Annotated in this window: 51 protein-coding genes and 1 pseudogene (2 of these 52 only partly in view); 29 read left to right on the forward strand and 23 right to left on the reverse strand. The window is 63.7% G+C overall.

Annotation, left to right across the window (positions count from 1 at the left end):
• The 3 genes from ABHM97_RS07435 to ABHM97_RS07445 form a co-directional block, all read right to left on the reverse strand.
• On the reverse strand, positions 1–295 hold the start of the coding sequence (locus ABHM97_RS07435) for an SDR family NAD(P)-dependent oxidoreductase (protein ID WP_349470139.1). 482 nt of this gene lie to the left of the window's left edge; only the first 295 of its 777 coding nucleotides appear in the window; its start codon is at positions 293–295; its stop codon lies beyond the left edge, outside the window.
• 226 nt (positions 296–521) lie between these two features.
• Positions 522–1316 carry an IclR family transcriptional regulator gene (locus ABHM97_RS07440; RefSeq protein WP_349470140.1) on the reverse strand — a complete coding sequence of 265 codons (795 nt, stop codon included), beginning with the start codon at positions 1314–1316 and terminating at the stop codon, positions 522–524.
• Position 1317: 1 nt separating this feature from the next.
• Positions 1318–2049 carry a GntR family transcriptional regulator gene (locus ABHM97_RS07445; protein WP_374111500.1) on the reverse strand — a complete coding sequence of 244 codons (732 nt, stop codon included), beginning with the start codon at positions 2047–2049 and terminating at the stop codon, positions 1318–1320.
• 229 nt (positions 2050–2278) lie between these two features.
• On the opposite strand from ABHM97_RS07445, the gene ABHM97_RS07450 reads away from it, so the two are divergent.
• From ABHM97_RS07450 to ABHM97_RS07470, 5 genes are all read left to right on the forward strand, one after another.
• Positions 2279–3187: an N-acetylglucosamine kinase gene (locus ABHM97_RS07450; RefSeq protein WP_349470142.1), complete on the forward strand. Its 909-nt coding sequence runs from the start codon at positions 2279–2281 to the stop codon at positions 3185–3187.
• Between the two features lie 78 nt (positions 3188–3265).
• Positions 3266–4342 (forward strand): LolA family protein, encoded by a 1077-nt coding sequence (locus ABHM97_RS07455; protein WP_349470143.1) that lies wholly within the window; start codon positions 3266–3268, stop codon positions 4340–4342.
• Positions 4339–5331, forward strand: coding sequence for an ABC transporter ATP-binding protein (locus ABHM97_RS07460; RefSeq protein WP_349470144.1), 993 nt, complete (start codon positions 4339–4341; stop codon positions 5329–5331). Before ABHM97_RS07455 ends, ABHM97_RS07460 begins: the two co-directional genes overlap by 4 nt.
• On the forward strand, positions 5321–6184 hold the full coding sequence (locus ABHM97_RS07465) for an ABC transporter permease (protein ID WP_349470145.1): 864 nt from the start codon (positions 5321–5323) through the stop codon (positions 6182–6184). Before ABHM97_RS07460 ends, ABHM97_RS07465 begins: the two co-directional genes overlap by 11 nt.
• 20 nt (positions 6185–6204) lie before the next feature.
• A complete protein-coding gene (locus ABHM97_RS07470; RefSeq protein WP_235521689.1) occupies positions 6205–6825 on the forward strand; it encodes an L-threonylcarbamoyladenylate synthase in 621 nt (206 codons plus the stop codon).
• A gap of 51 nt (positions 6826–6876) precedes the next feature.
• Here the strand turns inward: ABHM97_RS07470 and ligD (ABHM97_RS07475) are convergent, their stop codons facing one another.
• Positions 6877–7902: a non-homologous end-joining DNA ligase gene (ligD, locus tag ABHM97_RS07475; RefSeq protein ID WP_349470146.1), complete on the reverse strand. Its 1026-nt coding sequence runs from the start codon at positions 7900–7902 to the stop codon at positions 6877–6879.
• Between the two features lie 99 nt (positions 7903–8001).
• Between ligD (ABHM97_RS07475) and ABHM97_RS07480 the strand changes: the two genes are divergently transcribed.
• Positions 8002–8667 carry an alpha/beta hydrolase family protein gene (locus ABHM97_RS07480; RefSeq protein WP_349470147.1) on the forward strand — a complete coding sequence of 222 codons (666 nt, stop codon included), beginning with the start codon at positions 8002–8004 and terminating at the stop codon, positions 8665–8667.
• A gap of 3 nt (positions 8668–8670) precedes the next feature.
• Here the strand turns inward: ABHM97_RS07480 and ABHM97_RS07485 are convergent, their stop codons facing one another.
• The 3 genes from ABHM97_RS07485 to ABHM97_RS07495 all read right to left on the reverse strand — a co-directional run bounded on the left by ABHM97_RS07485 (position 8671) and on the right by ABHM97_RS07495 (position 12286).
• Positions 8671–10761 carry an elongation factor G-like protein EF-G2 gene (locus ABHM97_RS07485; RefSeq protein WP_349470148.1) on the reverse strand — a complete coding sequence of 697 codons (2091 nt, stop codon included), beginning with the start codon at positions 10759–10761 and terminating at the stop codon, positions 8671–8673.
• Positions 10762–10919: 158 nt separating this feature from the next.
• Positions 10920–11666, reverse strand: coding sequence for a M50 family metallopeptidase (locus tag ABHM97_RS07490; RefSeq protein ID WP_235521685.1), 747 nt, complete (start codon positions 11664–11666; stop codon positions 10920–10922).
• A 2-nt stretch (positions 11667–11668) separates the two neighbouring features.
• A complete protein-coding gene (locus tag ABHM97_RS07495) occupies positions 11669–12286 on the reverse strand; it encodes a TetR/AcrR family transcriptional regulator C-terminal domain-containing protein (RefSeq protein WP_349470150.1) in 618 nt (205 codons plus the stop codon).
• Between the two features lie 161 nt (positions 12287–12447).
• Between ABHM97_RS07495 and ABHM97_RS07500 the strand changes: the two genes are divergently transcribed.
• Entirely contained in the window at positions 12448–13905 is a 1458-nt protein-coding gene (locus ABHM97_RS07500; protein WP_349470151.1) for an APC family permease, read from the forward strand.
• Positions 13895–15529, forward strand: coding sequence for an amidohydrolase (locus tag ABHM97_RS07505; protein WP_349470153.1), 1635 nt, complete (start codon positions 13895–13897; stop codon positions 15527–15529). Before ABHM97_RS07500 ends, ABHM97_RS07505 begins: the two co-directional genes overlap by 11 nt.
• On the opposite strand, the gene hrpB is transcribed toward ABHM97_RS07505, so the two are convergent.
• The 6 genes from hrpB to ABHM97_RS07535 form a co-directional block, all read right to left on the reverse strand.
• A complete protein-coding gene (gene hrpB, locus ABHM97_RS07510) occupies positions 15526–18144 on the reverse strand; it encodes an ATP-dependent helicase HrpB (protein ID WP_349470155.1) in 2619 nt (872 codons plus the stop codon). The genes ABHM97_RS07505 and hrpB overlap by 4 nt on opposite strands.
• Before the next feature lie 106 nt (positions 18145–18250).
• The gene (locus ABHM97_RS07515) at positions 18251–19294 is read right to left on the reverse strand and encodes an NAD(P)-dependent alcohol dehydrogenase (protein WP_349470157.1); all 1044 of its coding nucleotides are present in this window, start codon (positions 19292–19294) and stop codon (positions 18251–18253) included.
• Positions 19295–19423: 129 nt separating this feature from the next.
• Positions 19424–20689, reverse strand: coding sequence for an RNA polymerase sigma factor (locus ABHM97_RS07520; protein WP_349470159.1), 1266 nt, complete (start codon positions 20687–20689; stop codon positions 19424–19426).
• Positions 20690–20737: 48 nt separating this feature from the next.
• Complete coding sequence (locus ABHM97_RS07525; RefSeq protein WP_349470161.1) at positions 20738–21157, reverse strand: YciI family protein; 420 nt, start codon at positions 21155–21157, stop codon at positions 20738–20740.
• Between the two features lie 215 nt (positions 21158–21372).
• Positions 21373–21936 carry a Clp protease N-terminal domain-containing protein gene (locus ABHM97_RS07530; RefSeq protein ID WP_349470163.1) on the reverse strand — a complete coding sequence of 188 codons (564 nt, stop codon included), beginning with the start codon at positions 21934–21936 and terminating at the stop codon, positions 21373–21375.
• Between the two features lie 135 nt (positions 21937–22071).
• The gene (locus ABHM97_RS07535; protein WP_349470165.1) at positions 22072–23007 is read right to left on the reverse strand and encodes a 5'-3' exonuclease; all 936 of its coding nucleotides are present in this window, start codon (positions 23005–23007) and stop codon (positions 22072–22074) included.
• A 191-nt stretch (positions 23008–23198) separates the two neighbouring features.
• Between ABHM97_RS07535 and ABHM97_RS07540 the strand changes: the two genes are divergently transcribed.
• The 7 genes from ABHM97_RS07540 to ABHM97_RS07570 all read left to right on the forward strand — a co-directional run bounded on the left by ABHM97_RS07540 (position 23199) and on the right by ABHM97_RS07570 (position 32822).
• Positions 23199–25130, forward strand: a complete 1932-nt coding sequence (locus tag ABHM97_RS07540) for an FAD-binding monooxygenase (RefSeq protein WP_349470167.1) — start codon at positions 23199–23201, stop codon at positions 25128–25130.
• Between the two features lie 177 nt (positions 25131–25307).
• Complete coding sequence (locus ABHM97_RS07545) at positions 25308–26195, forward strand: MurR/RpiR family transcriptional regulator (protein ID WP_349470230.1); 888 nt, start codon at positions 25308–25310, stop codon at positions 26193–26195.
• A gap of 58 nt (positions 26196–26253) precedes the next feature.
• Positions 26254–27159 carry an NAD(P)-dependent oxidoreductase gene (locus ABHM97_RS07550; protein ID WP_349470169.1) on the forward strand — a complete coding sequence of 302 codons (906 nt, stop codon included), beginning with the start codon at positions 26254–26256 and terminating at the stop codon, positions 27157–27159.
• Positions 27160–27183: 24 nt separating this feature from the next.
• Positions 27184–28731, forward strand: coding sequence for an aldehyde dehydrogenase family protein (locus tag ABHM97_RS07555; RefSeq protein ID WP_349470171.1), 1548 nt, complete (start codon positions 27184–27186; stop codon positions 28729–28731).
• An 11-nt stretch (positions 28732–28742) separates the two neighbouring features.
• Entirely contained in the window at positions 28743–29969 is a 1227-nt protein-coding gene (locus ABHM97_RS07560; RefSeq protein ID WP_349470173.1) for an amidohydrolase, read from the forward strand.
• Entirely contained in the window at positions 29966–31336 is a 1371-nt protein-coding gene (locus ABHM97_RS07565; protein WP_349470175.1) for a DUF3100 domain-containing protein, read from the forward strand. The genes ABHM97_RS07560 and ABHM97_RS07565 overlap by 4 nt, the downstream gene beginning before the upstream one ends.
• 193 nt (positions 31337–31529) lie before the next feature.
• Positions 31530–32822: an MFS transporter gene (locus ABHM97_RS07570; RefSeq protein WP_349470231.1), complete on the forward strand. Its 1293-nt coding sequence runs from the start codon at positions 31530–31532 to the stop codon at positions 32820–32822.
• Here the strand turns inward: ABHM97_RS07570 and ribA are convergent.
• Positions 32809–34698 (reverse strand): GTP cyclohydrolase II RibA, encoded by a 1890-nt coding sequence (gene ribA, locus ABHM97_RS07575; RefSeq protein ID WP_349470177.1) that lies wholly within the window; start codon positions 34696–34698, stop codon positions 32809–32811. The genes ABHM97_RS07570 and ribA overlap by 14 nt on opposite strands.
• A 149-nt stretch (positions 34699–34847) precedes the next feature.
• Between ribA and ABHM97_RS07580 the strand changes: the two genes are divergently transcribed.
• Entirely contained in the window at positions 34848–35108 is a 261-nt protein-coding gene (locus ABHM97_RS07580; protein WP_257368438.1) for a hypothetical protein, read from the forward strand.
• 60 nt (positions 35109–35168) lie between these two features.
• On the opposite strand, the gene ABHM97_RS07585 is transcribed toward ABHM97_RS07580, so the two are convergent.
• Together ABHM97_RS07585 and ABHM97_RS07590 are read right to left on the reverse strand one after the other, a co-directional pair.
• Positions 35169–35522, reverse strand: coding sequence for a TraR/DksA family transcriptional regulator (locus ABHM97_RS07585; RefSeq protein WP_349470179.1), 354 nt, complete (start codon positions 35520–35522; stop codon positions 35169–35171).
• 6 nt (positions 35523–35528) lie between these two features.
• Positions 35529–36011, reverse strand: a complete 483-nt coding sequence (locus tag ABHM97_RS07590) for a pyridoxamine 5'-phosphate oxidase family protein (protein ID WP_284985617.1) — start codon at positions 36009–36011, stop codon at positions 35529–35531.
• A gap of 218 nt (positions 36012–36229) precedes the next feature.
• Between ABHM97_RS07590 and ABHM97_RS07595 the strand changes: the two genes are divergently transcribed.
• Positions 36230–36640: a hypothetical protein gene (locus ABHM97_RS07595; RefSeq protein WP_349470180.1), complete on the forward strand. Its 411-nt coding sequence runs from the start codon at positions 36230–36232 to the stop codon at positions 36638–36640.
• Between the two features lie 48 nt (positions 36641–36688).
• On the opposite strand, the gene ABHM97_RS07600 is transcribed toward ABHM97_RS07595, so the two are convergent.
• Together ABHM97_RS07600 and ABHM97_RS07605 are read right to left on the reverse strand one after the other, a co-directional pair.
• Complete coding sequence (locus ABHM97_RS07600) at positions 36689–37306, reverse strand: dihydrofolate reductase family protein (protein WP_349470182.1); 618 nt, start codon at positions 37304–37306, stop codon at positions 36689–36691.
• 82 nt (positions 37307–37388) lie between these two features.
• Positions 37389–37784 (reverse strand): hypothetical protein, encoded by a 396-nt coding sequence (locus ABHM97_RS07605; RefSeq protein ID WP_349470184.1) that lies wholly within the window; start codon positions 37782–37784, stop codon positions 37389–37391.
• Between the two features lie 37 nt (positions 37785–37821).
• Between ABHM97_RS07605 and arfB the strand changes: the two genes are divergently transcribed.
• Genes arfB through uvrA form a run of 3 tightly spaced genes read left to right on the forward strand, consistent with a single transcriptional unit; the run spans position 37822 to position 41299 of the window.
• Complete coding sequence (arfB, locus tag ABHM97_RS07610; protein WP_349470186.1) at positions 37822–38241, forward strand: alternative ribosome rescue aminoacyl-tRNA hydrolase ArfB; 420 nt, start codon at positions 37822–37824, stop codon at positions 38239–38241.
• Between the two features lie 45 nt (positions 38242–38286).
• A complete protein-coding gene (locus tag ABHM97_RS07615; protein ID WP_284985612.1) occupies positions 38287–38721 on the forward strand; it encodes a RidA family protein in 435 nt (144 codons plus the stop codon).
• Positions 38722–38731: 10 nt separating this feature from the next.
• Positions 38732–41299, forward strand: coding sequence for an excinuclease ABC subunit UvrA (uvrA, locus tag ABHM97_RS07620; RefSeq protein WP_502921265.1), 2568 nt, complete (start codon positions 38732–38734; stop codon positions 41297–41299).
• 1 nt (position 41300) lies between these two features.
• On the opposite strand, the gene ABHM97_RS07625 is transcribed toward uvrA, so the two are convergent.
• The 3 genes from ABHM97_RS07625 to ABHM97_RS07635 all read right to left on the reverse strand — a co-directional run bounded on the left by ABHM97_RS07625 (position 41301) and on the right by ABHM97_RS07635 (position 43898).
• The gene (locus ABHM97_RS07625) at positions 41301–43049 is read right to left on the reverse strand and encodes a pyruvate dehydrogenase (protein WP_349470188.1); all 1749 of its coding nucleotides are present in this window, start codon (positions 43047–43049) and stop codon (positions 41301–41303) included.
• 135 nt (positions 43050–43184) lie between these two features.
• A complete protein-coding gene (locus tag ABHM97_RS07630) occupies positions 43185–43535 on the reverse strand; it encodes a DUF3846 domain-containing protein (protein WP_349470190.1) in 351 nt (116 codons plus the stop codon).
• Positions 43536–43652: 117 nt separating this feature from the next.
• Complete coding sequence (locus ABHM97_RS07635) at positions 43653–43898, reverse strand: hypothetical protein (RefSeq protein ID WP_349470192.1); 246 nt, start codon at positions 43896–43898, stop codon at positions 43653–43655.
• A 43-nt stretch (positions 43899–43941) separates the two neighbouring features.
• Here ABHM97_RS07635 and ligD (ABHM97_RS07640) point away from each other — a divergent pair, with 43 nt between their 5' ends.
• Genes ligD (ABHM97_RS07640) through ABHM97_RS07650 form a run of 3 tightly spaced genes read left to right on the forward strand, consistent with a single transcriptional unit; the run spans position 43942 to position 46880 of the window.
• Entirely contained in the window at positions 43942–45180 is a 1239-nt protein-coding gene (gene ligD / locus ABHM97_RS07640; protein WP_349470193.1) for a non-homologous end-joining DNA ligase, read from the forward strand.
• A 14-nt stretch (positions 45181–45194) separates the two neighbouring features.
• On the forward strand, positions 45195–46385 hold the full coding sequence (locus ABHM97_RS07645) for a cation:proton antiporter (RefSeq protein WP_349470194.1): 1191 nt from the start codon (positions 45195–45197) through the stop codon (positions 46383–46385).
• 33 nt (positions 46386–46418) lie between these two features.
• The gene (locus ABHM97_RS07650; RefSeq protein WP_257368204.1) at positions 46419–46880 is read left to right on the forward strand and encodes a DUF8821 family protein; all 462 of its coding nucleotides are present in this window, start codon (positions 46419–46421) and stop codon (positions 46878–46880) included.
• A gap of 90 nt (positions 46881–46970) precedes the next feature.
• Here the strand turns inward: ABHM97_RS07650 and ABHM97_RS07655 are convergent.
• Together ABHM97_RS07655 and ABHM97_RS07660 are read right to left on the reverse strand one after the other, a co-directional pair.
• A pseudogene (locus ABHM97_RS07655) lies at positions 46971–48165 on the reverse strand (NAD(P)/FAD-dependent oxidoreductase).
• Between the two features lie 4 nt (positions 48166–48169).
• The gene (locus tag ABHM97_RS07660) at positions 48170–48376 is read right to left on the reverse strand and encodes a hypervirulence associated TUDOR domain-containing protein (RefSeq protein WP_257368206.1); all 207 of its coding nucleotides are present in this window, start codon (positions 48374–48376) and stop codon (positions 48170–48172) included.
• A 265-nt stretch (positions 48377–48641) separates the two neighbouring features.
• On the opposite strand from ABHM97_RS07660, the gene ABHM97_RS07665 reads away from it, so the two are divergent.
• From ABHM97_RS07665 to ABHM97_RS07690, 6 genes are all read left to right on the forward strand, one after another.
• Positions 48642–49664: a 3-oxoacyl-ACP synthase III gene (locus tag ABHM97_RS07665; RefSeq protein ID WP_349470195.1), complete on the forward strand. Its 1023-nt coding sequence runs from the start codon at positions 48642–48644 to the stop codon at positions 49662–49664.
• The gene (locus ABHM97_RS07670; RefSeq protein WP_349470196.1) at positions 49658–52333 is read left to right on the forward strand and encodes an alpha/beta fold hydrolase; all 2676 of its coding nucleotides are present in this window, start codon (positions 49658–49660) and stop codon (positions 52331–52333) included. Before ABHM97_RS07665 ends, ABHM97_RS07670 begins: the two co-directional genes overlap by 7 nt.
• Positions 52330–53310 (forward strand): NAD-dependent epimerase/dehydratase family protein, encoded by a 981-nt coding sequence (locus tag ABHM97_RS07675; protein WP_349470198.1) that lies wholly within the window; start codon positions 52330–52332, stop codon positions 53308–53310. Before ABHM97_RS07670 ends, ABHM97_RS07675 begins: the two co-directional genes overlap by 4 nt.
• Positions 53311–53358: 48 nt before the next feature.
• On the forward strand, positions 53359–54171 hold the full coding sequence (locus ABHM97_RS07680; RefSeq protein WP_349470199.1) for an MBL fold metallo-hydrolase: 813 nt from the start codon (positions 53359–53361) through the stop codon (positions 54169–54171).
• A 407-nt stretch (positions 54172–54578) separates the two neighbouring features.
• Positions 54579–55727 carry a glutathione-independent formaldehyde dehydrogenase gene (locus tag ABHM97_RS07685; RefSeq protein ID WP_349470201.1) on the forward strand — a complete coding sequence of 383 codons (1149 nt, stop codon included), beginning with the start codon at positions 54579–54581 and terminating at the stop codon, positions 55725–55727.
• Positions 55728–55782: 55 nt separating this feature from the next.
• Positions 55783–56596: the 5' portion of a zinc-dependent alcohol dehydrogenase gene (locus ABHM97_RS07690; RefSeq protein WP_349470203.1), read on the forward strand. It continues 335 nt past the right edge of the window; 814 of the gene's 1149 nt are visible here — the first part of the coding sequence; the start codon lies at positions 55783–55785; its stop codon lies beyond the right edge, outside the window.

Raw genomic sequence — 56596 nt, forward strand, 5'->3', positions numbered from 1 at the left:
CGACGCCGATGATACCGGCTGCGTTGACCAGGATGTCCGGAGCGCCGAGCTCTTCGCTGAGTTTTCCGATCGTCCTTGCGACGCTGGACTCATCGGTGACATCCACGTCGTATTCGGTGATACCGGGATGGTTGCCCCCGGCCGGCGTCCCGGCCCGGTCCAACGAGGCTACGGACGCCCCGTGGTCAGCCAACAACCGGGCGGTTGCGCTTCCCAGGTCTCCCCTGCCGCCGGTAACCACAGCCAGTTTCCCGGCCACGCGTTGGGACGGCTTTCCGTGTACTGCTGACTCCATGACCAAAACTCCTCCTGCCGCGGCATTGCGGCGTTCAAACATCACTACGGCGCAGGGCAGCACGGAAGAGGGCCCGGGGCCGTTGATGTACTTGGGCTGAATGCCTTGAGGGTCAATGTCCTCGTGTATGGCGCCGGCCGGTGTTCCGGTCCGCAGTGCCCTGCTGTGCGCTCCACTCTGCCAGCGTGCTTGTGAGTGGGGCCACAGCGTTACCGATGAACGGGAATCAGATGTTGCCGTTGCTTTGGCGGAGCGCGCCTTTGAGCTCTCCGCGCCAACCCAGGGCCCTCGAAATACCGCGCGCGGCAGTCATCAATACGGGCACGCGCACGGCCGCGTTTTCTTCATTCCTGGGCACCACAACGCTTAAGGCAGCCACCACGGTGTTCGTTCGACCGAAGACGGGAACCGCGATTCCGCTTGATTCCGGCACGATGATTCCGGGCATGGACGCGAACCCCCGTTGGCGGATGGCTGCAAGGTGTCGGCGCAGATCAGCTGGATTGGTCAGCGTGGCATCGGTGAACTTCTCCAGCGTCCGGGACAGAAAGAGGTCCTGGTAGGCAGCCGGCGAGTAGGCCAGCAGGACCAACCCGGACGATGTACCGTGCACGGGAAGCCGGCCGGCCACCTTGGTGATGTCCACCATGGAATCCCTGGAGCCGATGCGTTCGATGTAGAGGACCTCGTCGGAGTCCAGGATCCCAAGCGTCGTTGAATGCTGGACCACCGATTGAACGTCTTCCATGAACGGCAACGCGGCGTCCCGCAGGCCCACCATCCGCGAACTCCTGGAGACGAGCTCCCACAGCCGTATGCCCACGCGGACCTCAGCATTGGCTTCGCGTTCAAGCAGGCCCTCGGCCAGCATCTCGTCCACCAGGCGATACGTGGTGGTCACTGGAAGCCCGGATCGGCGCGCCAGCGTGGCGACATTCATGGTGCGGTGGGAGTCATCAAATGCTCCCACCAGCCGAACGACGCGGCGGATGACGGACTCGCCTGAGGCCGAGTTGGCCATGCTAATCGCCTGATTTCACGCGTGAGACGAACCTGAACCTGTCCCCACGGAACGTGCTGCGGGTCCACTCCACCGGAACACCTGTGGCGGATCTGGCCAGCCGGTGTACCACCAGCAGTGGTGCACCCATTTCGATTCCGAGAAGCTGAACGTCGCCGGGACCTGCCAGGGCAGTTTCCACAGTATCTTCCACGTCAGCGACCCGGATCCCGTAGACGTCCTCGAGGACCGCGTACAGCGACCCGGATTTGGACAGGTTCGACTTGAAACGCGGCAGCTTGCCCGGCAGCCAGGCGACTTCGTGGGCCAACGGCTCGCCCTCGATCAAGCGGATCCGCTCCAACCGGGTGACCTGCGCGCCCTCTTCCAATCCCAAGTGCGTCGAGACGACGGTGTCCGCCCGGACGACGTCCAGGCCGATCAGGGTGGAGTCGGGACGGAGGCCTTGCGTGCGGGCGTCATCGGAAAAGGACGTCAATTGCCGGACGTGCGTCACCTTGGGTGGTGCTACGAAGGTTCCGTGCCCTTGGATCCTGCCCAACCTGCCTTCCGCGACGAGCTCGCTGATCGCCTGCCGGACCGTGGTGCGGGAGGTTGCATACTTTTCCGCCAGTGCCCGCTCGGTGGGGATAAGCGTCCCGGGCTGCAGACCCGCGATCAGCGCCAAGACCTCCGTTTTGAGGAGGTAATATTTCGGCGCAGCAGGTGCAGCTTCTGGTTGCATGTTGGACATCCTACTTGTAGACAGCTGGATTGGTCTATGCCAATCTAGGGACTGTTGGTTTCAACCAACTGCGGCGAGCCAGGGGCACTCCCCCACCTTCGCACAGACAGTCCGCACCTGAACCGAAGGGACGCCAGTTGAAGGACACCGTGAACTTGAGGAGCGCCGCTGCGAAGCGGGCCGGGACCCTGATCCGCGCCATCGCACCCGGCAGGACCAAAGCATCGGCGATGCTCCCGTGACGCCGCGAGTCCTCGGCCTCCACATCGGCGGCTCAAAGACACACGCCGTCCGTTCGGACCAAGCGCAGGGAGTCAGCGGATCACCGGGGAGCTCCGGTGGTGAAATCACGGAAACCAGCGCCAACTTGTCATCGGTCGGGCATCAGGGCGCTGACGCGGTCCTGCGCCGGATTGCCGCAAGCGTGGGAGGTGGAGTCAAAGCCGTCTGTGCGGGTGCAGCGGGCGCCGACACGCCAGCGAGCCGTGCTGTCCTCTCCGCCCTCCTCATGGAACATTTCCCCGGCGCCAAAGTCGAGGTGGTCCACGACACCCGCATTGTCCTCGCGGCCGCCGGCCTCGACGCCGGCGCCGTGCTGGTCGCTGGCACCGGCTCGGTAGCCTGGGGTCGAAACGCCGAGGGACGCGAAGCGCGAAGCGGCGGGTATGGCTATTTGCTGGGCGATGAGGGCAGCGGCTACTCAGTGGTGCGCGACGCCGTCCGGGAAGCCCTGCGCGAGTACTACGCCGGACTGGAGCCTGGGATCCTGGTTCGGGCGCTGATGGAAGCAACCTCCAGCGCCGATGCCCTGCAGCTCATGGACTTCTTCTACGCGAAGCCGGAACCTGACCACTGGGCCAGCCTGGCCCCGCTCGTCCTGGAGTTTGCAGCTGAGGGAGACCCCGCTGCCGTTCGGATCCAGGCCGAGGCCGCGCATTCCCTGGCAACACTTGCCCGCCAGGTACTGGGGGAACTGGGCCTGGACCTGCCGCTCGTCATGGCCGGGGGCCTGCTGGTCAACCAGAGCCAGCTGGCTGGTGCCGTAGCCAGGAAAGTTTCCCTCGAGGACCCGTCATCCGTCCGGATCCTGACACAGGCCCCGGTGCACGGTGCGGTGGAACTGGCGCGCCAGCTGATCCAGGACTAACTCGCGTGACTCCCCCGATTCCGGCCAGGAACGGGAGTAGTCTTAATCCATGCCCTTCACGTGCGGTGGTCGGTAGCAATGACGCGGGCCAAGCGGCGGTGGCTGCCAGCTCTCCTGATCCCCCTTGCCCTTGTCCTTGCGGTGCTCACCGGTTCGGTCCAGGCCGGTGCCACAGTGTCGTTGCCGCCCAAGACGGCGGATGAGGTTCTTGCCATGATTGCGCGCACGCAAGTGCGTGCCTTCTCCGGAACGCTCCAACAAACTGCGGAGCTGGGACTCCCGGATATACCCTCGTCGACCCCAGGCGTCACTCCGGGTGCTGGTACCGCACTTGAGTTCCTGGCGGGCAGCCACACCGCGCGTGTCTTCGTTGGCGATCCCACCAAGGCGCGACTGCAAATCATGGACGCCATGGCTGAGCGCGACCTCATCGTCAACGGCAAGGATGCGTGGTTCTACAACTCGGCAGACAACAGCGCCACCCACCTCCAGGCCCCAAAACCCGGCGCCCCCACGGAGACTCTTCCCAGCAAGCCGGCGATGCCCACGCCCGAGGCGCTGGCCAACCGGTTCCTGGCTGCTGTTGACGCCGGAACCGAGGTAACGGTGGGAGAGGCTTCATCGGTTGCCGGTCGTAGTGCGTACAGGCTTAGCCTGGCCCCGAAGGACCCCGGCACCCTGGTGGCCTCGGTGTCCATCGACGTCGACTCCGAAACCGGCTTCCCGCTGGGCGTCCACGTCCAGGCGAAGAACCAAGCCGACCCTGCCTACTCCCTGGCCTTCACCGATCTGAGCCTTACCGCTCCCGATCCCGGCTTGTTCCAGTTCACACCGCCAGCGGGTTCCACTGTCACCACGAAGGTACTCCCGGCGCGGCCCACTCCGGTGCCTGATGCCGATTCCAGCCCCAAAGCGCCATCGCCTCACGGCACACGGGTTTCCGGCGAAGGGTGGGGATCGATCGTCATGCTGCCTGCCGCCGCGGTGCCTGCCGGGCTTACTTCGAATCCCCAAATCTCCCCGGTGTTGCAAAGCGTTTCCGGCGGCCGGGCATTGACCTCTTCGCTGGTGAGCGTCCTGATTCTCGACGACGGCCGCGTCCTCGCAGGGCTGGTCCCGTTGGAGCGGCTCCAGTCAGCGGCTGCCGCCCAGTGAAGGAGCCCTCACCAACGCAGCGCGGGGCCGCCGCTGAGGAGCTGGCTGTTGAGACCCACGGGCTGGTGAAACGCTTCGGGCAACGCGCCGCCGTTGACGGCATCGACCTCGCTGTACCGCGCGGGGCGGTATTCGGCTTCCTTGGACCCAACGGTTCGGGAAAGACCACCACCATCCGGGTACTGCTGGGGCTGGCTTCCGCCACGAGCGGCGATGTCCGGGTCCTGGACCAGTCCATGCCGGCCGCGCTGGCATCGGTCCTCCCCGATGTCGGTGCCTTGGTGGAAGGGCCCGGTTTCTACCCCTTCCTCACGGGACCCGGAAACCTCATGCGCCTCGATTCAGCTGACCGCCACGCCTTGCCGGCGACACGTCGACAACGCGTCGCCGACGCCCTGGACCGTGTTGGACTTACTCACGCTGCCGGTAAGAAGGTCCGGGCCTATTCGCTGGGCATGAAGCAGCGCCTTGGCTTGGCGAACGCGCTGCTCAGGCCGCGGGAGCTGCTGGTCCTGGACGAACCCACCAACGGACTGGACCCCCAGGGCACCCGCGAGGTCCGTAGCTTGGTGCGGTCCCTCGCCGCGGGAGGGACCACAGTGTTCGTTTCCAGCCATTTGCTGGCCGAGGTGGAACAAATGTGCACCCACGTCGGCGTCATGAGTGCCGGGCGCCTGGTCGCCCAAGGACCGCTGGCGGAGTTGCGGTCCGCGGGCCAGAGGCAGGTTGTGGTTGAAACGCCCGACGCCGAACGCGCCAACGGCGTCCTGGCGCGCCTGGGGTTGGTCCCGGCGGCCACACCGGATGGGGAACGCCCCGTCGAGGCGAGGGCTGTCATGAACGGTGGACTGGCCGGGCCTGCCCCCGAGGTGATCGTGGCAGCCTTGGTTGCCGATGGCGTTCGGGTACGGGGGTTCGCTGTTGAAGACGCAAGCCTGGAAGACCGGTTCGTGTCCCTGACCGGAGAGGGGTTCGACGTTGTCGGCTGACACCTCTAAGCCCTTGGCCCCGGGGGTGCGGCCCGCGGTTGGGTGGTCCCTGCTTGGCTCTGAATTGTCGGTGCTGTTCCGTCGCCTCCGTACATGGGCGATGCTGCTCGCCCTCGCGGCCGTACCCATCCTCATAGCTGTGGCCGTCAAACTGTCGTCCCGACCCGTCGCCCCAGGCCGGGGGCCGCTCTTTTTGGACCGCATCACCCAGAACGGGCTGTTTGTGGCCGTGACCGCCCTGGTGGTGTGCGTACCGTTATTCCTGCCCCTGACCATCGGCGTGGTGGCTGGGGATACCATCGCCGGCGAAGCCAACATGGGGACCTTGCGCTACCTGTTGCTTGCACCCGCAGGCCGCGTCCGGCTCCTGCTGGTCAAGTATGCCGGGGCCGTTGCGTTCTGTTTCGCCGCGACGGTGACCGTGGCAGCGTCAGGTGCCTTGGCCGGCGTCGTGCTTTTTCCTGTGGGACCCGTGACGCTCCTCTCAGGCGACACCATCGGCGTGGGCGAATCGATGCTGCGGTCCTTGGTGATCGCCGGCTATATCACGGTGTCGCTGTTGGGTTTGACGGCCATAGGACTGCTGATTTCCACTTTCACTGATGTTCCCGTGGGCGCCATGGCCGCCACGATTGTCCTCTCTGTTGTCTCCCAGGTGCTGGACAACCTCCCGCAACTGGACTGGCTGCACCCGTGGCTGTTCAGCCACCATTGGCTGGGGTTCGCGGATCTGCTGCGGCAGCCGATCGACTGGACGTCGTTCGGCGCCAATGCGTTGCTGCAGGCCGGATACATCGCCGTATGCGGCACGTTGGCCTACGCAAAATTCTCGAACAAGGACATCCTGTCCTAGCTTTGTCGTAGGCTCTTCCCATGGCCAGATTCTTTGATGTGCACCCGGAAGATCCCCAACCACGCGCTATCGGCCAGGTGGTCAAAATGCTGCAGGACGGCGGCCTGATCGCCTACCCCACCGACTCCTGCTACGCGTTGGGGGCACAAATCGGAAACCGGGAAGCGCTTGACCGCATCAGGGCGATCCGGCATTTGGACGACAAGCACCACTTCACGCTGGTGTGTAAGGACTTCGCCCAGATGGGCCAGTTCGTGATGCTCGACAACGACGTTTTCAGGAGCATCAAGGCGGTCACTCCGGGCAGCTACACGTTCATCCTCCCGGCCACCCGCGAAGTACCCAAGCGGCTCCTGCACCCCAAGAAGAAGACGGTGGGTGTGCGCATCCCGGACCACCGCGTTGTCCAGGCCCTGTTGGCTGAGCTGGGCGAACCGCTGTTGTCCAGCACGCTCCTGCTGCCCGACCAGGAAGAACCCCTGACGCAGGGCTGGGAAATCAAGGAACGGCTGGACAATCAGGTGGACGGTGTCATCGACGCCGGCGACACCGGGGCAGAGCCGACTACCGTGGTGGACTTTTCCAGCGGCGTTGCCGAAGTCGTGCGTCGCGGAACCGGAGATCCGTCCCGGTTCGAATAACCCCCGGATCGATGCCCCGGAACCCAGGGCGCAGGCGAAGGTTCCGGAGGTTTACTCCTCCGGCTTGCGCGCCCGGCTTGGTTGCACCCGCATGGGCTCTCCCGGCATCTTGGGAAATTCCGGCGGGAAGGGCATCTCGCCCTGGCCGTTGCTGACATCGCGTTCCCACCAGGAAAGCAGAACGTCGATATCCCCCGGTTGCGAGTGCATGGTCGCCCACGGGTCACCGGCTTTCCTGAGGCGCTCGGGAACTGTGGCGATGGTGTATTTCGCCGGATCGGCGTGATCCAGTTCCTCCCACGTCAGTGGACAGGATACCTGCGCTGTGGGTACGGCACGTGGGCTGTAGGCACCGGCGATGGTCCTGTCGCGGTTGGCCTGGTTGAAGTCTACGAAGATCCGCTTTCCGCGCTCCTCTTTCCACCATGCCATGGTGACCTTGTCCGGCATGCGGCGTTCCAATTCACGGCCGGCGGCGATCACGGCGTGACGCACGTCCAGGAACTCATGCTTGGGGTGGATGGGGGCATAGACGTGAAGCCCCCGGTTCCCGGAGGTCTTAATGAACGCTGTGAGGCCCGCCTCCTCCAGGACTGATCGAAGTTCAAGGGCGGCCGGCTTGGCGTCATCAAAGTCCGTCCCTGGTTGGGGATCGAGGTCGATCCGGAGTTGGTCCGGGTTATCCGGATCGTCGGCCCGGGAAGCCCACGGATGGAACACCACGGTGTTCATTTGTGCGGCCCACACCGCGGCCGCCGGCTCATCGATGACCAATTGCGGATGGGACCGTGCGCTCGGGTACGTGACGGGCACCGCACGCACATAGTCCGGCGCTCCCTTGGGCGGATTCTTCGAGAAAAACATCTCGCCCTCGATGTTGCCCGAATACCGCTGCAGGCTGACGGGACGGTTCCCGTTGGCTGCGACAAAGGCCTCGCCCACGTCAATGAGGTAATGGGCCAGGTCCAGCTTGGTCAGTCCTGCCTCCGGCCACATGACTCGGCTGGGACTGGAAATTCGAACCTCCCGGGGACCGTCTGGGCCGGGCACGGTGACAATGGTTGCTTCGCTCGCCATGGCCACAAGCTACCGTGTTTGAACCGCCCGCGTCAGCATTCGGGCCCGTTCCGGTGCGCATGTCCATCGCGGACCGCCTGACTGCGGGATGATGGACGAATGCCAACGCCTGAAACATCCTTGCGGATCGCCGTCAACGAAGTCGAAATTTCGGCCCTTTCCATCCGGCCTGACAACCCCTCGGCCACCCTGGTGGTGGCCCATGGCGCCGGCGCGGGAATGGAACACCCGTTCCTGCAGGGTTTCGCTGAAGCGATGGCGGACGAAGGGGTCGCAACCCTGCGCTTCAACTTCCCGTACCGCGAAGCCGGCCGGCGTTTTCCTGATCGGCCGCCTCTGGCTATCGCTACGTGGCGGGCCGTGATGGACAGGGCCACTGAGCTGGGGAATGCGGAACCCCTCTGGGCTTCCGGCAAATCCTTCGGCGGACGCATGGCATCAATGGCAGTGGCTGAGGGAATGCCCGCACGGGGGTTGGTGTACTTGGGCTACCCGTTGCATGCACCGGGTAAGCCGGAGAAGCTTCGCGACGAGCACCTTTACGGAGTCACTGTGCCCATGCTCTTTCTTCAAGGTACCCGCGATACCTTTGCCACGCCGGAACTGCTGGAGGGCATAGTGGCAAGGATTGGCCCGACGGCGACACTCCAGTGGTGTGAGGGCGGCGACCATTCTTTTGCGGTTAAGGGTGTGAAGCGGGGCGCAGCCGAAGTGGGCGCGTCGCTGGCGCCGGCTGTGGCCGCGTTCCTGCGGGCCAACCCGTAGGTCCTACTTGGGCAGCGCTTCATGCCGGAGGTAGGACCGCCGGAAGCGGCCCGTCCCGGCGGTCAGTGCGCGCAGCTCGATAGCGTAACGCAGGAGCTCCTGGTCCGGGACCTCGGCGGTGATTTCGGTCCCTGCGGTATCGTCAGCCGTCGTCCCGGTGACGCGTCCCCGCCGACCTGAAAGGTCGCTCATGACCGCCCCTACATACTCATCGGGAACGCTGATGACCACCGCGGATACCGGTTCCAGGAGTTGGATTTTGGCCGCGGCTGCCGCTTCGCGCAGCGCCAGGGCTCCGGCCGCCTGAAAAGCCGCATCAGAGGAATCAACGCTGTGGGTCTTACCGCCCACCAGCGTCACTTTGATATCCACCACCGGGAAACCGGCCAAGACACCCTTAAACATCTGCGCCCGGACGCCTTTTTCCACGGAAGAAACGAAAGTTCCCGAGATTGCGCCGCCCACGATTTTGTCCGAGAACACGAATCCTTCGCCGCGGCCGAGGGGCTCGACTTCTATGTCGCAGATGGCGAACTGCCCGTGGCCCCCGGACTGCTTGACGTGCCGGCCGTGCCCATTTGCCTTCGTGGCAAAGGTCTCCCGGAGAGGCGTGATCACGTCCACGGTCTGCAGCTTGACGCCCTGGTTGCGGAGCCGGTCCAGGACTACCTCCGCGTGGGACTCCCCCATGCACCAGAGGACGAGTTGGTGGGTGTCCGGGTTCCGTTCCAGGCGCAGCGTGGGGTCGGCGGCCGCCACCTTGCCGATGCTCTTGGCAAGCGCGTCCTCGTCACTCCGGGAAGCGCCTTCGATGGCGACCGGCATCAGGGGCTCGGGCATGTTCCAGGTCTCAAGAAGCAGCGGCGCCTCACGGTCTGATATCGAGTCGCCCGTCTCGGCGTTGGCGAGTTTGCTGATCGCGCAGATGTCACCTGCAATGCACTGCGGAACTGCTTTCAGTCCCTGACCGACAGGTGAGTACAGATGGGTGACGCGTTCGTCGGCGTCGTGGTCTTCATGGCCCCTGTCGGCGAGTCCCCTGCCGCCTACGTGGATCGACGAATCTTCCCGCAGGGTTCCCGAAAAGACCCGGACAAGGCATACACGGCCAAGAAACGGATCCACGGTGGTTCGCACTACTTCGGCCGCCAATCGAGCTGCCGGATCGCAGCGCAGGGGCTTAAGCGATGTGCCGTCCAACGTCATGGCCGGCGGGGGAACCCGTTCCAAGGGTGATGGCAGGGCTTCGGTCATGAGGGCCATGAGCTCAGCGAGCCCCATGCCGGCTTCTGCGGCGGTGGGAATGACGGGGAAGAAGCTTCCCCTGGCCACCGCTGTTTCGAGGTCCTTGATGAGGTCCTCCAGCGCCAGTTCTTCACCACCGAGATACCGGTCCATCAGCGTCTCGTCTTCGCTTTCGGCAATAATGCCTTCCACCAGGGGTCCCCGGGCTTCCTCCACCCGCGTCTCGCTGCTGGTGCCATGGATGATGCCAATGAGGCCGGCGTTGTCGGCGGCAGGAAGGTACAGGGGAAGGACAGAGTCACCGAATGCTTCCCGGCAGCGCACGACGGCGGCGGCGAAGTCAGCGCGCGGATGGTCCAGTTTGCTGAGCACCACCGCACGCGGCATCCGGACCTTCTGGCACTCGCCCCACAACGCAACGGTGGCGCCGTCGATGTCGTCAACCGCGGATACAACAAAAAGGGCCGCGTCTGCGGCCCTCAAACCTGCCCGAAGTTCGCCGGTGAAATCGGTGTAGCCCGGGGTGTCGATCAGGTTGACCTTGACCGCACCGACCCGGATCGGCGCCACCGACAAGGTCACGGACCGTTGCTGATGGATCGCGGACGGATCCGAGTCGCTGACCGTGGTCCCGTCGCTGATGGTCCCCATCCTGGGAATGGCGCCAGTGGCTGCAAGCAGGGCTTCCACCAGCATGGATTTACCTGCACCGGAATGTCCGACGAGTGCCACATTCCGGATGCCGGCAGGATCCGTGGGTGACATGCTCGAGCCATTATCGCCGCCCTTGGCCTCAGCAGTGCCTGGGCCGCTTCCTTTTGCCGGTTCGCGCGTACCCTTCACGGACATGGGCACCTCCTGGTGTTCTCTCCGGCGCTCATGCAAACGCCCTGAACGTGGAACGTTAAAGAGGATTGGACACCCTGGGGTGGCCGCAGGACAAGGGCTTGCAGCGAGCAAAACCAGCCTGCCGGCGTCGGCCTTTGATCCACCGGCCCGGCTTTGGACTAAACCGTGAGCATGCCCCACAGCAACCAGGCAGCCACGAGTGAGCACCCCGCAATTACCACTGTGAAGCCGGCCAGCCAGACGTAGGCCGGGACACCCGTGGTGCGGCCCAGAATGAACGCGTCCGAGGCCGCCAACCGGTTCCGTCGCCGGGTATGAACACCGACGAGTTTGAAGAGATCGCGGACACCGCCCACGGAGAGCGCAACACCGAGTGCCAGCACGACGTAATTGACGGTGGTGGGCGCCGCAAACAGGATCAAGACCTGGGCAATGACCGCGCTGCACACGGCCACCAGTATGCCCGTCAGGTTCCTGAGGAAGACCAGCGAAACCAGCAGTATCAGGGCGCCCACGGACATTGCCGCCCCCGAACGCCCGGCAGCGCATGCGGCGATCAGGCTTAGGCCCACAACCGCCGGGGCCGGATAACCCCAGAATCCTGACCATGCCGCACCGAACGAACTCCGGCCGCTGCTGACCAGCCGGCCCGAATGGTCCAGCCCGATGCGAAGTCCGTGCACGAACCGGCCGGTCATCAGGGCTGCGTACGCGTGGCCGAGTTCGTGGACGAAGGTCACGTACAGGCCGAACCAGCGCCATGTGAGCCGTGGGATGCTCAGGACTACTGAGCATGCCAGGATGCCGAGCAGGGCAGGGAGGGGTACTGCAGTGGTGTGGGCATCGGTGAAACCGCGAAGTACGGCGTCCCACCAGTTTTGGATCACCTGTCCAGCAGAATCCACCTTTACTGCACCGTCGAACGGAGGCGGGAGTGGAGGCCTGCGATGAGGATTTCCAGGCCGAACTCGAATGCCGCCTCCCCGCGTTCGGTGGGAAGGCCCGCATGGCTCAGGGCACTGGTCAGGGTGGGATAGCCGTCCAGGGGCGGAGCCCACACGACGTCAGGCGCGGCAAGGTCCAGGGCGAACCCCAGTGCGAAACTGTCAATGGTGGAGATCGCGGAGACCACGTCCCCGCCGGTGAACCCGGCCGTACTCAGGGCGACAGCGAGGTTTTCGTAGAGCGCCAGGACCTGGGGGTCCTGGACGGTTTGAAGTACCAATAGCGGGGCGAGGCGGGGGTGGCGGGCAAAAGCATCGCGGTAGCTGCGGACGATTGCCCGCAAGGATGCCTCCCAATCCTGGTCTTTGCCCAGGATGTAGGGCGATTCCGCTATGATCCGCCCACGCATGAGCTCAAGTATTTCCTCGCGCCCGCTGACGTGGTTGTAGATGGAGGACTGGCTGACCCCGATCCGTTTGGCCAGTTTCGGCAGGCTGAAATCCCCTGCCTCGTCCACCAGTTCGAGGGCGGCGGTGACGAGTGCGTCGATCGATATCAGCGGGACCAGCGGGCGTGCCATGCGGGTGTCTCCATTCGAGGTTGTTGTTACGACTCTAGCCAGAAGTTTGCGTCGAAGTATTGTGCGGAGGGTCACAGGCCCTTACGATAAACGAAAGCCTTTCGCTTTAGGTTCCGTAACCTCCAAAACTTCCCCTCCCCACAGAACCCCAGAGGACCCCCATGTCTGACCTCGAAACCCGACCCCCGGCAGCTGATGCCGGGAATGGGCTCAAACGGAATGCCATCGGCACCGGCGGCATCGCTTTCCTGGTGATCTCCGCAGCAGCCCCCCTCACCGTGATGGCCGGAGTGGCACCAGTAGCCCTTGGCGTTGGGGGCATCGGCGCCCCCATGGGGTATGTCATCGCCGGCGCGGTACTCCTGGTGTTTGCCATCTCCTTTATGGCCATGACCAAACACGTCAAGGCCGCCGGCGGCTTTTACACCTACATCACCCTGGCCATGGGCAAGACAGTTGGCTTGGCCTCTGCCATCCTGGCCATCGTTTCCTACAACTGCCTGCAAATCGGCGTCTACGGTCTCTTCGCCGTCCAGACCCAAGCCATGCTCCACACACTGTTCGGACTGGACGTTCCCTGGCCCGTCGTTGCCCTCGTAGCGATCGCTGCGGTGTGGTTCCTTGGATACCGGGGAATCGACGTCGGAGCGAAGGTCCTGGGGGTCCTGCTCATCGCCGAAACCGCCATCCTCGCCGTCATGGGCGTCGGCATCCTGGCCCGTGGCGGTGCCCAAGGCATCAGTTTTTCCTCTTTCTCCCCCGAGCACGCCTTCACCCCGGGCGTCCTGGCAATCCTGGCCATCTGCTTCGCAGCTTTCATGGGCTTTGAATCCACGGTGCTCTACCGGCGCGAAGCACGTAATCCGGACAAATCAGTACCGCGGGCAACCTACATCGCCGTAGGTTTCATGTCCGTGTTCTACGCGTTCATCGTCTGGACTGTTATCCAGGCGTACGGGGACGGGAACGTGGTGGCGGCCGCCGGAGAACTGGCCGACGGGATGTTCTTCGCTACCATCAACCAGTACGTTGGGCCCTGGGCAGAAGTGGTCATGTACATCCTGATCGTGACCAGTGTTTACGCATCCCAACTGGCCTTCCACAACGCGATTAACCGCTACGTTTACATGCTGGCCAAAGACGGTGTGCTGCCAGCATTCCTCGGCAGGACACACCCCAAATACAAGTCGCCGCATCGTGCAGGTCAGATCCAGACTGTCCTGGCCGCCGTCGTCATTATCATCTGCGCGATCGCCGGCGCCGACCCTTACAAGCAACTCCTGATCTGGGTCAACACACCGGGTATTTTCGGGATTGTTGCACTCCAGGGACTGGTGTCCGTTGCCGCCTTTATCTACCTGCGCCGTAACCCTGCCGCTGTCACGAACCGCCTGATCATCCCCCTGACCGTAGCCTCGGCCATCCTCCTGTTCGGAGTGGTGGCACTGATCGCCATCAACATCGAACTCCTCACCTTCGCCGATGCGCTGACCAATACCATCCTGCTCCTGGTATCACCGCTGGTGTTCCTTGCCGGCCTGCTCATCGCCCGTAGCCTTCGCACCAACCGCCCCGACGTCTTTTCCCGGATTGGAAGCTTCGAAACCCATGACTCCTGACCTCATCGTCCTTGCCGACACCATTCATACATTGGATGAGCGCCCGCGCCGGAAGCCTGTACAAGCTGTCGCGGTCAGCGGTGGTGTGATTGCCGCCGTCGGAAGCCGCACGGACGCCCAAAGCTGGCGCCAGGCGGGAACCCGGGTGGTGGACCTCGGTACGGCTACGCTGACTCCCGGCCTGGTGGACTGCCATATCCACCCCGTCTTTGGGCTCGACCTTACGGACGGTGTGGACCTGTCAGGTGCCGGGACGCTGGAGGAGGTCCGCGCCCTGTTGCGCACGGAAGCAGCGAACGACGGCGAGTGGTTGCGTGGCTGGGGCCTGAACCCAAACGCTTTCGGCACCACCCCCATGCACCGGAATGCCTTGGACGATGTCAGCGGCGGAAAACCGGCCCTTGTCCGGCTGTTCGATGGCCATTCGGCACTTGCCAACAGCCGGGCACTGGAGCGGGCAGGCATCCACGGCCCTCAGGAATTCGACCAGGCTTCAGAGGTTGTTTGCGACGGCGATGGCACACCCACGGGGCTCCTGCTGGAAGCGGCGGCCATGGAACTCGTGCAGTGCCACATCCCGCAGGAGTCCTTCGAGGAGCGTAAGGCGCGGCTGGCCGGACTGCTGCGGGACTTCGCGCGTTCCGGACTGACCGGCGGGCACATCATGGACCACAGTGACGAATCAACCGCCCTTTTCGAGGCACTCGAGGCCGACGGCGAGCTGCCCCTTCGGCTGCGCACGGCTCCGTGGTGCATGCCCGGCAGTGGCGAGGCCCAGTGGAAGGACATGGCCCGCGGCATCGGCACCGGTGGCCGCCGCTGGTCCATTGAGGCCATCAAGCTCTTCGTCGACGGGACAGTGGACAATGGCACCGCCTGGCTCTACGAGCCCGACACCCTCGGCCAATCCACGGCAGCTTTCTGGCCCCGTCCCGAGGATTACACTGCTGCCGTCCGCTACTTCGCATCCCGGGGAATCCCCACAGCGACCCACGCAATCGGGGACGCCGGCGTGCACCATGTGTTGAATGCCTTGGAGTCACTGGCCGGTACTGTTCCTGCCGATGTCCTGCGCCGGACTGTCCACAGGATCGAGCACATCGAATCCGTACCGGACCACCTGGTGGAGCGCTTCAAGGACCTGGGAGTGGTGGCCAGCATGCAACCGACGCATTGCACGCACTATTCGCTCGCGGACCACAGCGACAATTGGTCCACACGCCTGGGCCCCGAACGTGCGGACAGGGCATGGCGTTGCAGGGACCTCCGTGATGCCGGAGTGACCCTGGGCATCGGCTCGGACTGGCCCATCGCCCCCTACGAGCCGCTTCCCATCATCGCTGATGCGCAGCTACGCCGACGATCCGGACATCCGGAGCAGCAACCCATCGCCCCGGCCCAGGCACTCACCGCGCTCCAGGCCCTGGAGGGATACACCTCGCACGCGGCCAAGGCTGCAGGGCTGTGGGATGTATCGGGCTCCATCACCGTGGGCAAGCGCGCAGACTTCACAGCCTTCGAGCTCGATCCCCTGACCACCGGGCCTGACGAGTTCGCCGCCAGCAGCGTTGTGGGAACCTTCGTGGATGGCGAGATGCAGTTCATGGTGGAGCGGTTGGGCTAGCCGGCCTGCATCCGGTTCTTGGTTTTGGCCGTGGCCGGCGCCGTCCACGGGTCTTCGGGCCAGGGATGCTTGGGGTAGCGCCCACGCATCTCGGCCCGGACCTGCGCGTAGGGTCCGGACCAGAACGACGTGAGGTCGTCCGTTACCGCCAACGGCCGTCCGGCCGGTGACAGCAAGTGGAAGAGCACCGGAACCTTGCCATCGACCAGGCGTGGCGTACGGTCCCAGCCGAAGCACTCTTGGAGCTTGACCGCCACAACAGGCCTGCCAGAGTCGTTTTCCACGTCCGGATAATCGATCCGCACCCGCGAACCGCTCGGCACCTCCAGGCGCTCGGGCACCAGGCTGTCCAGCCGCACCGCTTCCGGCCAGGGCAGCAGGCGCCGCAAGGGTTCCAGGAGGTTGATCGAGCCGGCAGGCGTGCCTGAGGCGATGGTCTCCAGCTCGGGGCCCAACCATTCGTCCAGCCGGGCGAGCAATCCATCCTCACTGACGTCCGGCCACGGATCACCGAGCTCGCGCCGCAGCAAAGCGAGCCGCCTGCGCAGGCCATCGGCCGGTGCAGACCACCCCATCATCGAAAGCCCCGTGTTCTTCAGCGCCTCCGCCACGGCGTGCCGACCGGCTTCCACGGTGGGCCTGACCGGCGTGGAGGACAAGACGATGGCGCCGAGTCGACGTTCCAGCTTGGCTGTGACGCGCCCATGGCCGAACTTGGCTTGCAACGTCTGGACCAGGAGGTGTGGGGCGGCGGCTTCTGCGAGTTCTGCCGACAGTGGTGCTGCCGATCGGATCACCGCACCGGTACCTGCGGCGTCACGGCCATGGGCCCGGGACACCTCGGCGACAGCTAGCCACTCATGGGCCGACAACGGGCTACCAGCCGGGAGACCGGCACGCGTCCCGGAGGAGAGGAGGTACGTGGTGCTTCCATCGCCGGGAACGCGCCGGGCGATCCGATCCGGGAACGCCAAGGCCACCACAAAGCCAGGCGCCTCCCTCGCGGTGAGCTCTTTGCTGACCACGGAAGGCACGATGCTGGCAGCCTCGCGGCGCGCCATCGACTCCAGCCGCCGCGTGTCCTCCGCGAATCGCCGGGCGCCGGGGTGTGAAGCCGAACGCAGCGATGAGAGCAATGCAGTGAGATCGGCGCCGGGCGCCCGCTGGTCCCCCGCCACCAAGGCCACCGTTTCAGCGGCCGAACGTGGGCCGGCAACGCTGGATCCTTCCAGCAAGGCGCGGGCAAGCCGGGGATCGGCCGGGACCCGGGCCAGGGTTTTGCCCAAACTGGTGGCGGTTCCATCGTCCGTCACCGCTCCCAATTCCCGGAGCACCCCCACGGCATCCCTCATGGCGATGGCCGGTGGTGCGTCGGGAAGTGACAAGCCCTCGCCGCCAGGCGCGCCCCAGCAAGCGAGGACCAATGCCGCCCCGGTCAGGTCCGCGACGGTAATTTCCGGGGTTTGGTGTGCAGGGGCCGCGGCGAATGCCTGCTGGTCATAACAGCGCACCACCGTGCCCGGACCCTGCCGCGCAGCCCGGCCGGCCCGCTGCTCCGCCGAGGCGCGGGAACAGGAGACCGTCACCAGACCGGACATGCCCCGCCCCGAGTCGCGGCGCGGTTCCCGGGAGAGCCCCGAGTCGATGACCAAGCGAACCCCCGGAACCGTGAGCGACGATTCCGCCAGGGACGTGGAAACAATGATCCGGGGCGAGCCTCCGGGTTCCCGGCCTGATACTGTGCGGTCCTGGGACTCCGGTCCGATCTGGCCGTGCAGCTCCAGCACCTCAATTTCGGCGGCCACCTGCCCCCGCAGGCGGGCAGCGACGTCGGACACCTCGCGGGCGCCCGGAAGGAACACCAGGGCGTCCACCCCGGGATCGGTGGTCAAGGCGGCAGCGTGGGTGCTCGCCGCGGTGAAGGCAACGTGGTCGAGGAAGCTCCGGGTTACACCCCGCTCATCCAGCCGCCGGTCCCGGGAAGGCACCCACCGGACCTCCAACGGATGCAGCGCGGACGGGCAATCAACCACCGGAGCAGGACCGGCGCCGTCGAGCCCGGATTTACCCAGGAGCGCCGCAAAACGAGGCGCGTCGACGGTCGCCGACATCGCCACCAATGACAGGTCATCCCGGAGTTCGCGGACCTCAGCGAGCATGCCGAGAAGAAGGTCCGTTTCCAGCCCGCGCTCGTGGACCTCGTCCAGGACGACCGCATGGACGCCGTCAAGCCCCGGATCACCCAACAGCCTACGGAGAAGAATGCCGGGCGTGACGAACTCCACCACTGTGTCGTTGCTGATTTTGCTTTCACCCCGGACGGTGTAGCCTACCCTGCCACCAAGCCGCGAACCGTCCAGGCTGGCAAGTCGACGGGCGGCGGACCGGGCAGCGACGCGCCGGGGCTGGGTAACGACGACGCGAGGCTGGCCGGGGTGCCGTTCGGACACAAGATTGGACAGCAGCGGAGGCACCAAAGTGGTTTTACCCGTACCTGGCGGTGCCTGCACCACTGCGGTGCCGGCGTCGCCCTGGTTGATGAGGGCCGAGGCGAGGTTTTCGAGGGAATCGGCGAAGACCAATCCCCTGCCGATGGCGTCCAGTCTGAATGTCACCAGACCATTGTCCCTGTTGGGGGCGCGGGAAAGGCCACGCTTCCATGGAGGAAACGTGGCCTTTCCATGCTGGTGGTGGCGTCGTGCTTCGGTGGCGCCGTGATCCCTAGCCGATGGTGGAGGTATCGATGACGAAGCGGTAGCGGACGTCCGAGGCCAGGACCCGCTCGTACGCCTCGTTGATCTGGCTCGCGGGAATGACCTCGATTTCGGCGCCAAGGCTGTGCTCGGCGCAGAAGTTCAGCATTTCCTGGGTCTCCGGGATGCCGCCGATCATGGAACCTGCGAACCGTCGACGGCCGCCGATAAGGGCGAAGGCGTTCACCGGCAGCGGTTCAGCCGGCGCTCCAACGTTGACCAACGTTCCATCGAGGGTCAACAGCTGCAGGTAGGAGCTGATGTCGATGGAAGCGCTGACAGTGTTGATGATGAGGTCGAAGGTGCCTGCGAGCTCCTCGAAGGTGGCGGGGTCGCTGGTGGCGTAGTAGTGGTCCGCACCGAGCTTGAGGCCGTCTTCCATCTTTTTCAGTGACTGCGACAGGACGGTCACCTCGGCACCCATGGCATGCGCGATCTTGACGCCCATGTGGCCCAAGCCGCCCAGGCCCACAATGGCGACCTTCTTGCCCGGACCGGCACCCCAGTGGTGCAACGGGGAGAAAGTGGTGATGCCGGCGCACAACAGTGGTGCGGCAACATCGAGGTCCAAACCTTCGGGAATGGTGACAACAAAGTCCTCGTTCACCACAACGTTTGTTGAGTAGCCGCCTTGGGTGATGGTGCCATCCCGGTCCACTGCGCCGTAGGTGCCCACGTTGCCCTTGAGGCAATACTGTTCCTCGCCTGCAAGGCAGTTCTTGCACTCCTTGCAGGAGTTGACCATGCAGCCGACGCCGACGCGGTCGCCGACCTGATGCTTGGTAACCTCGGAGCCGACTTCGGTGACGATGCCGGCAATTTCATGGCCTGGGACCAGCGGGTACTGCTGGGGTCCCCAGTCACCACGGACGGTGTGGATGTCCGAGTGGCAGATTCCGGCGAACTTGATGTCGATGTGGACGTCGTTCGGGCCAACCTCACGGCGTTCGATGGTGGTCAGGGTCAGGTCGCCCGTGGCCGAGGGTGAGGCAAATGCGGAAGCGGTAGGCATGTTTCTCCTGCGTGTCTGTCATGAGTGGATGTTTCCATCTAACACTCTTTGCCTGAGAGGAAGGGAGGCACTGCTGATAGGGGTACTGCCAGTGACTCCCTTAGCCGGCCAAAAGTCTTGTCTTACCGTTCAACCATGGACAACCGGCCCCGGCAGTTCGGCGATCCTGCGTTCCAACGCGAAGCGTTCAGCGGTGTTCGAACACAAATTCAAGGCTAAATCCAGGGCTTCCTTTGCTTCCCCGAACCGTCCGAGCCTGATGAGCAGCACGCCCCGTACAGTGGGCAAGAGATGCGAACCCTTCAGCGCGCCCCGGCCCGCCAGTGCATCTACGAGGCCCAACCCGGCGGCAGGACCCGTGGCCATTGCTACGGCAACCGCATGATTCAGCTCAACCACCGGCGACGGAGCCAGCCGGCCAAGCGCTTCGTAGAGGATCACAATCCGCGGCCAATCGGTCTCGGCCGCTGTCGATGCCAAGGCATGGCATTCCGCGATGGTTGCCTGGAGTCCGTAGGCACCCAGTCCGCGCCCCAGGGCGACCGACGTCGCCAGCGCCGCCCGGCCACGACGTATCGCCGCCTGATCCCACCGTCGTCGATCCTGATCCTCAAGGAGGACGGGATTCCCTGCCGGGTCGAGCCGGGCCGGAAAGCGGGCTGCCGTCAATTCCATCAGCGCAAGTAACCCGTAGGCTTCGGGCTCGTGTGTAAGTCCCACCAGAACACGGGCAAGTCGTCGGGCCTCACTGGCCAGTTCCGCCCGCATCCACGAGTCTCCTCCGGAGGCAAAGGATCCTTCCGTGAAAATGAGGTACACGACGTGAAGCACGGACCCCAGCCGCTCCGGGATGTCAGGTAGTTCGGGCACCACGAATGGTATGTGGGCTGCGGAGAGGGTCTTCTTGGCACGCGTAATGCGCGCCTGAATCGTTGGCACGGGCACCAGGAACGCTTTGGCGATCTCCTCAGTGCCCATGCCACCCACCACGCGCAGGGTCAAGGCGATACGCGCTTCCCGGGACAACACCGGGTGGCAGGCGATGAACATCAAAGCGAGCACGTCGTCGTTGATCGCCTCCGGGTTAAACAGGGAGTCCGCACCCGGTTCCTCTTCGCTAAGGTCGTTGGCAAGGAGCGCATACCTTTCGTCGCGGGCGGCCCGACGGCGGAACGCATCAATCGCCCGACGCCTGCCTGCGGTCAGCAGCCAACCCACTGGCTCGGCGGGGACGCCATCAACGGACCACGACACCAAAGCCTCAGCAACGGCTTCTTGTGCGACGTCCTCGGCCAAGCTGAAATCGCCCGTATAGCGGGCCAGGGCGCCGACGATGCGGGCAGACTCACTTCTCCACACCGCTTCGACGGCGGCCCTTGCCTCGTTGCTCCTCATCTCAATTGCAACTCACTCCAGTCGCGGCCGGGTTCGGTCCACGACCTCCTAGAGTTGTCCGGTCTGCTCGCGCCATGCCCGTTCCTTTTGGATCCATTCGTTGTCCTGGGGGAACTCGGCGATGCTGGTGACGCGGCGGATTTCGGTCTTGGTTCCAGCGGTCATGGGTGCCCGCCGTGCCCACTCGACGGCCTCCTGCTTGGAAGCGAGGTCCAGGATGTAGAAGCCGCCAAAAAGTTCCTTCGTTTCCCCATAGGGGCCATCTGTGACTACCGGAGTTTCGCCAGTGAAGTCCACCACCACGGTTTCCTTGGCATCCTCCAACCCCTCTGCAGCGAGCAGCACCCCGGCACGGATCAATTCATCATTGAATTTGCCCATGGCTTCGAGGATCTCGTTGAAGTCGATGTTCTCGAACTTGGCGTAGGAATCGTCGTCGGCCCGCATGATCAACATGTATTTCGCCATCTCACTCAATCTCCTGTGTAGTGGAAAGTCCCTTCGACTTTCTCATCCATAGGTCGACTGGGTCGAGGAAAGATCGACAACCTGCCCGAACAAGTTTCAAGAGGGCTTTGACCCGCCCGGATGAAGCGTCCTCGGGGACCAAAATGCGAAGGGTCCCCCAGGCTGAACCTGGGGGACCCTTGTCACCTGGCTTCCAGCCAGGGAGGTGCGGGCGCCTAGCGCTCGCCGCCGCCCCCGATGACCCCGGCTTCGACAGCCTTGGTCACGGCGTCAGCTTCGGCCTGCGTGAGCTTTCCATCTGAGACGGCTTTGTCGAGCCTGGTCTTCAGTGCAGCTGCGCGCTCAGCCTTGCCTGCGGTGCGGATCTCCTCCAGCGCGCTGGTCACCTTGGCCTCGTCAACACCCAATGCCGTGGCCAGGGACTTGGCCAGTGCGGCCTCTTGCGCCGTCCGGTCCGGCTTGGTGCCTTCCGATCCTTCAGCAGGTGGCGTGGCAGGCTTGTTGGCCTCGCGGAAAGCCTTGAGGGCTTCGGTGACCTTGGCTTCATCAACACCCAGCTTGGTTGCGAGCTGGGAGGCGATCTGGCCCCCGTCACGTCCATGGCCGTGGCCTCCGGGCTTGCCCGCGTGATCAGCTGGGGCCGTGCCCGCATCCGTGGAGGATGTGGCACTCGGCGACGGGGTAGTGGCTGCTGTCGCCATCCCTGTCACTCCCATCCCCGCGCCAAGGGCCAGGGCTCCGGCCGCGATTCCGAGTGTGATTCTCTTGGTTCTCGACATATACCTCTCCTCAATGGATGTGTTGCCACGATCCGTGCCTGAGGGACGGTCAGGAGTGCCGTCCTCTTAATACGATGGAGGGGCAACCCCAGCCCACGCTGTTGTGAACCTGTTATTCCGCTGTGAATTATCGGTTCAGCCGAGCCTGTCCAAGGCATCAAGGAGCCGTTTAACAGCGCCGCCCAGGTTCCATTCGGTAGCCAGTCGTTCAAGTTCAGCGCGTGCATCCCCTGTCACTGGCCGCAGTTCGGCGCCGGCTTGTTCGAGCGTAGGAACTTCCAGGTCCCGGACAACATTGACGACGGCGGGCGCCACCTTAAGGTAGTCCGCCGCCGCGGAAAGTTTGGCCCGCACCGTAGCCGACAGTCCGCCGTCGGGCGTTTCAGCAGCCTCCAGCAGCCCAGCCAGCGAACCGTGCTCGCCCAACAAGGATGCTGCGGTTTTTTCACCGATCCCGGCTACGCCGGGCAGCCCGTCGGAAGCATCACCCCGCAGGGTCGCAAAGTCAGCGTACTGCTGGGGCAGCACCCGGTACTTGCCCACTACCACGACGTCGGTCATCACCTCAAGGTTTTTCATGCCCCGCGCGGTGTAAATGACCCTGACGCCGCGGTCGTCGTCGACGAGTTGAAACAGGTCGCGGTCGCCGGTGACCACATCGGTGGGGAACTGTGCTTGACTGGCGTACGTGCCAACGACGTCGTCGGCTTCGTGATCATCCACGCCAACGACGGCAATGCCGGCGAGCTCCAGCACGCGCTGGATCATGGGGATCTGCGCCTCCAACGGGTCGGGAACCACTTCGACGTCGGGACCGTCCGGGACGAGCTCTGCGACACGGTGCGATTTGTAGCTGGGGATCAGCGCCACCCGCCATTTGGGTCGCCAGTCGTTGTCCCAACATGCCACCAGGTGGGTTGTTTCATAGTCGGTGATGAGGCGGGCAATCATGTCCATCAGGCCCCGTACCGCATTGACCGGTGTTCCGTCTGCGCGACGGATCGAATCCGGCACGCCATAGAAGGCACGGAAGTACAACGAGGCAGTGTCCAGAAGCATCAGTCGAGGCATACCTGATCCTCACATGCCCAACCACTATTCCGAAGGAACTGGAGTGCAACCGGGGTCAAATCCGAAAGGACTTGAACGCGTGTGTGACCCGCATTACGATTGTATGAGCGATAATCGAACAGCCTGTTCTATTATCGAACACAGCCCGAACACCCATGAAGCACCAGCCCACGAAGAAGTGAGGAAAGCCCGTGCAGTTCCACCACCACGGTTACGTATCCGGGGACCCCCGAGTCGAGCCGGCAGCCGGCGTCGGTCTTGATCGACCAGCCGGGCTTCCCGATGAAGTTGACGTGCTGATTGTTGGCACCGGCCCCGCTGGCATGCTCACCGCGGCACAACTGTCCCAGTTCCCGGGTGTCACTACGCGCATTATTGAGAGGCGCCCGGGCCGGCTCGCGATAGGCCAGGCCGACGGCATCCAGGCACGCAGCGTGGAGACCTTCCAGGCGTTTGGTTTCGCTGAGCGGATCATTGCCGAGGCCTACCGGATTACCGAGATGGCTTTCTGGAAGCCGGACCCTGCCGATCATTCGCGCATCGTCCGGGCTGCCCGCGCGGTGGACGATCCGGCGGGGATCAGCGAATTCCCGCACCTGATCGTGAACCAGGCACGTGTTCTGGACTATTTCGCGGAATTCATGGCCAACTCTCCCACCCGAATGGTTCCCGACTACGGTTACGAGTTCCTTGGCCTCAATGTCACAGGCGAAGGCGACTACCCGGTCACTGTGACGCTCGGCCACACTTCCGGTCCCAACGAAGGCCAGCAACGCGTGATCCGTGCCAAGTATGTGGTGGGCGCCGACGGCGCCCGCAGCAAGGTCCGCGAATCCATCGGCTGCCATCTTGCAGGCGATCAGGCCAACCATGCATGGGGTGTCATGGACGTTCTCGCCGTCACAGACTTCCCCGACATCCGCACCAAGTGTGCCATTCAGTCCGGCTCCGGCGGCAGTATCCTCCTGATTCCCCGCGAGGGCGGGCACTTGTTCCGCATGTACGTGGACCTGGGCGAGGTCGCTGCAGATGACCACGGCGCGGTCCGCAAGACCACCATTGAGCAGATCATCGCCAAGGCCAACGACATCCTGCACCCCTACACGCTGGATGTCCGCAATGTTGCGTGGCACAGCGTCTACGAAGTCGGTCACCGGCTCACGGACAGGTTCGACGACGTCCTGCCGGAAGAGCGCGGCACGCGCACACCACGGGTGTTCATCACCGGAGATGCTTGCCACACCCACTCCGCCAAGGCCGGGCAAGGCATGAACGTCTCCATGCAGGACGGCTTCAACATCGGCTGGAAACTCGGCCACGTCCTCGAAGGCCGGTCCCCGGAATCGCTGCTGGACACCTACTCCGCCGAACGCCAGGTCGTGGCCAAGAACCTGATCGACTTCGACAAGGAATGGTCCACCCTCATGGCTAAGAAGCCCGAGGAATTCAAGGACCCTACGGAGCTGGAAACGTTCTACACGAGCACCGCGGAGTTCCCTGCCGGGTTCATGACCCAGTACGCCCCCTCCATGGTCGTTGCCGAGGCTGCACATCAGGAACTCGCCACCGGCTTCCCCCTAGGCAAACGCTTCAAGTCCGCACCGGTGCAGCGTGTCTGTGACACCAACCCGATGCACCTGGGCCACCACGCAAAAGCCGACGGGCGCTGGCGCATCTACGTCTTCGCCGACGCCAATCCCGCAGGCGCCCCCGGTGCCGTGGCGGACCTGGCCCAGTGGCTGGAAACCGCACCCGACTCCCCGCTGGCGGCCACGCCGTCGAGCCTTGACCGCGACGCCTGGTTCGACGTCAAGGTGATCTACCAGCAAGACCACACCGGAGTGGACATCAACGCCGTCCCGGCGGTCTTCAAACCCACTGTGGGACCGTTTGAGCTCACGTACCTTGAGAAGGTCTTCGGAACCGACCCGGCAAACGACATCTTCGAACAGCGCGGCCTCAGCCGCGACGGCGTCGTCGTGGTGGTCCGCCCCGACCAATACGTTGCCAACATCCTGCCACTGACCGCAACGGCCGAACTCGGCGAGTTCTTCAGGCCCTTGCTTTCGGCGCACCAGACGGTAAGTGCCGCTGCAGATGGCCTGGTGAGCAACCAAGCCTAACGATGTACCGCCAAGTGCCGGGGAACCCACGCAGGGTTCCCCGGCACTTGGTACTTAAGGTGTCCCGAAGATTTACATCCCTGTAACGCAAACCCCTAGTCGCAAACCAAATTGCAGAGTATGTTAAATGCAAATCGGTTTGCAGAGTGACGCGGATTACAAGGAGTAAAGATCGTGATGACCAAGCAAGACGAGGCTCGCTCCTCCCCCGCAGCGCGGGAACCCATGGATCATGCGTGGCTCGGGGACGCCCTTCCAGAGGTTGCGCTGTCCAAGTCCCAGGCGCGTGTTGTAGAGGTCATCGCCCGAAACCCGCAACTCTCTTCGTACGCGGACATCGCCGAAATTGCACAGCGCTCGGACGTCAACAACTCCACCGTCGTCCGCACGGCCCAGCGGCTGGGCTACCGGGGCTGGCCGGACCTGCAACGCGAACTGCGGTCCCGGTACCTGGTGATGATTTCGACCGAAGACACCCTCCTCGAACACGGCGAACACCGTAGCCCCCTCCACGACGCACTGAACCACGACATCGAGAACCTACGGCTCACGCTGGACTCAAACACCGCCGAAGACGTCGAGGCAGCCATCGCTGCCCTTGCCTCAGCTCAGTCCATCACCGCCATCGGCATCGGGTCTTTCGCTGGACCCGCCAGCGTCATGGCACACCTGGGGTCCACTATGGGATACCCCATCACCCTTGAAAACCGCGGCGGAGTCCATCTCGCATCAGCAGCGAACAACCTCGGCGCAGGTGATGTCCTGGTGGTGGTGAACATGTGGCGGTCTGTCCAGCAGATCATCCTCACCGCCGAAGCCGCCAAGCAAGCGGGGGCCACGGTAATCGCCATCAGCGACATGCGTCGAGGCCGGCTGGCCGCCGCTGCGGACCATCTGCTGATTGTTGCCTCGGAAGGAATCTCCTTTTTCCAGTCCGTGACCGCAGCGAACTCCATGGTCTACGGACTGCTGGCCGGCATGGAAGCGGCCCACCCGGAACGCAGCCGCGCTGCCATCCGCCGCACGCAGCAGCTCTGGAAAGACCTGGACATCTACCTGGACTGACCTCGGCCGTCGGCCGCCACACTTTCTTTCCACATCAACACCCCTTCAGGAGTACCTCATGAGCAACAACCGCCACGTCGCCGTCATCGGCCTGGGTTCCATGGGTGGCGCCATGGCCACCACCCTGCACAGCGCGGGTTGGGAAGTCACAGGGTTCGACCCCTCGGAAGCTGCACGCGATGCAGCTGCGGAGGCTGGAATATCCACCACCGCAGAACTCCAGGACCTTGCAGGCACCCCCTTTGTCGTGCTTTCCCTCCCCTCGGCCGCGATTGTCGAGGCAACAGTGCCGGTACTCCTCTCAGCACCCGGGACCATCGCAATTGTCGACACCACCACCTCCGAGCCCGCCACCAGCAAGTCCATGGATATCCTGGCCGAATCCAAAGGTGCCGCCTTCATAGACGCCCCTGTTTCCGGCGGACGCGAGGGAGCCGCGAACGGTTCCCTAAGCGCGTTCGTCGGAGCAAGCGGTACCGCCGCGGAGGCCGCGCGGCCCGTCCTTGAAGCCCTCACCGGCGGCAGCTACGCCCACATCGGCGGCCCCGGGAGTGGCAACGTCGTCAAGCTCCTGAACAACGTCCTGGCCGCGGCCAACCTGGTTTCCGTCGGAGAAGCACTCGGCGTGGCCAAGGCCTACGGCATCGACCCGGCCGTGGCAGCTGCAAGCATCAGCAATGCCTCCGGCGGCAGCAAAGTCTCCGCCAACATGTACCCCAACTGGGTGTTGTCCGGCACCCACGATTCCGGCTTTTCCCTGGGACTGATGGCCAGGGACGCCGCCCTCGCCATCGATGTCGCCCGGCAGATCGGGGAACAGCCTGAGCTCCTGGCAGCAGCGGCCAGCCAGTGGCAGGAAGCCCTGGCCGCCCTTGGACCGGCAGCAGATTTCACGGAAATCGCCAGGACAGTAGCACCCGCAATAACTCCCGCCGGCGCCCCCCACAAGACCACCGTGGCCTAGCCTCCCCCAACGAAGGACAGTACTTTGAGCATCACCACAGCACCCGCTGCATCCTCCACCACCACCGCCCGCGAGGTCCTGGAATCAGCCTTCCCCGGCGGCCTGGGCGCGTTCCTCGACGGGCAGGTGGTTTTGGGATCCGGCGACACCATCACCCTGACCTCGGCAGCTACGGGTGAACCCTTTGCCGCCTACTCCGATCCTGGAACCGACGGTGCCCACGCCATCCTGGAAAGCTCCGTCCGCGGCGCGGCAACATGGGGCGCCTTGAATGGGTTCGAGCGCGCCGCCATCCTCCGGAACGTCAGCAGGGTTGTCGAAGCCCATGGTGAAGAACTCGCGATCCTTGAATCAGCCACCACCGGCAAGCCGATCCGGGACGCCCGCGTTGAGGCGGCAAAGGTCGCTGAGATGTTCGGCTATTACGCAGGCTGGGCGGACAAACTGACCGGCCAAACAATCCCGGTGCCGGGCCCCTGGCATACCTACACCGAGCGCGTGCCGTGGGGCGTCGTCGTCGCCATTACACCGTGGAACGCTCCACTGTTCACGGCCGGCTGGAACTCAGCCGCCCCGCTCGCCGCTGGCAACGCAGTGATCATCAAGCCGAGCGAATTCACGCCGGCCACCACTGTCCGGCTCGCCCAACTGGCCCACGAAGCCGGAGTCCCCGAGGGCGTCTTCAACGTCGCGGCTGGGCTGGGACAGACTGTTGGAGCCAGGCTCACTTCAGACCCACGGGTAGGAAAAGTCAGCTTCATCGGTTCGGTCCCGACAGGGCGCCGCGTGGCTGTCTCAGCTGCCGAGGCCGGCATACCCGCATTGCTCGAACTTGGTGGCAAGAGCGCCAACATCGTGTTCGCCGACGCCGACCTGGAGCGGGCCGCCGATGGCGCGATCTCCGCGATCTTCTCCGGTGCAGGCCAATCCTGCGTCGCCGGCTCACGACTGCTGGTAGAGCGCAGCGTGCACGCCCGATTCGTCGAAATGGTGGCCGAACGCGCCGCCTTGCTGCGGGTCGGTGACCCGCTGCACGCCGAAACCGAAGTGGGTCCGATTATTACGGCACCACAGTTCGCCACTGTCACCTCGCTGATTGAGGCCGGGATGCACGACGGAGGCCGTCGCCTTACCGGAGAATCGTTGCCTGAGTCCCTGACCGGTTCAAACCTGTCGGGCGGACACTGGGTCATGCCCACGCTGCTGGATGGCGTCACACCCGGCAACCGCCTGGAAACCACCGAAGTCTTTGGTCCCGTGGTCGGTGCGGATGCCTTCGACTCCGCGGGCGAAGCTATCGCCCGGGCAAACAACACCAACTTCGGCCTGGCTGGCGCCGTGTGGACCTCAGACATCTCCCGCGCCCATCACATTGCCCGCGAAGTGAAGGCCGGCACCTTCTGGATCAACTCCTACAAAACCATCCACGTCGCTGTTCCGTTTGGTGGTTTCGGCGATTCCGGCCACGGCCGCTCCTCGGGGCCGGGCGTCCTGGATGAATACACGCAGACGAAGGCTGTCTGGGTTCCCACCCGTGCCGCCGGATCACCGTTCCCGTCACTGTCCTACTAGCAGGAAGAACCATGGAAACGACTAACACAGCATCTTCGGATGAGACGCTTCGCGAAGCGTTGGCAGCTGGCGTAGAGACCTGGAAACCGCGGGTGCAGGCGTTGTCAGAGGACCTGCACGCAAATCCAGAGCTCTCCTTCGAGGAAGTCCGGGCGGCCGGGGCAATTGCCGCTCTCCTGTCCGAAGGCGGCTTCGACGTCACAGCGGGAACTGCGGATCTGCCCACGGCCTTCACCGCGAGCGCCGGGACGGGAGACCTGACCGTTGCCCTGTGCGTGGAATACGATGCCCTGCCATCTGTGGGCCATGCCTGTGGCCATAACCTCATCGCGGGTGCTTCCGTGGCTGCGGCCCTGGCTCTCCTTCCCCATGTGGACGAGCTTGGCATCACCCTCAAGGCGATTGGTACCCCGGCGGAGGAGCACGGGGGCGGCAAAGTGCTGATGCTGCAGCGGGGAGCCTTTGACGGTGTCGGGTTGGCACTGATGGTCCACCCGGTTCAGGACGGGGTGACCTATAACCCGGCAGGGACCACTGCCCAGGCTGTCGGTCGCTACGAGGCTGTCTTCACTGGTAAGGCGGCCCACGCTGCTGCCGCACCGCACTTGGGCGTCAATGCCGGGGATGCTGCCGTGCTCAGCCAGGTGGCTATTGGTTTGCTTCGCCAGCAGATCCCGGGCGATCACCGGGTTGCCTGCTATGTGGCTGAGGCCGGGCATGTCACCAACATCATCCCGGATCACGCCGTGGTTCCGTTCGAGTGCCGCGCTTTTACTCTTCCGGAGTATGAAGCGTTGCTCGTGCGGGTCAGGCGGTGTTTTGAAGGCGCAGCAATTGCCACAGGAACCACTTTGGAAATCACTGCTGCGGAACCGCTTTACGAGCCGCTGATCCAGGATGCGGAACTTGCCGCCCACTGGACAGAAGCCATGGACGCGTTCGGTAAGGACACTTCTCCAGCGGCGGGTATGGGAGGCGGCTCTACGGACATGGGAAATATCTCCCAAGTGATTCCATCGCTGCATCCATGGCTGAGTATTCCCGGCGCGAACGTTCCCATCCATTCGCATGGCTTCGCGGCTCTTGCGAACACCCCCGAGGCGTACGCCGTGATGTTCGAGGCAGCCACCGCGCTGGCTTGTACGGTGGCGGGCGCCGCAACCAATCCCCAACAGAGAGATCGCTTCGTTAAGGCGGCCTACCGTCGCGAAGCCACGATTCAGGAAGCATCATCATGAGCACCAGCACCGAAACCACGCGGACGGACAAGGCCGGCACACGGCTGACGCTTCCTGTTGCCGCACTGGCGTTTGTCATTGCCCTTGCGGTCCAGTTCATCGGCCAGGCCAAGATTGATCTCGGCATTGGTGCGATCATCATTTTCCCCATGGTCTGGGGTTTGATCCTTGGCTTATTGGTGTCCATCCAGAAGTTCAAGCCTCTCGGCCTGGACCTGCAGCGTGTGGCGGCCGCACTTGTGGGTGTCGCGGTCCTGCTGCTGGTGGCCAGGCTCGCCTTCAATATAGGACCCAGCCTGCCGAGCCTCATCAAGGCCGGCCCTGCGCTTCTCCTGCAGGAAGTTGGACACCTGCTCGGAACTGTAGTGTTGGCGCTGCCCCTCGCAGTCCTGTTGCGCATGGGCAAGGCAACCGTGGGGGCAACGTTCTCCTTGGATCGTGAACCGTCCTTCGCCATGGTCTCGGAAAAGTATGGCCCCGATTCGGACCAGTACCGCGGTGTCCTGGCCATGTACGTTTTCGGGACCCTGTTCGGCGCCATCTTCATCACGCTGCTGACCTCCTTGGTAGCCAACTGGAAGATTTTTGATCCGTTGGCCCTGGCCATGGGTGCCGGTGTCGGTTCGGGCTCCATGATGGCTGCCTCGGCTGCGAGCATCATTGCGGCCTATCCGGGTGACCAGGAAGCCATTCTGGGGATGGCTGCAATTTCCAACCTCATCACCACCATCCTTGGCGTGTACGTAGGCATCTACATTGCCTTGCCTGTGGCTGACCGGTTCTACAAGCTACTGACCCGCAACAAGGAAACCGCAAAGGTGGCTGCAGGTACTGCTCCCCTGGAGCGTTCGGCAGCTGAGCTGGAGCAGGATGGCATCCAGGCTGAGGAGAACCGCCGCTTCCGTGAAGAGGTGGCGAAGTCCTCGGCGGCCATGAAGCTGCCGCTGTGGCTTTCCCTGTCTGTCCTGACGGTCCTGGGTGTTGGCACTGCAGCGGTAGCTGCCAAGGGCTTGAGCCTGTCCATCCTTGCCGGCTACGGCATCATGTTGGCTTTGGTCCTCGTCAGCCTGCTGCTGGCCAGGATCACCAGGAAAGTCTCTGCCATCGTTTTTATCACCACCATTGGTGCGTACATCTCAAGTCCGTGGTTCTTCGGGTCAGGGGTCTTGAACGAAGCGGTCAAAGCCGTGGATTTCCTTTCCATCGCCACGGTGATGTTGACGTTGGCCGGACTGTCGCTCGGCAAGGACATCCCCTTGCTGCGGAACATCGGGTGGAAGATCATTCCCGTCGGGCTTGTTGCCATCACTGCGTCCTTCCTTCTGTCCACCGTGATTGCCGAATTCGCCCTGGGACTCTGGCACTAGCCGGTACCAGCTGACCTGTTGGGTCGGTCCAAGCCGCGGCAACACCTACTGCCCGGATGCTCTCACTCACGTGCGGGCATCCGGGCTGTTGCGTTGGTTCGCTAACCTCCCCGCCCCGGATCTGGCGAACAGGGGCGATCAGCGCGAGAATGGGCGTGTGGTCCTTCCCCGCCCTGGCGGAAGCGGCGACACCATGAATCCCGCCGCACGAACGATCCAACGTGTGTACCTCACACTGACGCTGGGTAATACCGTGGCGGCGTCCTTCATCTGGGGTATCAACACCCTTTTCCTGCTTGATGCGGGCCTCAGCAACTTGGAAGCCTTCGCCGCGAATGCCTTCTTCACAGCTGGCATGGTCCTCTTCGAAGTTCCCACCGGGGTGGTCGCCGACGGTTGGGGCCGCCGCGTATCGTTCCTGCTCGGTACCGTGACACTGGCCGTGTCCACCTACCTGTATTACGTGCTCTGGCAGGTCTCAGCCCCGTTTTGGATGTGGGCCGTAGTTTCGGTCCTGCTGGGCCTTGGCTTCACGTTCTTTTCCGGAGCCGTCGAAGCGTGGCTCGTGGACGCACTGCGATTCTCCGGTTACGAAGGCGGGCTCGAATCCGTGCTTGGCCGCGGGCAAATGGTCCAGGGCCTCGCAATGCTGTTTGGGTCCGTCGCGGGCGGCGTGATTGCCCAAGCCACCAACCTGGGCGTGCCTTTCCTTTTGCGCGTGGGGGTGCTGCTTGCCATGTTTGCAGTGGCCTTCGGTCTCATGCACGACGTCGGTTTCTCGCCTGAGCGTTCAACCAGCCCTATGCGGGCTGTCCGTACCGTACTGACGGCCTCGATAGACAACGGCCTGAAAAACCGGCCCGTTCGGTACATGATGCTGGCCGCTCCCTTTAGCGCCGGCGTCGGAATTTACGTCTTTTACGCTCTGCAGCCGTACCTTCTCACCCTTTTTGGGGACCCGAAAGCCTATTCCATCGCGGGCCTGGCCGCCGCGATTGTCGCAGGCTCGCAGATTCTGGGCGGCTGGCTGGCCCCGCACGCCCGGGGACTGTTCCACAAACGCACGTCAGTGATGATCCTCGCCGGCCTGATGGGTGCCGTGATTCTCCTGGTGCTGGGATCCACGCGCGTGTTCTGGGTAGCCCTGGTGCTGCTGGCGTTGTGGGCCGTGGTGGGTTCTGCGGCTACTCCGGTCCGACAGGCGTATGTGAATGACATGATCCCGTCGAAACAGCGGGCCACCGTCCTCAGCTTTGATTCGCTGATGGGTTCCAGCGGTGGAGTGGTGATCCAACCACTCCTGGGCCGCGGCGCGGACCTTTACGGTTATCCGGCTTCATTGGCCATGGCCGGCGTTATCGAGCTTATTGCGGTGCCCTTCCTGGTGGCGAGCAGGAAGCAAGGGGCTGCGGCGGACCGGGCCAGCACCTTGGCTGCGGAACCAACCACGGAGGGCCCAGCTCCTGAAACGCCTAGAACGACCTGACGGTGAACCCCAGGCCCAGCAGTCCCCGGCCTGCTTGCTCAACAATGGGGTCGAAGCTGAGCGTGGGATGGTTCAGGAGGACATTCACGTCCCTTTGGATGCGCTGCAAGGGATGCGACAAGCGGTGTGCACTGCCGCCCGAACCCGCGACGATGAGCCTGACCGCGGCCTCCGACGCCTGGCCGCTGAGGGCAAGTGATAGCCGGTACCGCGACCGCTCAGTATCTGTGGGCTCCGTGTCGGACCGTCCGATCACCGCAGCCAGGATTTGGATGGCCTCCTCCCAATGCATCCTCGCGGTGGCAACCTGTCCGAAGGCCTCGGAGAAACGGGCTTGGGCAAGTACAGAGTCCGCTTGGCGCACCTCGGTAGTGTTTTTGACCTTTCGCACCATCAATTGCGCTTGAAACAGCTCCAAGGCATGCTCTGCGGCGCCCAAGGCGGTGGACGGTGCCACCAGGTTCAACAGCGTCGCCATCGGGATGTGAAGTGTGGGGTCGGGGTGGACCAAGCTTCCCGGGTTGTCCGAAGCGACCAGGGTGGCCCATTCCAAAACCCGGTGGTCAGGAACGAAGAGCTGGTCCGCGCGCAGGTCATTGCTGCCTGTCCCCCGCAGCCCTGCAGTATGCCAGGCATCGATCAATTCGAGCGCCGCGACGGGGACCAGCGCTTGGAGCCGGACACCGTCGCAGTCAACAGCCAGGAGCGCCCATTCCGAATGCATGACTCCGGAAGCAAAACTCCAGTGGCCGGAGACGTTGTAGCCACCAGGAACCTTCGTGGCGGCACCAACCGGGGCACCCGTCGCTGCCGCCAGGGGAACGCCGCCAAAGGCAAAGACTTCGTCCTGGACTTCCTTCGGCCAGCGGGCCAACATCCACACATGTTCCATCAGGTGCCCGGCGGTCCATGCAGTCGATGCGCAACCGCGGGCAAGTTGCCTGACCACCTCAGCGTAGGTCTCCACGCCCATCCCGTAACCACCAACGCCCTTGGGTGCGAGGAGGCGGAAGACGCCCGACCGGCGGAGGTCGGTCATGGTGGATTCGGGCAATTGGCGGAGTTCCTCAGTTTCGGATGCGCGTGCCCTAAGGTGCGGGACCAGGGCTTCTGCCCGGGAGATCAAAGTTCCCGGGCTTGGCGGTTCCGTGTGGAATCCCGGGCTCCGGACCTCCGGGACAGGCTCAGGCACCAAGGCAGGCTCAGGCAATTCCAGCACATGTCCTGTCCGGTCGCGTTTGGCTGCCAGGTACGCCAGGTTGGCTTCGGACACATGGACTCCGGTGGGCACTCGTTCGCTGATGTCGATTCCCAGTGCGGAGAGCTGTGCTGCCTTGTCAGGATTATTGCTGAGGAGCCGGATTCGACTGGCACCAATGGCCTGGAGCATCTGGACTCCGGCGGAGTAGTCACGTTCGTCTTCGTCATGGCCAAGAGCCAGATTGGCTTCGTAGGTATCCAGGCCGTTGTCCTGGAGCGCGTAAGCATCCAGTTTGGAATACAGGCCAATGCCCCGGCCCTCCTGTCGAAGGTACAGCAGGAAACCTCCGACGGCGGCAATCTCCTCCACCGCTTCACGCAGCTGGGGACCACAGTCGCAGCGCTCGCTGCCGAAGACGTCACCTGTCATGCATTCGCTGTGAAGGCGCACCAGAGGAGCAACACCTGTTTCGCTATCCGGGGCCAGCAGGGATTGCTCCCATGAGCCGAGGGCCAGAAGCAAATGCTCCTTGCCGTCAGCCAGGCCGTGGAACGTGAAGACTTCCGCCGGCGTCCGGAATCCGTCAGGAAACTGAAGCGGCACGGTGACGTTGCTGCGAACGGTCGCCCTGGGCAGCGATGCAGCGGGTGGAGCGATGTCCAGGCAGGCGGTCATGTGGGGTCCTTCAGGGTTTGACTGGAAGGGCAAAGCTTGAACCTTCAAGTTAACCGTACAACTTATTGGTTGAACCTGCAACTAAAATGTCGACGGTAGAGTCCCGTGCGGGAAGATAGGGGAAACCTCTTCTGAAAGCGTGGCCGACTTTGATTTCACTACAGCAGGATCCCCAAGGTTTCATCCGCATGAAGCGCCACTTCCCAAACGGCATCAACGTACAGATCACCTTCACCGATGGCACGCAGGAGATCCTCAGCGGCCGGCAACTCAACGAGGCCTACGACCAAGCCCTGGCGGACTACCGGGCGGGTAATCACCTCGATGCCAAGGGCTTCTCCCGTGGACCGCAAAAGAAAGTTCACCAGGGCATCGAGTACGTTCCGGTCAAGCCGGGGATGGGGACCTAGCGGACGCGGAGCCTGAACCCCGAGCAGCCAAGTAAGCGAAACGGCCACTCTTCGAAAGAGCTATGCCCTGCCGGAGGCATGCTTAACGCAGAACGGCGTCCATGGCCGGGCCTCCAGCCGGCCCTCTGGTATTACCGCACCACACACGGCGCACAATCCATAGCTCCCTGCGGCAATGCGCTCAAGAGCGGCGTCAATCTGGGCCAGTCCACGCTTGCTCTGCTGCAGTAGCGCAGAGGCCTGGGAAAGTTCAAAAGCGATGGTGCTGCCCTCGGGGTCATGCTCGTCATCAACATTCGAGTCCTGCCGTGCGCGGTTCACCGATGTGATGTCGCTGCTCAGCGCCGCGAGAAGTTCGAGCTTCTGCTGCTTCTCGTCCTCCAGGAGGCGCCGAAACCGCCCCGAATCAACCACGTCGGTTCACAGGTCAACCGTACCGCTCTCGCCGACGCTCATCCGCGAGTGGGTGACCTTGGACTTCACCCACTGCAGCACGGTCGCAGCCGTGCCACCAGGGCTGGTCCAGTACTCGGCAGACTCAGAGTCGACACGCAACAGGCAGACCTCCGGGGTCTCAGGGCCGTCCGGGAACCACGCTTCAACTGTTTGGTTCCACATGTCGCGGATTATCTGCCGGTCAGTGACCACCTCGGCGTTTCCGGCAACAGATACCCACTCCGTGTTCTTTCCGAAGGACACGTTGACCCGTGGATCATTTCGGACATGCGCTACCTGTGACGTACCGAGTCCCGTGAAGAACCACATGTCGCCGTCGTCCTTGACATCCTGGACCGCCAGCGGACGGCTAACCAAAGCACCTTGTTCATTGACTGTGGTCACCATGCCAATCTTGGCACCGTTGATGATGTCCGTGACTTTGCTGATGTCGCGCTCTTCTGCCATGTTCGCCTCAACTCTCTTCGTTCGGGGACGCCCCCACGCCCAGCCTATTAGTAAGTTTGCTTATTGACCACCGGTGGTGGCCGACAACGGCAGCAACGGGAATCAAGAAGGGCTCCTGTCCGTTTACTTTTCATGATGGTGTGACGTGGCAATGACCACGGGCGCCTGGGCTTGAGTGAACGGGCTTGAGCGACGACAGGAAGTGTGGGGAGCTGGCCATGACGTTAAACGAAACCATCGCCCATGTTGAGGCAGCGCACCTCATGGTCCGAGACGACAAAGAGTGGGACGGGCTATCAAAGGGTCTATTGGACGCCTACAACATTCAGGACGAGGACCTTATTGAGCAGCTAAGGCCACCGTTCCTGCAGTCATGGCGGACCGTCACCACCTACGTCCTGCGCGATACCTTCGATGCGGCCGGGATCACGGTGGCGGATCCGAGCCACCCGTGGGGCATTGCAACGCTCACAGCAAATGGCGCCAGCAGCGAGCCCCTCTTATGGCGTGAGGCCGGTGACGGAAACCGCAGCATCGAAGGCCCCGCAGGCTTCGAACTTCTGACGTTCTCCGAAGCCATGACCCACTACGCCGACTGCTTGAAGAGTTTGCTCCCCGAACAGCCCTAGTCCCGGCTGTCCACCAGGACCCTGCGGATCCTGTTCCTGTGCGGTGCCTCACACTCGACCAGCCCGTGGGCCGTCGATAACGGTGGGAATGTACTCGAGCATTTGCAGCCCGCCTCCAAACGTCCTGCTCCCTACCATTTCAAGGGAAACGTCCGGATAGCCGTCGTAAATTCGCTCCCGTCCGGTACGGCCGGTGATGACGGGGAAAATGACCAGTCGATACCTGTCAACCAGGCCGGCGGCCAGCAGGGAGCGGCTAAGACTGAGGCTGCCCAGGGTCATCAACTTCCTGGTTCCGGATTCCTTCATCCTTCGCACGGTCTCCACCGCGTCACCGCTGACCAGCTCCGAGTTGGGCCACGCCAAGGGCTGCTGCAGGGTGGATGAGAAGATGACTTTGCGCATGGCGGCCAACCCGGTGAGGGCGGCGTCTTCTTGTTCGGAGAAGCCTGAGTCTTGGCCCGCGGCCTGTACGGACATACCTGACATGACCCTGTAGGTATTTGCCCCCATCAGAGTGGTGAACTCCTTCTTGCCTTCTTCCTCCAGCCACGCCAGGTAGTCCGGGCTCTCCAGCCCCCACCATCCCGGCCACCCCTCGGCTGAAGCGTAACCGTCCAAGGAAATAATCAAGTCCACTGTCAGCGTGGCGGACGATTCGCTCATCTGGATCTCCTGGTTTTGGCCGCACGGACCTGCCGTTCGCAAATGCTAGCTCCGCACCGATCGGGCGTTCAAGGGCCAGCGGCTAGATGATCACCAGGAGAAGTCCACCGACAGTACTCAGGAAACCAATGCCAGTAAGGACCCAGCCAAGAATCAGCACGGTGTTGTCGTACTTGGGCGGCTGAAGGGAGCATCTGGAGGGGTGGCAGATATCGTAGTGGACCACCACTGACCGTGATGTGAGGCTGCCATCTTTTGCGGCGACGTCCAGAAGGACTTTCTGTTCCTCATTGCGTTGGTCCACCCAGTGGAGTCCCAGGTATCCCCCGGCGGTGAACTGTTCGCCGTCGGCCGCCGCCCAGGGGCAGCGGCGCCTCGCAGCAACCCACGCGATGACCAGCAGAGGCACGCCGGGGACAAACCCCACCCACGTCATCAGCTCAAGAATGGGGCCGAGGAAATCCAGGGAACCGGCCATGACAAGATCCTAGCGTGGGGCGTGCAACGCTTAATCCATGGACTTGGACATCCCGCCCTCGCTGAATATCCCCGCCGCTGAACTCAGCTGGCGGTTTTCGCGGTCCTCGGGCCCGGGCGGCCAGCACGTCAATACCACCGATACCCGCGCCGAAGTGATGTGGAACGTCGAGGAGTCCCTTGCCGTCACTGATGAGCAACGCCAACTCCTGCTCAAGCGTCTCGAACGAAGGCTCGTCTCCGGCGTCATCACCGTGACGGCGTCCGAAGAGCGGTCCCAGCTTCGCAACAGAGAGCTCGCCCTTGCCAAACTGGCCGGCCTCATTGAGACGGCCCTCGTTCCCGAGTCCGTCCGTCGGCCTTCCAAACCAACCCGCGGTTCCGCACGACGCCACAGGGCTGCCAAGGAACAACGGTCGGCAACCAAGCAACAACGACGTCGGCCTGCCGCCGATTAGCGGCGCCCCCTTTTGGCCGTCGACGCCGGATGGCACCATACCCTCATGTCACCTATTCAGCGCCTCCGCCCACCCGGGTTGGTCAACAGCCCCGCCTTCAGCCACGTCGCCGTCGTTCCCCCCGGCGCAACAACCATCTACGTCGGTGGTCAGAACGCCGTAGACCGGGACGGAAAACTGGTTGGAGAAGGCGACGCAGCCATCCAGTCTGCCCGCGCACTGCACAACGCCAAAACTGCCCTCGAGGCCGCGGGCGCGGGCCTGGAAGACGTCATCCAGTGGACTGTGCTCTTCGTTGAAGGTGCCGACCTCTCGGCAGGCTACGGAGCGATTGCTGCGCAGCTCGCTTCAGAGGAGCCACCCCTGGTGACGGCAGCTTTCGTGGCGGGCCTGGGCGTACCCGGTGCGCTGGTGGAGATCAGTGCGGTAGCCGCCGTCGTCAGCGCTGAGGAAAACGGTGCGGGAGCCGGACGCCGATAGAGTCGTGTCAATGGACAGCAAACTGATGACGACCCAACGGCCCGGACCCGACCCTGCTGCACCGCAGTCCCCCGCCGAGGACGGCTTCGTGAGGGTCCACGGGGCCCGCGAGAACAACCTCCGCAATATCGACGTGGACGTCCCGCGCGATTCCATCGTGGCCTTCACCGGAGTTTCCGGTTCCGGGAAATCCTCCCTGGCCTTCGGAACCATCTTCGCCGAAGCCCAACGCCGCTACTTCGAGTCCGTCGCGCCCTACGCACGCCGGCTTATCCAACAAGGCCACAATCCCAAGGTCGAGTCCATCACCGGGCTGCCACCCGCCGTCGCGCTCCAACAACGCCGTGGTACCGCCAGTACCCGCTCAAGCGTGGGAACAGTGACCACCTTGTCGAACTCGCTGCGGATGCTCTTTTCACGTTCCGGGACCTACCCCGACGGCGTCGGGCAGCTCGACTCCGATGCCTTCTCCCCCAACACCGCAGCAGGCGCCTGTCCCGAGTGCCACGGGCTCGGGACCGCGCACACAGTCACCGAAGCCTCCTTGGTCCCCGATCCGACCCTCAGCATCCGGGACGGCGCCATCGCGGCCTGGCCCGGCGCCTGGCAAGGTAAGAACCTCCGCGACATCCTGACCCATCTGGGCTACGACGTGGACACCCCGTGGCGGAAGCTCCCAAAGAAGGACCGCGACTGGATCCTGTTCACCGAAGAGCAACCTGTGGTGGAAGTGACGCCGCAGCGCGATCGGGTGGCCAAACCCTACAAAGGCAGGTTCTGGAGCGCCCGGAGCTACGTGATGCACACCCTGGCCGATTCCAAGAGCACCACCATGCGCGACCGCGTGCTGCGCTTCATGGTCAGCGGCCCATGCCCACGCTGCGGCGGCAGCGGGCTCCGGCCGGAGGCGCTGGCCGTGACCTTCGCCGGGAAGAACATCGCCGAACTCAACGCACTGCCCATGACCGAACTGGCCGACGTTATCCGGCCAACCACGGAGCTCGCTTCTGCTGGGACGGCTTCCCGAAAGCAGTCCTCCGGCGAAGCAACCGAAGTAGCCGTTGCGATCACCCGCGACCTGCTCAAGCGGCTCACGGTACTGACCGACCTTGGCCTCGGATACCTGGCATTGGGCCGCCAAACGCCTACGCTTTCCCCGGGCGAAATGCAGCGGCTGAGGATTGCCACGCAGCTGCGTTCGGGGCTGTTTGGGGTGGTCTATGTGCTCGATGAACCATCGGCGGGGCTGCACCCCGCAGATGCCGAATCCTTGCTCGATGTCCTGGACCAGCTCAAAGCCTCCGGCAACTCGGTGTTTGTGGTCGAACACAACATGGAATTCGTGCGGGCTGCCGACTGGCTGGTTGATGTTGGTCCGCGCGCGGGTGAAGGTGGCGGAGAAATTCTTTACAGCGGCCCCGTCGCCGGCCTTGCCGACGTGAAGGAGTCAGTGACGCGGCCGTTCCTCTTCCCTGCTACCAGCAGTGCGGGGAATCAAAAGAACGACGACGGTCCAGCCGCCGCCGGGAGTCGAGGGAGCACCAGCCAACCCCGGGGAGCGAAGGAATGGGTGACGCTTCACAACGTCAACCGGCACAATCTGCGCGACCTCGAGGCCGGATTCCCGCTGGGCGTCCTGACCGCCGTGACCGGTGTGTCAGGCTCTGGAAAGTCCACCCTGGTCAGTTTGGTCCTGGCAGAGGTAGTGGACGCGGCGCTTCATCCGGGGACCATCGAAACAGCTGACCGGGACGTACCCAACAGTGCGGGGTCAGTCTCCGGGCTTCATGGACTGGACCGCCTCGTCAAGGTCGACCAGAAGCCCATCGGCCGTACACCGCGTTCCAACCTTGCAACGTACACCGGCTTGTTTGATGGGGTGCGGAAGGAGTTCGCTGCCACCGAAGATGCCCGTGCCCGCGGCTTCGGCCCTGGCCGCTTCTCCTTCAACGTCGCTGGTGGGCGCTGCGAAACCTGCCAGGGCGAGGGATTCGTTGCCGTGGAGCTTTTGTTCCTTCCCGGCAGCTACGGGCCTTGCCCGGAATGCCAAGGATCCCGGTTCAACCCCGAAACCCTTGAAGTGAAGTACCGCGGCAAAAGCATCGCCGATGTCCTGGGCATGACAGCGGAGGCAGCGTCCGACTTCCTGTCCGACCTCCCGGGTGTCGCCCGCAGCCTGCAAACACTGCTGGAGGTGGGACTGGGCTACCTTCGCTTGGGCCAGCCGGCCACGGAACTGTCCGGTGGTGAAGCCCAGCGCATCAAGCTCGCCACTGAACTGCAGCGCATCCAGCGAGGGCACACCCTGTACATCCTTGACGAACCCACCACCGGACTTCACCCCGCTGACGTACAGCTCCTGATGGCGCAACTTCACCGGCTCGTGGACGCCGGAAACACCGTCATCGTGGTCGAACACGAGATGGATGTCGTAGCCGGGGCCGACTGGGTGATCGACCTGGGACCGGGCGGCGGCGACGCCGGCGGCACAATCATCGCCGCTGGGCCGCCGGCCGCCGTCGCGCGTTCCACCACCAGCCGGACGGCACCCTACCTGGCAGCCGCTTACGGGCGCTGAGTCAGCGTCGCGGGATGTTCCGCAGGTTGCTGCGGGCCATGCTGACAGCCTCACCGGCACCGCGGTTCAGCACCACCTTGGACATCGCAGTGGCGAAGCCGATGACCTGCGAACCCGAAATCTTCGGCGGGATGGACAGTGCGTTCGGGTCCGTGATGAGTTCCACCAAGGAAGGGCCGGGATGCGCGAACGCCTCCCGGTAGGCGGCCTCAATGTCAGCAGGATCCGTAACGCGCACGGCATGGAAGCCCAGGGCCTTTGCCACGGCCGCGTAGTTGGCCTCGGGCACATCCACACCGAAGTCGGGCAGCCCGTCCACCAGCATTTCGAGCTTGACCATGCCCAGCGTGGAGTTGTTGAACACCACGACGTTGACCGGCAACTTATGCGCGGCCACAGTGACGAGTTCGCCCAGGAGCATGGACAAGCCGCCATCACCGGACACGGAGACCACCTGCCGTCCCGGATAGGCCAGCTGCGCACCGATGGCATGTGGAAGCGCGTTCGCCATGGACCCGTGCAGGAAGGACCCAATCAACCGACGGGTACCCAACGGGTTGATGTAGCGGGCAGTCCAGACATTGCACATTCCAGTGTCGGCGGTGAAGACGGCGTCTTCGGCAGCTACCTGGTCGAGCAGGGACGCCGCGTATTCGGGGTGGATGGGCTGTTTCTTCTCGACCTTGCGCGTGTAGGCACCCACCGCCTTATTCATGAGCCGATCGTGCTTCTTGAGCATCTGGTCCAGGAAGCGCCGGTTCTTCTTTGGCTGTACCAACGGCAGGAGGGCTCTCAGGGTGGGGAGCACGTCGCCATGGACTGCGATGTCGACGTCGGTCCGACGCCCCAGCCGCTGCGCGGCGCGATCCACCTGCGCGGTCCGGGTGTCCGGGAGGAACTGGTCATAGGGAAAGTCGGTACCCAGCAGGATGAGCAGGTCGGCGTCTTCGATACCCTCGGCGGCGGCACCATAACCGAGCAATCCGGTCATGCCGATGTCGAACGGGTTGTCGTACTGGACGAAGTCTTTGCCCCGCAAGGAATGGCCAATCGGGGCGTTGATCAGTTCAGCCAAGGAGATCAGCTCACTGTGCGCGCCTTCGACGCCCGCGCCGGCGAAAATGGCGACCTTTCCGGCGTCGTTGATGGCTCCAGCCAGTTCCTGGACGCTGGTTGGATCAGGGACCAGACTGGCGGGCCGGAAAGTCGCCGGCAGGGGCGTAGGCGCGACGGCCTCGAGTCCCGCGATATCCCCCGGCAGGGTAACCACGGCGACACCGCCCAGGCCCAGTGCGTTCTGGATGGCGCTGTGCATGACCCGCGGCGCCTGTTCGGCGGTGCTGATCATTTCGGAGTACACGGAGCATTCGTTGAAGAGCCGGTCCGGGTGGGTCTCCTGGAAGAAGCCACTGCCGATCTGCTTGCTGGGGATGTGGGAGGCTATGGCCAAAACGGGTGCGCCGGTCCGATTGGCGTCGTAAAGGCCGTTGATCAAATGCAGGTTTCCGGGCCCGCAGGAGCCGGCGCAGACGGCCAGTTTGCCGGTCAGCTGTGCCTCTGCTGCCGCAGCGAAGGCGGCAGCTTCCTCGTGGCGAACATGGATCCAGTCAATACCGCCCTTGCTTGAGCCGCCCGTCTGGCGGACCGCATCCACCACCGGGTTGAGGCTGTCCCCGACTATCCCGTAGATCCGCTGCACCCCGGCAGCCTGGAGTTGTTCAATGAGTTGGGTGGCAAGTTCCTTCGCCATAATGTGCAGGCTCCCTCAGTTGTGGCGGTGGGCTGACATGGCCCAATATAGTCGTCCAGCCTCCGAGCGGTCTGCGCATCATGGTGCCAGGCCGTGGTCAGTCCAGGCCCGGAGCACGGACTGACCAGACCCTATTCAGGCCGCCAACCGGGTCCCAAACAACCGCTCTGCCAGCGACAGCAACTGTCCCGGGACGTCCGTTTCATTGCCGTCGCTCCCCTGGCCGAGAAACACGGCATTGCCACTCACCGGATCCTCGATGGGGGTGCCTGCTTCCCGAATCAGGACTTCAGCCCGGGGGTTCAGGGGCAACGGAATGGACTCAGCCTGGTCATTGAGGAAAGCATGCCAGCCACGCCCTGAAATGGCTTCCACATTTCCCTCCACTAGTGATTGCCGACTTGCAAGGGCCGCCCCGATTTCCTCAACCCTGATGGGTTCGTGAAGCCGGGCAGGGACAATAAGCGCAAACAGAAACTTCTGCATTTCAATCTTCTTACTTTCTGCCAGGCAGGCGTCTCCTATTTTTCCGGAACAAACGTGAGCCGAACGCATGCCGGACGAAGTCTCTCAACCTTGAGGGGTCACCGCCACACGGCGGCCCTACCGGTGGCTTTTCCTGGGCTTGGCGAACAGGTTCTCGTTGCCCTCAGCCTTGGCACGCTTTTCTGCCCTCTTTTCCAAGATGGTTTTCCCGGATTTCTTTTTCTTCGCATTGATCGGTGATTTACCGGACAAGCCAATCATTCCCTTCGAATTCGCTTTAGAATCACCATACCCGTTTATATTTTTAAAGCCAGTCTGAGCTTTTTGGCCACCCGATTGCTGCGGCCATGCAATTTGTTTCATCGCAACTCTGGCTGTGACGGCTGTTGCTTGCTAGCGTGGCCGCATGAGCCCCTCCAAGACACCCGCGGAGATCCTGGACGTTGATGGTGCCGAAGTCCGCATCTCCAATCCGGATAAGGTGGTCTTCCCCGAGCCCGGGCTGACCAAGCTGGATCTGGTCCACTACTACTTGGCGGTCGCTGATGGTGCCTTGCGGGGAGCCGGCGGCCGCCCCATGGTCCTCAAACGCTTCCCGAAGGGCATCAACGCGGAGCCGTTCTTTCAAAAGCGCGTGCCTGAGAACCATCCGGCGTTCATCGACACTGCAACCCTGCATTACTCATCCGGCACTTCCGCGGAAGAAACGGTCATCAGGGATGCCGCGGGCCTGGCCTGGGTGGTCAACCTGGGATGCCTGGACCTGAATCCGCATCCGGTACGCGCCGAGGACCTCGACCATCCGGATGAACTCCGGGTGGATCTCGACCCGATGCCCGGGGTGGACTGGTCGAAGATCGTGGACACCGCCTATGTCGCGCGGGAGGTACTGGCCGACGTCGGGCTGGTGGGCTGGCCAAAGACCAGCGGCTCGCGCGGGCTCCATATCCTGGCCCGCATTGCACCCCAGTGGTCCTTCCGTGATGTTCGGCTCGCCGCTGAAACGTTGGCGCGTGAAGTGGAGAACCGCGCCCCGGGCCTGGCCACGGCACGGTGGTGGAAGGAAGAGCGTGGCGAAAGCGTCTTCGTCGACTTCAACCAAAATGCGAAGGACCGCACTGTCGCATCGGCTTATTCGATCCGTTCCCTTCCGGATGCCCGGGTATCGACCCCACTGAGCTGGGAGGAAGTCCGGTCCGCCCGGCCAGAACAATTCACCGTGCTCACAGTCCCCACCCGCTTCGCCGAATCCGGCGACCCACACGCGGGCATTGATGACGCCGCGGGCTCGCTGGATGGCCTGCTCGCCCTGGCTGCGGAACTCGGCCCGGCAGAGAAGGCGCCGCGGGCAGGCGACGGATCGGGTCGGAGGATGTCCACGATGCCGCTGATCGAGGTGGCCAGGACCAAAACGAAACCGGAGGCCCTCGCAGCACTCGAGCAATGGAAGTCAGGCCATTCGGACCTTACTTCCGCACTCCACCCCGCAGATGTGCTCATAGACGGGATGCGCGGTTCAAGCTCCCTTTGGTATCGGGTGCGCATCAACCTTCAACACATCCCTGAAGCGCAACGGCCTGCGCAGGAAACGTTGATTGCCGACTACGATCCCTGGGCTGGCAAGGATTGGCCGGGCCGGCCGTGACTTCGGCGCCGCCCATGCAAGATCTGTCTGTGTCCTTGGTCCTGATAGCCATGCTCGGTGTTGCGGCGCCGCTTGCAGCCCGATTGCTGGACCGCGTGGTCAAGATTCCGATCGTGGTTTTCGAGATTGGTTTGGGAATTTTGTTGGGCCCAAGCCTGCTGGGGTGGATCGAGTCGACCCGCTTCACCGACACCTTGGCCGACTTCGGCGTCGCCATGCTGTTCTTCGTTGCCGGCAATGAGATCGACTTTTCGACCATCAGGGGAAAGCCCGCAAACCGGGCAGCAGCGGGTTGGATCATCTCGCTCGCAGCAGGTATCGGCGCTGGCTTCCTGCTGGTTCCGGGCCCGGAAGCGGCCGTGATCATTGGCATCGCCTTGTCTTCCACGGCATTGGGTGCCATTCTGCCAATCCTTCGTGATGCCGGGACCTCGACGTCGCCTCTTGGAATCGCTGTGACAGCCCTCGGGGCAGCCGGCGAGTTTGGGCCCCTGATCGCCATTTCGCTGTTCTTCAGCGGGCGCCGGGTGGGCATCGCGTCGGTGGTGCTGGTGGGCTTCGTTGTCCTCACGGGCGTGGCGGTCTTCTTCGCTTCCAGGGCACGGCACACCTTGTTCCACGCCCACGTGACCCGGACACTGCACACGAGCAGCCAGTTCGCGGTCCGGTCCATCATGCTGATCCTGAGCGCGCTGGTAGTGCTGAGCATGGTGCTGGGCCTGGATATGCTGCTCGGCGCTTTCGCCGCCGGCGTCCTCTGGAAAACCGTCATGGCCCGGGCTCCGGAGGAGGACCGCAAAGTGGTTGAAACCAAGATCGACGCCGTTGCGTTTGGTTTCCTGGTCCCCATCTTCTTTATCGACGCCGGAATCGACTTCGACCTCGCTGCCTTGACCTCCAGCCCCGCTACCCTGGTCTGGGTCCCCTTGTTCGTGGCCCTCTTGCTCATCATCCGCGGGCTGCCATCATTGCTCGCCTCTCCGCCAGGCGCCCCGCCCAACGAGAAGCGGGCTTTGATCCTGTTTGGGGCAACTGGGCTGCCCATCATCGTTGCCGTGACCGCCATCGGCCGGGACCAAGGGCTTATAACCAGCGGAATCGCCTCGGCACTGGTGGGGGCCGGAATGATCTCACTGCTGCTCTTCCCGCTCATGGCACTCCGCCAGATCCGGACAAGGCTCAGGACGGATGCGCGGCCGGGTTAGCATGGGTGCGGACACGTCCTACAAGGAGGCTGCATGCCGCACATCGTTGATTTTGAGAAGGTTTCCACGGCTGGGCTTGAGACTTCTCCTGTGGCCGAGGCCCTCGCGGGCCTGCGCGCCAACGAGGCCCGGTATTTCCGGAACAAGTACCAGCACGTCTTCGCTGTGAGTCCGGCCAGCGAGGTCCCCGACGTCGTCGAACGAGTGAGCCGCATCCTCCGGGAGGAACGCGGGATCGTTATCGGATCGCCGGCCCTGGAAGCTACCGCCTTCGAAGTCGACGGGCTGAGCATGGCCTACGTTTTCTACCAATCGGGGCTGTCCATCAACGTGATGTACGGCATCGAGGGCGGCAAAAGAGCTGTGGGCTTCAAACTCTCGGACGGCATGGAGGTTCCGGAGGAACTGGCCGCGAACTTTAAGTTCGCCAGGCAGAAGTCCAAGCTGGCTGGGGTCATCCGCGGTTCGTACTTCGTCATCAAAGGCGAGTACTAAACCCAGCAGGCCCAGCAGGCTTGTCCGGACGGACGACGGCGACCTCCCGCCGTCGTCCGTCCGTCCCACCGACGGCGATGGGCGGCGTCGTCAGGCGCGACCCCGAAGGATCAGCCGCCAATAAACCTGCGGGAACATGATCCTGTCCACCCACCAGGAAAGCCGGCTCTCCTTCCATGTGGGCACTTTGGGGATAGTTGGCATGGGCCGGTAGTGGTTGTCGAATTCTGCGAAGACCACCGTGTTGCGGGAAACCGTAAACGGGCACACTGAGTAGCCGTTGTACTTCTGCGTGACGGGTTTTCCTTCCCGGGCAGCCACGAGGTTTCTGGCGAGCACCTTGGTCTGCTTCCGGAGCGACCCGCCGGACTTTGAGTTGGATGTGCCGGCAGCATCGCCCAGGGACCAGACGTTGGCGTACCGGGGGTGGCGCAGGGTTTCGGTGTCCACCTCGACGAAACCGCCCTGGTTCCCCGCGGCCGGGAGGTCGGTGGAGGTGAGCCAATCGGGCGCGGACTGGGGTGGTACCGCGTTGAGGACCTCGTACTGCAGCTCTTCGATGGTGCCTGCTGCGGTGTCACGGATACTGACTGTCCGGCTGGCCGGGTCCACCGAGACCAGTTCGCTGTTGGTCCGGAGCTCAATGCCGTACTCGGCAATCTTGCGTTCCAGCTCCTGGTCCACCTCCGGAATCCCGAAAACCGTGGGATAGGGCTGGACCATCACGACGCGGATTTTGTCGAGGACTCCCTTTTTCCTTCCAGTAGTCACAGGCGAGGTACATCGGTTTTTGGCTGGCGCCGGCGCATTTGACGGGACCGGCAGGCATGGTGAAGATGGCCGTTCCCGAACGCAGGGCGCTGAGCAAGCTCCACGTCTTGGGGGCCAGCTCAAATTCGTAGTGGGACGATCCGTAGGGCGAATTTACGGCCTCTGCCAAGCCGGGCACTGCTTCCCAGTGGTACTGCAACCCTGGGCACACCACCAGGTGCCCGTAGTCCACTGAAGAGCCGGACTCCAGCATGACGGTGTTGGCCCCCGCATCAATGTCCGTTGCCTTGTCCCTGATCCAAGTGACTACCTTGGGCATCACGGACTGCTGGCTGCGGACAGCTTCCTTCACTTGGGCGCGTCCGCCCGCGATATGGGAAAACAACGGTTGGTACAGGTGATGGTCGCGGGGCTCGATGAGGGCAACGTCCTTGACCCCGTACCTCACCAGGCGGGCTGCCAGGGAGACGCCGGCGTTGCCACCACCGATGATCACTACCTCGTGCCGGGCCACGGCACTACTTCTTCTCGGTCAACGCTGCGCCCTTGTGCGCTGCCCGCGCGCCGGTCTTCTCCGATTCGACGACGTATTGCGGCTCATCTTCGCTGGCACGGTGCATGTTCCCGTCCAGCTCGAAGTCGCTGGTCTTCTTCTCCACGATTTTGCCTTGGGTCTTCCCCTGGGAGGTGTTCCACTCCACGCGGGTCCCTTTGCTCAATGTCATGTCCGCTCCTGGTAAGTGGTGGTCTCCCCTAAGATGCTCCCTAATGGTAAGCATCATGATCATTTCCCGGTAGCCCCGCTCCCCGCGTCATGACACCCCCCGGTTGTCTGTCATGCTTAAGGGTCGCCATTTTTACGCGCCGGGACTGCGGCGGAATCTTGGTGCACGCCGAACCCGGAGCACAACTGCGCTTTCGGGCTTGGAATGGCGTAATAGGGGTACAGTCACCGCAGGAACGCGGGACAGAAACGAACAGGGGCTTGAATTGGCAGGGAACGCAACCTTCAGGCACAGCAACACCGCTCTGCTGTCGGTTAGTAGCGTCGAGGCTCCACGGATCGTCAGCTCCTCGGACTTCGACCGGAAGTTGGCTACCACCCTGAAGCGGCTAAAGTTCCCGCCCCGGCTCCTGGAACGCGTTGCGGGCGTCACGCACCGACGCTGGTGGGCGGCTGGAACATCCTTTGACGATGCCGCCGTCGAGGCCGGGGCGAAGGCCTTGGCCGATGCCGGAGTCGAAGCTTCAGAGGTCGGGTTGTTGATCAACACCTCCGTTACCCGCCGCAACCTCGAGCCGTCCGTTGCAGTGAAGATCCATCACGAACTGGGCCTGCCATCCTCGGCCATGAATTTCGACCTCGCCAACGCCTGCCTGGGGTTCGTCAACGGGCTGATCCTGGCCGCCAACATGATTGATTCCGGACAGATCAAGTACGCGATCATCGTCAACGGTGAGGACTCACAGCTGACGCAGGAGGCGACCCTTGCGAGGCTGCAGCGGCCTGAAACGACCCGGGAAGATTTCAACCGGGAATTCGCCACCCTGACCCTCGGGTCAGGAGCCGCGGCCGCAGTCCTGGGACCGGCCGACGAGCACAGCGGAGCGCACCGGCTGGTGGGCGGCGTGATGCGCGCCGGCACCGAGCACCACGAATTGTGCGTGGGTGGCATTGACGGCATGACCACCGATACGAAGGGCCTGCTCGACGGCGGCCTGCAACTCGTCGTCGACGCCTGGCACGAAGCCCAGCCCGAATGGAACTGGACGGCCATGGACTGCTACGTGACCCACCAGGTCAGCAATGCCTACACCCAGGCCATCATCAACGCCGTGGGGCTGGACCCTGACAAAGTTCCCATCACCTTCCCACACTGGGGAAACGTGGGTCCGGCTTCACTCCCCATGACCCTCGCCGCCGAGGCGCAGTCCCTGCGCGCCGGCGATAGGGTCCTCTGCATGGGTGTCGGATCCGGGCTGAACGCCGGCATGGTCGAAATCGTATGGTGACAGGTACCTGGCCGGGCATACGCCCCGAATGGTCACGGACAATCGGCGTACCCTCCACTTCCGCCGTTGACGCTCCCGGAACCGTTCGCCAATGGCATCTCCTGGACAACGGTGGACAGCTCGCGCGGCGCGGCCTTACCCCAGCCGGCACCCTGCTCTGCGTGCATGGGAACCCCACCTGGTCCTATCTGTGGCGAACACTGCTGGCCGCCGGAACCGATCCTGCCCAGCCTTGGCGCGTCATCGCGGTCGACCAACTGGACATGGGCTACTCGGAACGTACGGGCGAATTCCGCAGCCTCGCCGACCGGATCAATGACTTGGGCGACCTCACCGATGCCTTGGGCGTGGAAGGCCCCGTGGTCACTGTCGGCCACGACTGGGGAGGTGTGATCAGCCTCGGCTGGGCGTTGGCCCACCCCGCGGAGCTCACCGGAGTGATCCTCACCAACACAGCGGTCCACCAACCATCCGAATCCAAGATCCCGCCCGCATTGCGGCTTGCCTTGCACCCGGCCGTCCACTCCTGGGGGACGACGACGTCCGACGCTTTCCTGCGGGTCACGCATTCCTTGGCGTCTCCTCCGCTGGCCGCCGAGGTCCGGAAAGCGTACATGGCCCCCTACAAGGGTCCGCACCGCCGCAGTGGCGTGGGAAACTTCGTGGCCGACATTCCCGTTGATGCGGACCACCCCAGCTTCCCCGCACTTGACGCCGTGGCCGAGGGCTTACGCACGCTGAAGGTCCCCGCCTTGATGCTGTGGGGCCCGCGCGACCCCATTTTCTCCGACCGCTACCTCAAAGACCTGATCGGCCGGCTTCCCCACGCGCAGGTCCACCGTTTCGAAGGCGCCGGCCACCTCCTCGCAGAAGACCGCGACATTGCCACACCTGTTTTCCAATGGTTGGCAGGGCAAGCCCAGGACAAAAACCAGCACAGTGCCGGCACCCGGCCAGACGCCAAGGCGGACGGAGCGGCTACTCAGGAACCAGAAGCTTTCCGTCCCCTCTGGGACGAGCTCGGCACCTTGGCGGACTCTGACTCCGCTGCCGAGACGGCCGTTGCGGAAATGGCGCCCGATGGCAGCGTTGCACGGTCGCTGAGCTGGCACGGACTCAACAGCAGGGTGCTGGACGTTGCGGCAGGTCTTCGCAAAGCCGGTGTTGCCAGTGGCAGCCGGGTGAGCCTCATGGTTCCTCCGGGCGTGGATCTCACCGTGGCACTCTATGCCTGCCTTCGGCTGGGCGCCGTGGTGGTCGTGGCGGACGCCGGACTGGGAACCAAGGGCCTGAGCCGCGCCGTCAAGGGCGCGACCCCTGACTTCCTGATCGGGATCGACAAGGCACTGGCTGCGGCCGCCGCGCTGGGGTGGCCGGGGCGCCGGATCAGCGTCCAGGACCTTCCGGTGATCCGCCGTCGGGCCCTTAAGGTTGAAACCTCGCTGTCAACCTTGGCCCGGCGCGCCGCGGACGGCGCTGCCGAGCACAACGCTTCCGTGGACCCGGAAGCTCCAGCGGCCGTGCTGTTCACCTCCGGTTCAACGGGCCCCGCCAAGGGCGTGCTCTACACCCACCGGCAACTGGCGGCGACGCGGGATACGCTGGCGGAAACCTTCGACATCCGTCCCGGCGCCCGGCTCGTGGCCGGCTTTGCACCGTTTGCCCTGCTGGGGCCCGCCCTGGGTGCTGTCTCGGTCACCCCGGACATGGACGTCACTGCCCCCCGCACCTTGACCGCCCGCGCGTTGGCAGATGCCGTTGCTGCGATCGACGCCACAGTGGTCTTTGCCGCTCCGGCAGCGCTGCGCAACGTCCTGGCCACCCAGGACGGGATCAGCGAAGCGGGACAAACAGCGCTGGACGGGGTCCAGTTGCTCCTCTCCGCCGGCGCCCCTATCCCGGAGCCTCTCTTGGCAGAGGTGCAGCAGTTGGTGCCGGGTGCTTCGCTGCATACGCCGTACGGGATGACCGAAGCCCTTCCGGTTACGGACATCAGCCTCCAGCAAATACAGGCCGCCGAAGCCGGCGTCGGGACCGTTAAGGGAGCCGGCAACGGCGTCTGTGTCGGCAGGCCGGTCCATGGTGCCCGAATTGCTGTCCTTCCGCTCGCTGAGGACGGGAAAGCATCAGACTCCCCTCCCACGCTCGAAGCGGGCGTGACGGGCGAGGTCCTGGTCAGCGCACCCCATGTGAAGGACTCCTACGACCGGCTCTGGTTGACCCAGCAAAAAAGCGCCAGTCCTGCCGGCTGGCACCGGACCGGCGACGTAGGGCATTTCGACGCCGAAGGGCGCCTTTGGGTGGAAGGCCGCCTTCAGCACGTGGTCACCGCGCCCGGCAAGGCAGTGACCCCTATTGGTGCGGAGCAGGCCGTCGAGCGCTTGGACGGTGTTGGGCTGGCCGCCGTGGCAGGCGTGGGTCCCGCGGGCACGCAGGCGATTGTCGCCGTCGTCGAGACCGTCCCTAAGGTCCGGAAGGCGGGTCCCGCCGCACCGCACCTGGCGCAGCGCGTCCGCGCCGCGGCCCGCGAGGTCGGCGTCGATGTCTCCGCTGTGCTGGTGGTTGCCTCCCAGCCCACCGACATTCGGCACAACGCCAAAATCGACAGGACCCGGCTGTCCGCCTGGGCTGCCAGGGTGCTGGCCGGCGGCCGTCCGGGCAAGCCATGAGGGTTCTGGTCACCGGCGCGAGCGGTTTGCTGGGACGGGAGGTGGCCCGGCTGCTGGTACGGCAGGGACACGATGTCACGACCTTCCAGCGAAGCCCTTCCGGTATCGACAGCGTCACCGATGTGAGGGGGTCGGTCACGGACGAGGACGCCCTCCGCGGCGCACTCAACGGCGTGACCGGGGTGATCCATCTCGCCGCCAAAGTGTCGTTTACGGGCCGGGCTGCCGAGTTTGACGAAGTCAACGTCCGCGGAACCGCGCATGTGCTCTCGGCGGCCAGGGCCGCCGGGGTCCGCGACGTGGTCTTCGTGTCCTCCCCGTCCGTGGCCAATTCAGGCGCCGCCATCGCCGGCATGGGAGCCGAGCCCGCCGACCCCAAACGTGCGCATGGCCACTATTCCCGGACCAAGGCTGAGGCCGAACTGCTGGCCCTCGCGGCGGATTCACCCGACTTTCACGTCACCGCCATCCGCCCGCACGTCGTGTGGGGACCAGGCGACACCCAACTGGTGGAGCGCGTCCTGGCCCGAGCAAAGCAACGGCGCCTGCCGTTGCTGGACGCCGGCGGTGCACTGATCGATACCACCTATGTGGACAATGCGGCGTCGGCCATTGTCGCTGCGCTGCACCGTATGGACCATGTGCACGGCAAGGCCCTGGTGGTCACCAACGGCGAGCCCCGGCCGATCGGCGAATTACTGGCCGGCATTTGCGCTGCGGGGGGAGTTCCCGCACCGGCGTGGGCCGTACCGGGGCGGGTGGCCCGGGCTGTGGGCTCAGTGGTCGAGAAACTCTGGATCGTGGCAGGACGCACAGAAGAACCGCCGATGACCAGGTTCCTCGCTGAGCAGCTCTCCACTGCGCACTGGTTCGACCAGCGCGAAACGCAGGACTTGCTCGGCTGGAAGCCCACGGTTTCCATCGACCAAGGACTGGCGAAACTCGAAGAATACTACGGTTCAAGGCGGCAAAGCTGAGGCCGCGTACACTTACGGCCTGGCTAGGGCATGCCATAGTCTGGGCCCATGCTGATCTGCGCCACCTGCGCTGTTGAACGTGACGAACCTGTCCCTGCCCTCTGTCCCATCTGCGTGGACGAGAGACAGTACGTGCCCGAAGACGGTCAGCGGTGGACTACGCTGGCCGAGCTGGCCAGCGCCGGGCAGCACATCACCCTGGCGGAAAGCGAGCCTGGCCTCATAGGCATAGGGACCAAGCCCAAGGTGGGGATCGGCCAGACGGCCCAGCTTGTGGTGACTCCTGCCGGATCGCTGTTGTGGGATCCGGTCGGCTACGTCGATGAGCATGCAGTGGAGGTTGTCCTGGAACACGGTCCCGTCCTCGCGATAGCCGCCAGCCACCCACACATGTTTGGCGTCCAGGTCGAATGGTCCAAGATGCTCGGGGGCGTCCCGGTCCTGGTGTCCGAAGCAGACCGGGACTGGTTGGGCCGCGGAGGCCGTAACGTCACCACCTGGTCAGGCAGCGTGACGATCGCGGCCGGCCTGGTCCTTCACCAGACCGGCGGCCACTTCCCCGGCAGCGCCGTGGCGCATTGGGCGGACGGTGCGGACGGCCAAGGCGTGCTGCTTACCGGGGACAGCGTCTTTCCAAACCCGGACCGCCGTTCCGTTGCCTTCATGCGAAGCTACCCCAACCACCTCCCGCTCTCAGGTTCCATGGCACTGCGCATTGCCGCGCAGCTCGGCGAACTGCAATTTGACCGGATCTACGGCAACTTCAACAACAGGATCCCGTCAGGCGCGAAAGATATTTTGCTCAGCTCCGCCCAAAGGCACGCCGCGTGGTCCCGGGGAGACTTCGACCAGCTCTGTTGACCTGCCTTGCAACGCAGAGGAGCCGGCAGATTTGGTGCCCTGCCTCTCCCTCAGCGGGAACCGCTGAATGAAGCAAACAGGCTGGCCAATTCTTTTCGGTTTACCCTCGACTCTCATAATAAGCGTGCTTAGTATTGAGCCTCAAGCAGTTTCTCTTTTGCGGACGGACCGGCAGGAAGATAGTACTGGACAGCCTGCCGTCTGAACGCCTTGGGCCAACCAACCCCCTAAAAGCGACTCACTGGCAAGGACCTGCACGACCCATCTCCTGGCTGACTTAACACCCTTCTCCTGGGTGACGGCCGCGCCTTCCCTCCGGTCATGGTTCCGCACTCTTCTGCGACTCCCCCGCCGGAAGCACCATCGACATGGTCGAATCAGCAGGGCAAAAAGAAAAGGGCAGAAAAATGAAAGCAGTAGTTTACAAAGGGCCAAACGACGTCAGCGTCGAGGACGTTCCTGATGCCAAAATAGAGCACCCCGCCGACGTTCTGGTGCGGATTACGACAACAAATATTTGCGGCTCGGACCTCCACATGTACGAAGGCCGGACCAGCTTCGAACCCGGTCGAACCTTCGGGCATGAAAATCTCGGCGAGGTGGTCGAGGTCGGTCCCGCGGTGGACAAAGTCAAAGTGGGCGAACGGGTAGTTCTGCCGTTCAATATTGCCTGCGGGTTCTGTAAAAACTGCGAGCGTGGCTTTACCAACTACTGCCTCACCATGCAGCCCGAGCCCAAGCTCGCCGGCGCGGCCTACGGCTTCGCGGACATGGGACCCTACCAGGGCGGCCAGGCCGAGTACCTCCGCGTACCGTACGGTGACTTCAACTGTCTGCGCCTGGGCGAAGATGCTGTGGAAAAGGAACTCGACTACGTGATGGTCGCAGACATCTTCCCCACCGGCTGGCACGCCACGGAGATGGCCGGGGTGTACCCCGGGGACTCCGTAGTCATCTACGGCGCAGGACCTGTAGGCCTCATGGCGGCTTACTCCGCAATCCTCAAAGGGGCCGGCAAGGTCATGGTCGTGGACCGTCAAAGCGACCGCCTGAAGCTGGCTGAACAGATCGGCGCCATCCCGGTTGATGATTCCGCGGTGGATCCAGTGGAATTCGTCAAGGACCAAACCATGGGATTCGGGGCAGACCGGGGATGCGAATGCGTTGGGTACCAGGCGCACGATACCGAAGGTAATGAGCACCCAAACATGACCCTGAACCGGCTGGTGGACTCCGTACGCTTCGTCGGTGGCCTGGGCGTGGTGGGCGTCTTCCTGCCCCAGGATCCCGGAGCTCCGGACAAACTCGCCAAGGAGGGCCAAGTGGCCTTCGACTACGGCAACTACTGGTTTAAGGGACAGACGATGGGTTCGGGACAGTGCCCGGTCAAGAGGTACAACAGGGCCCTGCGCGACCTCATTGCCGGCGGTAAAGCCAGCCCCTCCTTCCTCGTCAGCCACGAGCTTCCGCTGGACCAGGCTCCCGAGGGCTACAAGAACTTCGACAACCGCGAAGACGGCTGGACCAAAGTTGTCCTCCACCCTTCCAACGCATAAAGCGTGACAGGGGATTTCGGATGTCTAGAAGGACTTTTTACGGGAGGCGGAACTGATGAAGTCAATGGTGTATCGCGGGCCTTACAAGGTGCGCGTTGAAGAAAAGCACATGCCACCGATCGAGCATCCAAACGATGCGATCGTGCGCGTGACGTTGGCCGCTATTTGCGGATCCGACCTGCATCTCTACCACGGGATGATGCCGGATACGAGGGTCGGCATGACGTTCGGTCACGAATTTATCGGCGTGGTGGAGCAGGTAGGGCCTTCGGTGGAGCGGCTCAAGCCCGGTGACAGGGTCATGGTTCCGTTCAATATCTACTGCGGATCCTGCTATTTTTGCGCCCGCGGACTGTTCTCCAACTGCCACAATGTAAACCCCAACGCGACCGCCGTCGGCGGCATTTACGGCTACTCGCACACGTGCGGAGGGTACGACGGCGGCCAGGCAGAGTTTGTGCGCGTCCCTTTCGCCGACGTCGGGCCCGGTTTGATACCGGACTGGATGGATGACGAGGACGCGCTGCTGCTCACGGACGCGCTGCCTACCGGCTATTTCGGCGCCCAATTGGGCGACATCGCAGAAGGTGACACGGTGGTGGTGTTCGGCGCCGGTCCTGTGGGCCTGTTCGCAGCCAAGTCAGCATGGCTGATGGGGGCGGGCAGGGTGATCGTTATCGACCACCTGGACTATCGGCTCGAGAAGGCCCGCACCTTCGCGCACGCCGAAACGTACAACTTTGTGGAGTACGACGACATTGTTGTGCACCTGAAGAAGACCACCGACTATCTGGGCGCCGACGTCGTCATCGATGCCGTAGGCGCCGAGGCGGATGGCAACTTCCTCCAACACGTGACAGCCGCAAAGC

Origin of the sequence: Paenarthrobacter sp. CAP02, from assembly GCF_040137855.1 — a bacterium.
Classification (GTDB): Bacteria; Actinomycetota; Actinomycetes; order Actinomycetales; family Micrococcaceae; genus Arthrobacter.

Bases quoted from the DNA above. Each gene is read 5' to 3' on its own strand.
- ABHM97_RS07670 (WP_349470196.1), top strand. From the start codon at position 49,658: ATGGTGACAGGTACCTGGCCGGGCATACGCCCCGAATGGTCACGGACA.
- ABHM97_RS07595 (WP_349470180.1), top strand. From the start codon at position 36,230: ATGACGTTAAACGAAACCATCGCCCATGTTGAGGCAGCGCACCTCATG.
- ABHM97_RS07630 (WP_349470190.1), bottom strand. From the start codon at position 43,535: ATGCAGAAGTTTCTGTTTGCGCTTATTGTCCCTGCCCGGCTTCACGAA.
- ABHM97_RS07470 (WP_235521689.1), top strand. From the start codon at position 6,205: ATGGCCAGATTCTTTGATGTGCACCCGGAAGATCCCCAACCACGCGCT.
- uvrA (WP_502921265.1), top strand. From the start codon at position 38,732: ATGGACAGCAAACTGATGACGACCCAACGGCCCGGACCCGACCCTGCT.
- ABHM97_RS07495 (WP_349470150.1), bottom strand. From the start codon at position 12,286: ATGGCACGCCCGCTGGTCCCGCTGATATCGATCGACGCACTCGTCACC.
- ABHM97_RS07560 (WP_349470173.1), top strand. From the start codon at position 28,743: ATGGAAACGACTAACACAGCATCTTCGGATGAGACGCTTCGCGAAGCG.
- ABHM97_RS07550 (WP_349470169.1), top strand. From the start codon at position 26,254: ATGAGCAACAACCGCCACGTCGCCGTCATCGGCCTGGGTTCCATGGGT.
- ABHM97_RS07660 (WP_257368206.1), bottom strand. From the start codon at position 48,376: ATGACATTGAGCAAAGGGACCCGCGTGGAGTGGAACACCTCCCAGGGG.
- ABHM97_RS07565 (WP_349470175.1), top strand. From the start codon at position 29,966: ATGAGCACCAGCACCGAAACCACGCGGACGGACAAGGCCGGCACACGG.
- ABHM97_RS07590 (WP_284985617.1), bottom strand. From the start codon at position 36,011: ATGGCAGAAGAGCGCGACATCAGCAAAGTCACGGACATCATCAACGGT.
- ABHM97_RS07645 (WP_349470194.1), top strand. From the start codon at position 45,195: ATGCAAGATCTGTCTGTGTCCTTGGTCCTGATAGCCATGCTCGGTGTT.
- ABHM97_RS07440 (WP_349470140.1), bottom strand. From the start codon at position 1,316: ATGGCCAACTCGGCCTCAGGCGAGTCCGTCATCCGCCGCGTCGTTCGG.
- ABHM97_RS07480 (WP_349470147.1), top strand. From the start codon at position 8,002: ATGCCAACGCCTGAAACATCCTTGCGGATCGCCGTCAACGAAGTCGAA.
- ABHM97_RS07635 (WP_349470192.1), bottom strand. From the start codon at position 43,898: ATGAAACAAATTGCATGGCCGCAGCAATCGGGTGGCCAAAAAGCTCAG.
- arfB (WP_349470186.1), top strand. From the start codon at position 37,822: ATGGACTTGGACATCCCGCCCTCGCTGAATATCCCCGCCGCTGAACTC.
- ABHM97_RS07545 (WP_349470230.1), top strand. From the start codon at position 25,308: ATGACCAAGCAAGACGAGGCTCGCTCCTCCCCCGCAGCGCGGGAACCC.
- ABHM97_RS07680 (WP_349470199.1), top strand. From the start codon at position 53,359: ATGCTGATCTGCGCCACCTGCGCTGTTGAACGTGACGAACCTGTCCCT.
- ABHM97_RS07445 (WP_374111500.1), bottom strand. From the start codon at position 2,049: ATGTCCAACATGCAACCAGAAGCTGCACCTGCTGCGCCGAAATATTAC.
- ribA (WP_349470177.1), bottom strand. From the start codon at position 34,698: ATGACCGCCTGCCTGGACATCGCTCCACCCGCTGCATCGCTGCCCAGG.
- ABHM97_RS07615 (WP_284985612.1), top strand. From the start codon at position 38,287: ATGTCACCTATTCAGCGCCTCCGCCCACCCGGGTTGGTCAACAGCCCC.
- ABHM97_RS07570 (WP_349470231.1), top strand. From the start codon at position 31,530: ATGAATCCCGCCGCACGAACGATCCAACGTGTGTACCTCACACTGACG.
- ABHM97_RS07455 (WP_349470143.1), top strand. From the start codon at position 3,266: ATGACGCGGGCCAAGCGGCGGTGGCTGCCAGCTCTCCTGATCCCCCTT.
- ABHM97_RS07600 (WP_349470182.1), bottom strand. From the start codon at position 37,306: ATGAGCGAATCGTCCGCCACGCTGACAGTGGACTTGATTATTTCCTTG.
- ABHM97_RS07520 (WP_349470159.1), bottom strand. From the start codon at position 20,689: ATGAGGAGCAACGAGGCAAGGGCCGCCGTCGAAGCGGTGTGGAGAAGT.
- ABHM97_RS07535 (WP_349470165.1), bottom strand. From the start codon at position 23,007: ATGCCTCGACTGATGCTTCTGGACACTGCCTCGTTGTACTTCCGTGCC.
- ABHM97_RS07505 (WP_349470153.1), top strand. From the start codon at position 13,895: ATGACTCCTGACCTCATCGTCCTTGCCGACACCATTCATACATTGGAT.
- ligD (WP_349470146.1), bottom strand. From the start codon at position 7,902: ATGGCGAGCGAAGCAACCATTGTCACCGTGCCCGGCCCAGACGGTCCC.
- ABHM97_RS07625 (WP_349470188.1), bottom strand. From the start codon at position 43,049: ATGGCGAAGGAACTTGCCACCCAACTCATTGAACAACTCCAGGCTGCC.
- ABHM97_RS07485 (WP_349470148.1), bottom strand. From the start codon at position 10,761: ATGTCCGTGAAGGGTACGCGCGAACCGGCAAAAGGAAGCGGCCCAGGC.
- ABHM97_RS07515 (WP_349470157.1), bottom strand. From the start codon at position 19,294: ATGCCTACCGCTTCCGCATTTGCCTCACCCTCGGCCACGGGCGACCTG.
- ABHM97_RS07685 (WP_349470201.1), top strand. From the start codon at position 54,579: ATGAAAGCAGTAGTTTACAAAGGGCCAAACGACGTCAGCGTCGAGGAC.
- ABHM97_RS07650 (WP_257368204.1), top strand. From the start codon at position 46,419: ATGCCGCACATCGTTGATTTTGAGAAGGTTTCCACGGCTGGGCTTGAG.
- ABHM97_RS07675 (WP_349470198.1), top strand. From the start codon at position 52,330: ATGAGGGTTCTGGTCACCGGCGCGAGCGGTTTGCTGGGACGGGAGGTG.
- ABHM97_RS07605 (WP_349470184.1), bottom strand. From the start codon at position 37,784: ATGGCCGGTTCCCTGGATTTCCTCGGCCCCATTCTTGAGCTGATGACG.
- ABHM97_RS07525 (WP_349470161.1), bottom strand. From the start codon at position 21,157: ATGGCGAAATACATGTTGATCATGCGGGCCGACGACGATTCCTACGCC.
- ABHM97_RS07500 (WP_349470151.1), top strand. From the start codon at position 12,448: ATGTCTGACCTCGAAACCCGACCCCCGGCAGCTGATGCCGGGAATGGG.
- ABHM97_RS07530 (WP_349470163.1), bottom strand. From the start codon at position 21,936: ATGTCGAGAACCAAGAGAATCACACTCGGAATCGCGGCCGGAGCCCTG.
- ligD (WP_349470193.1), top strand. From the start codon at position 43,942: ATGAGCCCCTCCAAGACACCCGCGGAGATCCTGGACGTTGATGGTGCC.